We start from the raw sequence: 56957 nt of genomic DNA on the forward strand, positions 1-56957 counted from the left end.
CTGCGCCCCAGGATGGGGCGTTCAGCGCGGTCCTCCCGGGAGCAAGAACGGAGCGAGGGAACCCCGAAGCGAAGCGTAGGGGCCGGATGAACGGAGCGGGGCGGCTTTGGTTACTTTGGCCGCGGACGGCGAGTTAAGACCAAAGTAACCCGCCGTAAGGGCGGAAAGGTGACTAAATGTCGATATCGTCTACGAATGCGCATAAAAAATTCAAAACCCACACCCTGAAACCCGAACCCTTGCCCAATCCCCCCCCAACCGCTATCGTCCAACCCCAAGCAAATTCATCCGATGACTGGACGTACCCACCTCGTGACCCCGCTCATCAAACGCTCCCTGGTAGAACAAGCCGTAGACCAGCTCCGCGACCGCATCGCCAAGGGCACCTGGTCGATAGGCCAGCGCCTGCCCACCGAACCGGAGCTGGCCAGCGACCTGGGCATCAGCCGCAACACCGTCCGCGAGGCCATGCGCGTCCTGGCCTTCAGCGGCCTGGTAGAAATCCGCCAGGGCGACGGCAGCTACCTGCGTACCGCCGTGGACCCCTTGCAGGCCGTGCAGGTCATGTCCCGCTGCGCAGTCGAACACGCCCGCGAAACCCGCCATATTCTTGAAGCAGAAGCCATCGGCCTGGCCGCCGTGCGCCGCACCGACACTGACCTGCAGGCCCTGCGCGAGGCCCTGGAACACAGCGCGCGGCATTTCCATGGCGATGTCGACGCCTACGTCGAATGCGACCTGGTGTTCCACCAGCGCCTGGTGGACGCCGCCCACAACCCCGCCCTGAGCGAGCTGTACCGCTACTTCTCCAGCGTGGTCCGCGCCGCCCTGCAGCACAACATGACCAGCGTCCCCCGTTGCCAGGCCGTGTTCGACCTGCACGGGCAGATCCTCGACGCCCTCGAACAACGCGATCCGGAACGGGCCAAGCACCTGAGCCGGACACTCATCGAATCCTGACAACGAGAAGGCCATGGCCGAACAACTGACCCGCAACACCGCTCCCCGCGAGGCGGAGCTCGATGAACTGCTGATCGACGCCGAAGCCGACGACGAGCAGGTCCAGCAACAGCCCGTGGTGCTGCGCAGGCCCTGGCTGTTGCTGCTGGGCCTGGTGCTGGTGGCGCTGAACCTGCGCCCGGCGCTGTCGAGCATGTCGCCGGTGCTCGGTCAGGTATCCGAAGGGCTGGGGCTCAGCGCATCGCAAGCCGGGCTGCTGACCACCTTGCCGGTACTGTGCCTGGGGCTGTTCGCGCCGCTGGCGCCGATCCTGGCGCGACGATTCGGCAGCGAGCGGGTGATCTTCGGCATCCTGCTGACCCTGGCGCTGGGCATCCTGGTGCGCAGCACCCTGGGCGCCACTGGCGTGTTCCTCGGCAGCCTGATGGCGGGGGCGAGCATCGGCATCATCGGCGTGCTGCTGCCAGGTATCGTCAAGCGCGACTTCCCCCAGCACGCCGGTACCCTGACCGGCGTCTACACCATGGCGCTGTGCCTGGGCGCCGCGATGGCCGCCGGGGCCACGGTGCCCTTGACCCGCCACTTCGATGACAGCTGGGCGCTGGGGCTGGGCTTCTGGCTGCTGCCTGCCTTGCTGGCGATGCTGGTCTGGCTGCCCCAGTCCCGTCAGGGCCATGGCGTGCACAAGGTGGCCTACCGCGTGCGCGGGCTGTGGCGCGATCCGCTGGCCTGGCAGGTGACGCTTTACATGGGCCTGCAGTCATCGCTGGCCTATATCGTGTTCGGCTGGCTGCCTTCGATCCTGATCGGCCGCGGGCTGAGCCCGACCGAGGCGGGGCTGGTGTTGTCCGGCTCGGTGATCGTGCAACTGATCAGCTCCCTGAGCGCGCCCTGGCTGGCCACGCGGGGCAAGGACCAGCGCCTGGCCATCGTGGTGGTGATGCTGGTGACCCTGGGCGGGCTGTTCGGTTGCCTGTATGCGCCGATCGAGGGGCTGTGGGGCTGGGCGATCCTGCTCGGGCTGGGGCAGGGCGGCACCTTCGCCCTGGCACTGACCCTGATCGTGCTGCGCTCCAAGGACGCCCATGTGGCGGCGAACCTGTCGAGCATGGCCCAGGGCGTGGGCTACACGCTGGCATCCATGGGGCCATTCGCAGTAGGGCTGGTGCATGATCTGACCGGTGGCTGGAGCGCGGTGGGCTGGATCTTCGCGGTGCTGGGCGTCGGGGCGATCCTGTTCGGTCTCGGCGCCGGGCGGGCGCTGCATGTGCAGGTCAGCAGCGAGCACGTTTGAGGCTCTGGCTTGATCCGTGATCGTCATTCACGACGCGAATGGGCATGGTGTTGCTGGCATCCAGGCAGTATCTTGCGGGTTTCGCACCTAGCGCAGGAACAGTCCATGAGCGATGCCAGCAGCGCCCTGATCACCCGTTTCTACCAGGCCTTCCAGCGCCTGGACGCCGAGGCCATGGTGGCCTGCTACAGCGAAGACATCGTCTTCAGCGATCCGGTCTTCGGCACCCTGCGCGGGCGTGACGCGGGTGACATGTGGCGGATGCTCACCGCCCGCGCCAAGGACTTCACCCTGACCTTCGACGACGTGCGCAGCGATGGCGCGCACTGGGTGGCGACCTACCTGTTCAGCCAGACCGGGCGGGTGGTGGTCAACGATATCCAGGCGCGCTTCGTGATCCGCGACGGGCTGATCTGCCAGCACGACGATACCTTCGACCTGTGGCGTTGGGCGCGTCAGGCGCTGGGCATGCCGGGTGTGCTGCTGGGCTGGACGCCGATGTTGCAGAACAAGGTGCGCCAGCAGGCATTCAAGGGGCTTCGCGCATTCCAGCAGGCGCGTTGAGGCGTTAAGCTGACGACCTTCTTCCGTTGCACCGAACCGAGCCGTGAGCGAAACAGCGCCTTCCCCCGACTGCAAACCCTGGTACGTCTACCTGGTGCGTGCCGCCAATGGCTCGTTGTACTGCGGTATCAGCGATGATCCGCAGCGGCGCTTCATCAAGCATCAGAAAGGGCAGGGCGCACGTTATTTCAAGACCAGCCCGGCGCAGGCGCTGGTGTATGTGGAGCAGTGGCCGGACAAGGGCGAGGCGTTGCGCCAGGAGCGGTTGGTGAAGAAGCTGCGCAAGGCGGCGAAGGAGGCGTTGGTGGCGTCCTATGCCGGATTCGGGGGGTAGTGGTCTCGCCGACGGTGGGGCGGGTTTCGTCCGTGGTCATGATAGATCGCTGGGACTGATTTGCTGCCCTTTCGCGACGCAAGGCCGCTCCCACAGGGAAACGTGATCGCCTGTGGGGCGCGAAAGGGGCGCAACGCGCCCCGGCGATTTCAGTCCTTGCGCCGCTTCAGCTGGTCGATCAATTGCGTCGGCAAGCCCTTGATCACCAGCGTCCCAGCCTCTTCGTCATACTCCACCTTCGAGCCCAGCAAATGCGCCTCGAAGCTGATCGACAACCCCTCGGCACGCCCGGTAAAGCGGCGGAACTGGTTGAGGGTACGTTTGTCGGCCGGAATCTCCGGCGACAGCCCGTAGTCGCTGTTGCGGATATGGTCGTAGAACGCCTCGGGGCGGTCCTCGTCGATCAGACTGGAGAGTTCCTCCAGCGTCACCGGCTCGCCCAGCTTGGTCTGGGTGGTGGCGTAGTCGACCAGGGTCTGGGTTTTTTCCCGGGCAGACTCTTCCGGCAGGTCTTCTTTCTCGACGAAGTCGCTGAAGGCCTTGAGCAGGGTGCGGGTTTCACCCGGGCCGTCGACGCCTTCCTGGCAGCCGATGAAGTCGCGGAAATAATCCGAGACCTTCTTGCCGTTCTTGCCCTTGATGAACGAGATGTACTGCTTGGAGTTTTGGTTGTTCTTCCACTCGGACAGGTTGACCCGCGCCGCCAGGTGCAACTGGCCCAGGTCCAGGTGGCGCGACGGTGTGACGTCGAGTTCGGCGTTCACCGCCACGCCTTCGCTGTGGTGCAGCAGGGCGATGGCCAGGTACTCGGTCATGCCCTGCTGGTAATGGGCGAACAGCACGTGGCCACCGGTGGAAAGGTTGGACTCTTCCATCAGCTTCTGCAGGTGCTCGACGGCGACGCGGCTGAAGGCGGCGAAGTCCTTTTCCTCATCCAGGTACTGCTTGAGCCAGCCGCTGAACGGGTAGGCGCCGGACTCGCCATGGAAAAAGCCCCAGGCTTTGCCTTGCTTGGCGTTGTAGCTGTCGTTGAGGTCGGCCAGCAGGTTCTCGATGGCGTCGGAGGCTGCCAGTTCGCTGTCGCGCGCATGGAGCACGGCGGGGCTGCCATCGGGCTTCTTGTCGATCAGGTGAACGATGCAATGACGGATTGGCATGGAATTCTCGGTGGTCTGAGCGGTGAAAAGCCGCGCTGCAAAAGTCGCTCAGTTTACCTCAGGGCGGGGGCGATGCAGTGGCCAGATATTGGCACAAATGGCGGTTGTTCGTTTTTTGTTCATTTTTTTGCGATTTTTCCGAAAACCCCCGAAAAACCTGCACAAAATCAATGTCGACAGCGGATATTTCTCGATTCCTGTGGTAGCTTTGCGCGGTCTTGCGCCCCTTGGGTGGCGCATTGCTGGCAGATCGCTTGCGCGGTGTCGAACCAAACGCCGATTTGCGTATCTACATACGCGATCGACGCGGCCTCTGGATTGTCCCGGGCTGGCCCGACCACCGACCTAGCATGCTGCACAACCTCTGATTTGATAGGGAAGGAACACCACCATGGCACTGACCAAAGACCAACTGATTGCCGACATCGCTGAATCCATCGACGCGCCGAAAACCACCGCGCGCGCTGCTCTGGAGCAACTGGGCCAGATCGTTGCCGACCAACTGGAAAACGGCGCCGAAATCACCCTGCCAGGCATCGGCAAGCTGAAAGTCTCCGAGCGTCCTGCCCGTACCGGCCGCAACCCTTCGACTGGCGCTGCCATCGAAATCGCTGCCAAGAAAGTCGTCAAGTTCGTTCCAGCCAAAGTGCTGACCGACTCGATCAACAAGTAATTGTTGATGCGTTGACGAAACCGCGCCCGGCTTGCCCGGGCGCGGTTTTTTCATGCCTATGATTTGCGCGCGGCATGCCATTGCTGGCGTGCGCTGTCGTCCTGGAAGCTCCAGGCGACCATGCGGCTTTGCTTCTGCCCCTGGCCCATCTCGACGATGCGCACGGCCTTCACCCCGGCCTTCTTCAAGGCCGCCTCGATGCCCGGCAGGTTGCTGGCCTTGGACACCAGGCTGGTGAACCACAGCACCTGGGCCGCGTACTGCACGCTTTCAGCGACCAGTTGGCTGACAAAGCGGATCTCGCCACCTTCGCACCACAGTTCGTTGTTCTGTCCGCCAAAGTTCAGCACTGGCAGCTTGCGCTTGGGGTCCTGCTTGCCGAGATTCTTCCACTTGCGCTGGCTGCCGCGGGTGGCTTCCTCGCGGGAGGCGTGGAACGGCGGGTTGCACAGGGTGACGTCGAAGCGTTCGTCGGCCTGCAGCAAGCCACTGAGGATGTGCCTGGACTGCGCTTGCTGGCGCAGGCTGATGGCCTTGTCGAGCTTGTTGGCCTGGACGATGGCCTTGGCCGAGGCCAGGGCCACGCCGTCGATGTCGGAGCCGGTGAAGCGCCAGCGGTAGTCGCTGTGGCCGAGCAGGGGGTAGATGCAGTTGGCGCCGACGCCGATATCCAGGGCGCGCACCTGGGCGCCGCGGGGGATTTCGCCGCCGTTGTCTTCGCCCAGTAGGTCGGCCAGCACATGGATGTAGTCGGCGCGGCCGGGGATCGGCGGGCACAGGTAGTCGGTCGGGATGTCCCAGTGCTGGATGCCGTACTGGGCCTTGAGCAGGGCGCGGTTGAACACCCGCACGGCCTCGGGGTTGGCAAAGTCGATGCTGGGCTTGCCGTAGGGGTTGGTGATGGTGAAGCGGGCCAGGTCCGGGTGCGCCTTGATCAGGGCGGGGAAGTCGTAGCGGCCCTGGTGGCGATTGCGCGGATGCAGGGTGGGTTTGTTGGTCATGGTCGGATCCGGTGTTGCAGGCCCTGGGGCTGCTTTGCAGCCCTTTCGCGACACAAGGCCGCTCCCACAGGATAGTGGCGCCTTTCAAGCTGGCGCCGTCCTGTGGGAGCGGCCTTGTGTCGCGAAAGGGCCGCAACGCGGCCCCAGCGGTCTATCAGGTTGTTACAGCGCCGCAATCCGCGCATGCTGCTCGGTGAAGTTGGCCAGGGCCTGCTCCGACTCGGCCAGCTTGGCGCGTTCCTTCTCGATCACCGCAGGCGGTGCCTTGTCGACGAAGGCGGCGTTGGACAGCTTGCCACCCACGCGCTGGACCTCGCCCTGCAGGCGCTGGATCTCCTTGCTCAGGCGCGCAAGTTCCGCGTCCTTGTCGATCAGGCCGGCCATCGGCACCAGCACCTGCAGGTCACCCACCAGCGCGGTGGCCGACAGCGGCGCTTCGTCCTGCTCACCGAGCACGGTGAACGACTCGACCTTGGCCAGTTTCTTCAGCAGGGCTTCGTTTTCCTGCAGGCGACGCTGGTCGTCGGCGTTGGCGTTCTTCAGGAACAGCGGCAGCGGCTTGCCCGGGCCGATGTTCATCTCGGCGCGGATGTTGCGCAGGCCCACCATCAGCTCCTTGAGCCACTCGATGTCGCCTTCGGCGGCGGCGTCGATGCGGCTTTCATTCGCTTCAGGCCATGGCTGCAGCATGATGGTCTTGCCTTCGATGCCGGCCAGCGGCGCGATGCGCTGCCAGATCTCTTCGGTGATGAACGGCATGAACGGGTGCGCCAGGCGCAGGGCGACTTCCAGCACGCGCACCAGGGTGCGGCGGGTGCCACGGGCGCGCTCGACCGGGGCGTTCTCGTCCCACAGCACCGGCTTGGACAGCTCCAGGTACCAGTCGCAGTACTGGTTCCAGATGAACTCGTACAGGGCCTGGCTGGCCAGGTCGAAGCGGAATTGCTCGAGCTGACGGGTAACCTCGGCTTCGGTGCGCTGCAGCTGCGAGATGATCCAGCGGTCGGCCAGCGACAGCTCGTAGGCCTCGCCGTTCTGGCCGCAGTCCTCGCCCTTGTCCAGCACGTAGCGGGCGGCGTTCCAGATCTTGTTGCAGAAGTTGCGGTAGCCTTCGACGCGGCCCATGTCGAACTTGATGTCACGACCGGTGGAGGCCAGCGAGCAGAAGGTGAAGCGCAGGGCGTCGGTGCCGTAGCTGGCGATGCCTTCGGGGAACTCGGCCTTGGTCTGCTTGGCGATCTTCTCGGCAAGCTTGGGCTGCATCATGCCGCTGGTGCGTTTTTCCAGCAGGGCGTCGAGGGTGATACCGTCGACGATGTCCAGCGGGTCGAGGACGTTGCCCTTGGACTTGGACATCTTCTGGCCCTGGCCGTCGCGGACCAGGCCGTGCACATAGACGGTCTTGAACGGTACCTGCGGGGTGCCGTCCTCGTTCTTGATCAGGTGCATCGTCAGCATGATCATCCGGGCGACCCAGAAGAAGATGATGTCAAAGCCCGTGACCAGCACGTCGGTGGAGTGGAATTTCTTCAGGAACTCGGTCTGTTCCGGCCAGCCCAGGGTGGAGAAGGTCCACAGGCCCGAGCTGAACCAGGTGTCGAGCACGTCGTCGTCCTGACGCAGTTTTACCTCGCTGCCCAGGTTGTGCTTGGCGCGCACTTCGGCCTCGTCGCGGCCGACGTAGACCTGGCCGGCTTCGTCGTACCAGGCCGGGATGCGGTGGCCCCACCACAGCTGGCGGCTGATGCACCAGTCCTGGATGTCGCGCATCCAGGAGAAATACATGTTCTCGTACTGCTTGGGCACGAACTGGATGCGGCCGTCTTCCACGGCGGCAATGGCAGGCTCGGCCAGCGGCTTGGTGGAGACATACCACTGGTCGGTCAGCCACGGCTCGATGACGGTGCCGGAACGGTCGCCCTTCGGGACCTTCAGGGCGTGGTCGTCGATGCTGACCAGCAGGCCCTGGGCGTCCAGGTCGGCGACCATCTGCTTGCGCGCGACGAAGCGGTCGAGGCCGGCGTACTGGGCTGGCAGCGAGGTGTCGATACCTTCGTTGACGCTGCCGTCGAGGTTGAACGCCTGCACGGCGGCCAGCACGGTGGCGTTCTTGTCGAAGATATTGAGCAGCGGTAGGTTGTGGCGCTTGCCGACCTCATAGTCGTTGAAGTCGTGGGCCGGGGTGATCTTCACGCAGCCGGTGCCGAACTCGGGGTCGCAGTAGTCGTCGGCGACGATCGGGATGCGGCGGCCGACCAGCGGCAGTTCGACGAACTTGCCGATCAGCGCCTGGTAGCGCTCGTCGGTCGGGTTGACGGCGACGGCGACGTCACCGAGCAGGGTTTCCGGACGGGTGGTGGCGACCACCAGGTGGTCCTTGCCCTCGGCGGTCTTGGCGCCGTCGGCCAGCGGGTAGCGCAGGTTCCACAGGTGGCCCTTCTCGTCGTGGTTCTCCACTTCGAGGTCGGAAATCGCCGTGTGCAGCTTGGTGTCCCAGTTGACCAGGCGCTTGCCGCGGTAGATCAGGCCGTCCTCGTGCAGGCGCACGAAAGCCTCTTTGACCGCTTCCGACAGGCCGTCGTCCATGGTGAAGCGTTCGCGGCTCCAGTCCACCGACGAGCCCAGGCGGCGGATCTGGCGGCTGATGTTGCCGCCCGATTGATCCTTCCACTCCCAGACCTTCTCCAGGAACTTCTCACGACCGAGGTCGTGACGGTTCTGGCCCTTGGCTTCGAGCTGGCGCTCCACCAGCATCTGGGTGGCGATACCGGCGTGGTCGGTGCCCGGTTGCCACAGGGTGTCGCGACCCTGCATGCGGCGGAAACGAATCAGCGCGTCCATGATCGCGTTGTTGAAACCGTGGCCCATGTGCAGGCTGCCGGTCACGTTCGGTGGCGGGATCATGATGGTGTAGGACTCGCCTGCACCTTGTGGAGCGAAATAGTTCTCGGACTCCCAGGTGTTGTACCAGGAAGTTTCGATGGCGTGCGGCTGGTAGGTCTTATCCATGCGCGGCGGGACCCTTAGGCATTAATTCGGGAAAGCCGGGAAGTATAACCAAGCTGCGCGCTTCAAGACAGGTGTAGCGCCCATCGCGGGGCAAGCCCGCTCCCACGTGTTGTCGTGGGAGCGGGCTTGCCCCGCGATCCGGACGAATGGTTACTCGGAGCGCTTGAGCAACCGCTCCAGCCGTGCATCGAGGCGACGCTTGATTTCGGTCTCGATGTGCGGGGTAAAGTCGTTGATCACGTCCTGCATGATCAGTTGCGCGGCGGCGCGCAGTTCGGCGTCCAGGTGCAGCAGGGTGTCCTGGCGGCGAGTCTGGGCATCCTCTTCAGGCGCTTTGGCGGGCTCGGCTTCGACAACCGGTGGCGTCGCGCCGGCAGGTTCGTCCAGCAACAGGGGAATCTGCTCCACCGTCTCGGTCAGCAGCGGCGGTTGCAGGTCGGCGTCGCCCAGCAGCTCGCGGATCGACTCGAGGTCGTCGAGCAGGTGGGCGGAATGGGTCAGGGAGTTCAGCTGCTTGTCCATCGTCGTCAGAGTCGCTGTAAGCGGTGATCTTGCAGAGCATAGCCCTGTTCGCGGTAGAAACGGAATCGCTCGCGGGCGGCCAGGCGGATGGCCGGTTCCTCGACGACGATCTCGGCGACCCGCTCGAACTGGCCGACGAAGGCGGGAACATCGCCGCCCAGGTTGATCAGCAGGTCACGGTGTTCGCCGGCATCAGTGCCGACACCCAGCGCGACAATGGCGTCCGGGTGCTGTTCGGCGTGGTCGTGGGGCACGAAGACCTCGCCCTTGAACTGCCACAGGCGAAGGTCGAGCTCGCTGCGTTGCGCCTCGTCCTGGCAGTGCAGGTAGATCCGGTGGCCGAGGCGCCAGGCCTTTTCACACAGCTTGCAGGCGAAATCCAGCCGCACCGACAGCGAGTCGCTGGGCAGGATGTAGAAATCGACTTTGCTCATGATCGTTCAGTGCCGACCGGTGGCGCGCGGGGCGCCACCGATCTTGCGCCATCAGGCGCCGGCGCGGTCCAGCAGGTACTGGGTGAGCAGTGGCACCGGACGACCCGAGGCGCCCTTGTCCTTGCCGCCGCTGATCCAGGCGGTGCCGGCGATGTCCAGGTGCGCCCAGTGGTAGGCCTTGGCGAAGCGCGACAGGAAGCAGCCGGCGGTGATGGTGCCGGCCTTCGGCCCACCGATGTTGGCAATGTCGGCGAACGGGCTGTCCAGTTGCTCCTGGTACTCGTCGAACAACGGCAGTTGCCAGGCGCGGTCGTCGGCACGCTTGCCGGCGTCCAGCAGTTGGCCGACCAGCGCGTCGTCGTTGCCCATCAGGCCCGAGGTGTGGCTGCCCAGGGCGACGATGCAGGCGCCGGTAAGGGTGGCGATGTCGATCACCGCCTGTGGCTTGAAGCGCTCGGCGTAGGTGAGGGTATCGCACAGCACCAGGCGGCCTTCGGCGTCGGTGTTGAGGATCTCGACGGTCTGCCCGCTCATGGTGGTGACGATGTCACCCGGACGGGTGGCGCCGCCGCTCGGCATGTTCTCGGCGCAGGCCAGCAGGCACACCAGGTTGATCGGCAGTTGCAGCTCGAGCACGGCGCGCAGGGTGCCGAACACGCTGGCGGCGCCGCACATGTCGTATTTCATCTCGTCCATGCCGGCGCCGGGCTTGAGGCTGATGCCGCCGGTGTCGAAGGTAATGCCCTTGCCGACCAGCACGAACGGTTTCTCGCTCTTCTTGCCGCCCTGGTAGTTGAGCACGATCAGCCGCGGCGGCTGGTCGCTGCCCTGGCCCACGGCGTAGAACGCGCCCATGCCCAGGTCCTTGATCTTCTTCTCGTCCAGCACCTCGACCTTGAGGCCTTTGTGTGCCTTGCCCAGGTCCTTGGCCTGCTCGGCGAGGAAGCTCGGGTGGCAGACATTCGGCGGCAGGTTGCCCAGGTCGCGGGTGAAGGCCATGCCGGTGGCGATGGCGCTGGCGTGCTTGACGGCGCGCTCGGCCTCGGCCTGGCCAGCCTTGGCGGTGAGCAGGGTGACTTTCTTGATGGCGCGGGGTTCGGCCTTCTGGCTCTTGTAGCGGTCGAACACGTAGTTGCCGTCGAGCAGGGTCTCGGCCAGCAGGCGGTATTTGCCGTAGTGGCCGTCGCGGCCGGTGACGGCGATGTCGTCCAGGGCCAGCACGGCGTCGCTGCCGCCCAGTCCCTTGAGTACGCCGGCAACACTGGCGACCAGCTTGCGCCAGGCGCGATCGCCGAGGGCTTCGTCCTTGCCGCTGCCGACCAGCAGCACGCGCTCGGCTTTCAGGCCCGGCAGGCTGTGCAGCAGCAGGGTCTGGCCCGGCTTGCCGGCCAGGTCGCCACGCTTGAGCAGCGCGCTGATCGCGCCTTCGCTGGCCTGGTCGACGGCCTTGGCGGTGGCGCCGAGCTTGCGCCCTTCACCGACGGGTACGACCAAGGTCGCGGTCTTGACGGATACAGCGGCTACGCTCTTTACAACCAATTCCATGTCTGGGGTCCCCGAATGATCTGTCTGTCAGTGGGCGCTGTCTTGTGCAGGCGCTCGGAACACGCGGCTGGCGGGCGATGCCTGCCAGCGGAAAAGCTGCCAGTTTGAGCCTGCCGCGAGCACAATGACAACCCCGATATGCGCCATGCTGCGTGGCCAAGTGACAGGCGCGGTCAATCACAGGATAATGCGCGCACTTTTACATGGAGGTTCGCCTTGGCGAACCGGCATTGGTCTTGGCTGTCCGAATCGTTCGTTTGGCTGTCCGCCCCTGACAACCCAGGAGTGTCTGGTTTGATCGTCTTTCGTTATCTGTCCCGCGAGGTCCTGGTGACCTTGAGCGCCGTCAGCGCCGTGCTGCTGGTGATCATCATGAGCGGGCGCTTCATCAAATACCTGGCCCAGGCGGCCCAGGGCGCGCTCGATCCAAGCGTGCTGTTCATGATCATGGGGTTCCGCCTGCCGGGCTTCCTGCAACTGATCCTGCCGCTGGGGCTGTTCCTCGGCATCCTGCTCGCCTATGGCCGGCTCTATCTCGAAAGCGAGATGACCGTGCTGTCGGCCACCGGCATGAGCCAGCAACGCCTGCTGACCGTGACCATGGTGCCGGCGGCGCTGGTGGCCCTCTTGGTCGCCTGGCTGAGCCTGAGCCTGGCGCCCCTGGGCGTTGCCCAGGTGCAGAAGATCATCGCCCAGCAGGATGCCCTGACCGAGTTCGACACCCTGGTGCCGGGCCGTTTCCAGACCTTGCGCGACGGCTCCCGGGTGACCTACACCGAGCAGTTGTCCGATGACCGCATCAAGCTCGGCGGGGTGTTCATCTCCGAGAAACGCTTCAACCAGGACAAGACCAAGGACCGCGCGCCTTCGGTGCTGGTCGCCGAAAAGGGCCACCAGGAAGTGCAGGCCGACGGCAACCGTTACCTGGTACTGGAGAACGGCTACCGCTACGACGGCAACCCAGGCCAGGCCGACTACCGGGCGATCAAGTACGACACCTACGGCGTGCTGCTGCCCAAGCCGGAAGTCGCCGAGGAAGTCACCGAGCGCGAAGCGATCCCGACTTCCGAACTGTTCGGGCAGGAAGGCATTCGCGAGCGTGCCGAGCTGCAATGGCGCCTGTCGCTGCCACTGCTGGTGTTCGTCGTGACGTTGCTGGCGGTGCCGCTGTCGCGCGTCAACCCACGCCAGGGCCGCTTCCTCAAGCTGCTGCCGGCGATCCTTTTGTACATGGCCTATCTGACGATGCTGATTTCCGTGCGTAGCGCCCTGGAGAAGGGCAAGCTGCCCATCTCGCTGGGCATGTGGTGGGTCCATGGCCTGTTCCTGCTGATCGGCCTGGCGCTGATGTACTGGGAGCCGCTGCGTCTCAAGCGCGCTGCCCGTCGTGCGGAGGTGGCCCGTGGTTAAACTGGACCGCTACATCGGCAAGAGCGTGCTGCTGGCGATCGTCGCCGTGCTCGGCATCATCCTCGGCCTGGCGTCGCTGTTCGCCCTGATCGACGAACTGAATGACCTGAGCGCGACCTACACCTTCCTGGACGCTGGCAGCTTCGTCCTGCTGACCGCCCCTCGGCGGCTCTACGACATGCTGCCGATGGCGGCCCTGATCGGCTGCCTGATCGGCTTGGGCAGCCTGGCCAGCAGCAGCGAACTGACCATCATGCGCGCCGCCGGTGTGTCCATCGGTCGCATCGTCTGGGCGGTGATGAAGCCGATGCTGGTGCTGATGCTGGTCGGCCTGCTGATCGGCGAGTACGTGGCCCCGGTAACCGAGAACAAGGCCCAGGCCGACCGTTCGTTGGCCCAGGGCGGTGGCGAGGCGCAAAGCTCCAAGCGCGGTATGTGGCACCGCCAGGGCGAGGAGTTCGTGCACATCAACTCGGTGCAGCCCAATGGCCTGCTGCTGGGCGTGACCCGCTACCGCTTCGACGCCGAGCGCAAGATCCAGACCTCCAGCTTCGCCCGCCGGGCGCAGTACGTCGAAGGCAAGTGGATGCTCAACGATGTCTCCACCACTTACTTCCGCGGCGACCACACCGAAGTGGTCAAGAGCCCCGAGGAAGTGTGGGACGTCTCGGTGACGCCGGAGCTGCTCAACACCGTGGTGCTGGCGCCGGAGTCGCTGTCGATCACCGGGCTGTGGGACTATATCCATTATCTGGCCGACCAGGGGCTGAACAACTCGCGCTACTGGCTGGCGTTCTGGACCAAGGTCCTGCAGCCGCTGGTCACCGCGGCGCTGGTATTGATGGCGATCTCGTTCATCTTCGGCCCGCTGCGTTCCGTGACCCTGGGTCAGCGCGTGTTCACTGGCGTGCTGGTGGGCTTCGTGTTCCGCATCGCCGGGGACCTGCTGGGGCCATCGAGCCAGGTGTTCGGCTTCCCACCGTTGCTGGCAGTGGTGATCCCCGCTGGGATCTGCGCGCTGGCCGGATTGTGGTTGATGCGCCGGGCGGGTTGATGGCCTGAGCCACACAAAAGAAGCCGACCCTGGGGTCGGCTTTTTTGTGCGCAACATGAAGATGATGTCCGCCGAGGCTACTTCTTGCGCTTGGGCAGGCGCACCAGCTGGGTCTCGGAGTAGATGTCGTGCCAACTGCGCTGGCGCTTGTCGATCAGCGACCAGAAGAACCCCAGCCCCAGGCACAGCCACGAGGCGATCGACACCAGAAAGCGCAGCAGCGCCTGCCACAGGCTGATGGCGCTGCCGTCGGCGTTCTGCACCCGCACCCCCCACACCTGCATGCCCAGGGTCTGGCCGCCGTGGGTCCAGAACTTGGCGAAGAAGCCGAACAGGGCGAACAGCAGGATCGTCGACAGCAGCGGGTCGCCATCCAGCGCGCCGGCTTCTGTCAGCTCACGCATGCGCGCCTCGCCGATGATCGCCATCTGGATCATCTTGTAGGCGCCGGCGGTGACGATCAGCAGGGCGGTGCACAGCAGGAAGTCATAGAACATCGCCGCCAGCCGGCGACCCAGGCCGACGGGAGGGAAATCACCCTGGGGTGAGAGTAGGGGCTTGGACATGCAGGACGGCTCCGAATGGCGAGGCCGCCATTCTACGGGCAAAAAAAAACCCCTGCACTTGGCAGGGGCTTTTTGTGTCCCGGTAATTACTTATCGAGAACTTGAACTTTATCAGCCTGCAGGCCTTTCTGGCCTTGCACGGCTTCGAAGGAGACTTTCTGGCCTTCTTTCAGGCTCTTGAAGCCGTTGCCTTCGATGGCACGGAAGTGAACAAACAGATCAGCACCGCTTTCTGGGGTGATGAAGCCGTAACCTTTTTCGTCGTTAAACCACTTGACGGTACCGTTCTGACGAGTCGACATTGTCTTTCTTCCTATGAAACTCAATTTTAATGACAGTTACTTTCGCATCATTTTTTATGCGAAAGATTACCGGGCTGGGTTGCAGGAAAGTAAGAGACGTCGAACGGGTTGTAGCAGATTGCGGCTACTGGCCCAGGTCACGAACTGTTGCGACCCATGCAAACACAGTGCGATGACTCTACGCCAACTGCCGAGCGAAAAACAAGCCCTTCCAGCGGGTGAAAATCGGGGTTTTCCCGATAACCGAACGATTTGTCGGAAACGGCGTGGCGCCTGGGCTGGCGCTATGTTCAGAAGTTATTGGACAGGTTCGAAAACGAATATGTCGAACCCGTCCAATCCACTCATTCAGCCACGGTAGTAACGTTGTGCCACGAAAGGCATTTTGCTGACCTTCAGGGCAACTTGCTTGCCCCGGACGACGGCAAACAACGCCGTGTCGAGGGCCGCATGTTCGGTATCGACATAGCCCATGGCCACGGGCGCGCCGAGCGTCGGACCGAAGCCGCCGCTGCACACTTCGCCGACCACCTTGCCAGTCTGGTCGACGATCTGCGCGCCCTCACGCACAGGCGTGCGTTCCTGGGGCAGCAGGCCGACCCGCTTGCGCGCCACGCCAGCCTGTTGCTGGGCGAACACGGTCTCGGCGCCAGGGAAGCCGCCAGCGCGGGTGCCATCGGCGCGGCGCACCTTGGAGATGGCCCACAGCAGGCTGGCCTCGATCGGGGTGGTGGTGGTGTCCATGTCGTGGCCGTACAGGCACAGGCCAGCTTCCAGGCGCAGCGAGTCGCGCGCGCCCAGGCCGATCGGCTGGACCTCGGGCTCGGCCAGCAAGCGGCGGGCCAGGGCTTCGGCGGCGGCGGCCGGCACCGAGATCTCGTAGCCGTCCTCGCCGGTGTAGCCCGAGCGGCTGACGAAGCAGTCGTTGCCGAGCAGGCTGACCGGGCGGAACTGCATGAAGGTCATGCCGGCCACTTCCGGAGCCAGGCGCTCCAGCACCTTGACCGCCGCCGGGCCTTGCAGGGCGAGCAGGGCGCGCTGCTCGAACAGTGGCTGGATCTCGCAGCGATCACCGATATGGTTGCGCAGGTGCGCCAGGTCCTGGTCCTTGCAGGCGGCGTTGACCACCAGGAACAGGGTGTCGTCACCGAGGTTGGCGACCATCAGGTCGTCGAGGATGCCGCCCTCGGCGTTGGTGAACATGGCGTAGCGCTGCATGCCCACCGGCAGGTCGACGATGTCCACCGGCACCAGGGTTTCCAGGGCACGGGCGGCGTCGCTGCCGCGCAGGATGATCTGACCCATGTGCGAGACGTCGAACAGGCCGGCCTGCTCGCGGGTATGCAGGTGCTCCTTGAGCACGCCCAGCGGGTACTGTACCGGCATGTCGTAGCCGGCGAAGGGCACCATGCGTGCTCCCAGCTCCAGGTGCAGGGCGTGCAGTGGGGTCTTGTGCAGTGTTTCGGACATCGGTGACTCCTCGTTTTTGTTCGGGTCAACATTCAATGATGTTGACGGCCAGACCGCCGCGGGCGGTCTCCTTGTATTTGCTTTTCATGTCGGCGCCGGTCTGGCGCATCGTGCGGATGACCTTGTCGAGTGAGACGTAATGCTGCCCGTCGCCGCGCAGGGCCATGCGCACCGCGTTGATCGCCTTCACCGAGCCCATGGCGTTGCGCTCGATACAGGGCACCTGCACCAGCCCGCCGATGGGGTCGCAGGTCAGGCCCAGGTTGTGTTCCATGCCGATCTCGGCGGCGTTTTCCACCTGCTGCGGGGTACCCCCCATCACTTCGCACAGGGCGCCGGCGGCCATCGAGCAGGCCACGCCGACCTCGCCCTGGCAGCCGACCTCGGCGCCGGAGATCGAGGCGTTTTCCTTGTAGAGGATGCCAATCGCCGCCGCGGTGAGCAGGAAGCGCACCACGCCGTCCTCATTGGCACCGGGGACGAAGCGCATGTAGTAGTGCAGCACCGCCGGGACGATGCCGGCCGCGCCGTTGGTCGGTGCGGTGACCACGCGGCCGCCGTAGGCGTTTTCCTCGTTCACCGCCAGGGCATAAAGGTTGACCCAGTCGAGCACCGACAGCGCATCACGCAGGCTCGCCTCCGGATGGCGGCTGAGCTGGCGATACAGTGCCGGCGCCCGGCGCTTGACCTTGAGCCCGCCGGGCAGGATGCCCTCGTGGCGGCAGCCGGCCTCGACGCAGTCCTGCATCACCTGCCAGATGCGCAGCAGGCCGGCACGGGTCTCGGCTTCCGGGCGCCAGGCGGCTTCGTTGGCCAGCATCACCTGGCTGAACGAAAGGTGCTGCGCGGTGCAATGGCCGAGCAGTTCCTTGCCGGTCTTGAACGGGTAGGGCAGCACGGTGCTGTCTTCGACGATGCGGTCATGGCCCGCCGCGTCCTCGTCGACCACGAAGCCGCCCCCCACCGAGTAGTACTCGCGGCTGCGGATCTGCAGCCCGGCCTGGTCGAAGGCACGGAAGATCATGCCGTTGGGGTGGTAGTCCAGCGGCTTGCGGATCATCGCCAGGTGCTGCTTCTCGACGAAGACGATTTCGTGCTCGCCGAGCAGGCGCAGGTGGCCGCTGTCGCGGATCGCCTGCAAGCGGGCTGGGATGGACTCGGTGTCGACGGTATCGGGGTGTTCGCCTTCCAGGCCCAGCAGCACGGCCTTGTCGCTGCCGTGGCCCTTGCCGGTGGCGCCGAGCGAGCCGTACAGCTCGGCCTTGACCGTGGCCGTACCGGCCAGCAGGCCATCACGGCGCAGGCCTTCGGCAAAGCGCGCGGCGGCACGCATCGGCCCGACCGTGTGCGAGCTGGAGGGGCCGATGCCGATCTTGAACAGGTCGAAGACGCTCAGGGACATGGTGCAACCTCCTGGGTGAGTCGGCATGCGCGGGAGTGGACTGCGTGAGCGGGCTTGCCCCGCGATAGGGCCGATACCGCAAATCGCGGGGCAAGCCCGCTCCCACAAAGCCTGCTCCCACAGGCTCACTCCTACATGGAAGAGCTATCAGACGTCCTGATAGCTCTCGATCGACGGGCAGGCGCAGACCAGGTTGCGGTCGCCGAACACGTTGTCGACGCGGCCCACCGGTGGCCAGTACTTGCCTTCCACCAGGCTCGGCAGCGGGTACACCGCCTGCTCGCGGCTATAGCCGTGGGTCCATTCGCCGGCCAGCTCCGCCGCGGTGTGCGGGGCGTTCTTCAGCGGGTTGTCGTCCTTGTCCAGGCTGCCGTTCTCGACGGCGCGAATCTCCTCGCGGATCTGGATCATCGCGTTGCAGAAGCGGTCCAGTTCCTCTTTGGACTCGCTTTCGGTCGGTTCGATCATCAGCGTGCCGGCCACCGGGAAGGACATGGTCGGGGCGTGGAAGCCGAAGTCGATCAGGCGCTTGGCCACGTCGTCGACGCTGATGCCGCTGGTGTCCTTGAGCGGACGCAGGTCGAGGATGCACTCATGCGCCACCAGGCCGTTGCCACCGGTGTACAGCACAGGATAGTGCTCTTCCAGGCGGCGGGCGATGTAGTTGGCGTTGAGGATCGCCATCTGCGAGGCGCGCTTGAGACCGGCGCCACCCATCATGCGAATGTACATCCAGGTGATAGGCAGGATGCTAGCGCTGCCGAAGGGTGCGGCACAGACCGCGCCCTGGGTGTTTTCCAGCGCGGCGTGACCGGGCAGGAACGGCGCCAGGTGCGACTTGACGCCGATCGGGCCGACGCCCGGGCCGCCACCGCCGTGGGGGATGCAGAAGGTCTTGTGCAGGTTCAGGTGCGAGACGTCGCCGCCGAACTTGCCCGGGGCGCATAGGCCGACCATGGCGTTCATGTTGGCGCCGTCGATGTACACCTGGCCGCCGTTGTCATGGATGATCGCGCAGATCTCGCCGATGGCTTCCTCGAACACGCCGTGGGTCGACGGGTAGGTGATCATGATCGCCGCCAGGCGCTCACGGTGCTCGATGGCCTTGGCGCGCAGGTCGTCGATGTCGACGTTGCCACGGGCGTCGCAGGCGGTGACCACCACGCGCATGCCGGCCATGTGCGCGGTGGCGGGGTTGGTGCCGTGGGCCGAGGACGGGATCAGGCAGATGTCGCGGTGGCTGTCGCCGCGGCTGCGGTGGTAGGCGCGGATCGCCAACAGGCCGGCGTACTCGCCTTGGGAGCCGGCGTTGGGCTGCAGCGACACGGCGTCATAGCCGGTGGCGGCGCAGAGCATGGCTTCCAGCTCGGTAGTCATCTGCAGGTAACCCTGGCTCTGCTCGGCCGGGGCGAACGGGTGCAGGTTGCCGAACTCGGCCCAGGTCACCGGGATCATCTCGCTGGCGGCGTTGAGCTTCATGGTGCACGAACCCAGCGGGATCATGCTGCGGTCCAGCGCCAGGTCCTTGTCGGCCAGACGGCGCAGGTAGCGCATCAGCTCGGTTTCGCTGTGATAGCGGTTGAACACCGGGTGCTCGAGGATTGCCGACTGGCGCAGCAGGCCGGCCGGCAGGCGCACGGCGATGGTGTTGGCCAGGGCGGTGAAGTCAGGGATGGCCTGGCCGTCGGCGAACAGCTGCCACAGGGCCTCGACATCGGCCTGGGTGCTGGTTTCGTCCAGCGACAGGCCCAGCTGGGCGGCGTCGACCTGGCGAAGGTTGATGCCTTGGGCGCGTGCCTTGTCGTGCAGTGCGCTGGTGCTCTCTCCCGTGGCCAGGGTCAGGGTGTCGAAGAAATCGCCGGTGACGACCTTGATGCCCAGCTTGGTCAGGCCGGTAGCGAGGATCGCGGTCAGCGCGTGGGTGCGTTCGGCGATCCGCTTGAGGCCGGCTGGGCCGTGGTACACGGCGTACATGCTGGCGATGTTGGCGAGCAGCACCTGGGCGGTGCAGATGTTGCTGGTGGCCTTCTCGCGGCGAATGTGCTGCTCGCGGGTCTGCATGGCCAGGCGCAGGGCGCTCTTGCCGAAGCGGTCGATCGATACGCCGACCAGGCGGCCCGGCATGTCGCGCTTGAACGCGTCGCGGGTGGCGAAGTAGGCCGCGTGCGGGCCACCGAAGCCCAGCGGCACACCGAAGCGCTGGGCGCTGCCGATGGCCACGTCGGCATCGAACTCGCCCGGCGGGGTGAGCAGGGTCAGGGCCAGCAGGTCGGCGGCCACGGCCACCAGGGCGCCGGCGGCGTGGAAGCGCTGCACCACTTCGCGGTAGTCGAACACGTCACCGTTGCTGGCCGGGTACTGCAGCAGGGCGCCGAAGAAGGCGCTGACATCGCCCAGTTCGCGCTCGTCGCCCACCACCACCTCGATGCCCAGCGGCTCGGCGCGGGTGCGCAGCACGTCGAGGGTCTGCGGGTGGCAATGCACGGAGGCGAAGAAGGCGTGGCTGGCCTTGTTCTTCGACAGGCGCTTGCAGAAGGTCATGGCCTCGGCCGCGGCGGTGGCTTCGTCGAGCAGCGAGGCGTTGGCGATCGGCAGGCCGGTGAGGTCGCTGATCAGGGTCTGGAAGTTCAGCAGCGCTTCCAGGCGGCCCTGGGAGATCTCGGGTTGGTACGGGGTGTAGGCGGTGTACCAGGCCGGGTTTTCCAGGAGGTTGCGCAGGATCGGTGCCGGGGTGTGGGTGTTGTAGTAGCCCTGGCCGATGTAGCTCTTGAACAGCTGGTTCTTGCTGGCAATCGCCTTCAGCGCGGCGAGGGCGTCGGCCTCGCTCTGGCCGTCGTCGCTGCCGAGCACGCTGGTGCCCTTGATGCTGTCGGGGATGACGGCGGCGGTCATCGCTTCCAGCGAGTCGAAGCCCAGGGTGGTGAGCATGGCCTGCTCGTCAGCGGCGCGCGGGCCGATGTGACGGGCGATGAATTCGTTGGCGGTGCCGAGGTTGATGGTCATGATGCAGTACCTCAGGCGTCGTCGTTGGCTTTGAGCAGGCGGTCGTAGGCGTCCTGGTCGAGCAGGGCGTTCACTTCGCTCATGTCGGCAGGGATGAAGCGGAAGAACCAGCCTTCGCCCAGCGGGTCTTCGTTGACCAGCTCGGGGCTGTCGTTCAGGCCTTCATTGACAGCGACCACTTCACCGGTGAGCGGCATGTACACGCCGCTGGCGGCTTTGACCGATTCCACGGTGGAGGCTTCGGCGCCCTTGTCGTACTGCTGCAGCTCCGGCAGTTGCACATAGACCACGTCGCCAAGGGCGTTCTGGGCGTAGGCGGTGATGCCCACGGTGACGCTGCCGTCAGTTTCGACGCGCAGCCATTCGTGATCTTCGGTGAAACGCAACTCGCTCATGGGAATTCCTCGGGAAGCAGGGGGCGTTGGGCGCGGTAGGCTCCGCGCTCTTAAGGTTGGAATTCCCTTAGCAATAATGCGGCCAGCTACTAAAAATCCTTAATAATCAATTACTTGTCTAAATATAGTAGGATTTTTGTCATTTTTATGGAACGAAATCGATACAGGTAGACCGGGAATCAAAAGCGTTGCGGGATCAAACCCTTGCAAAGACGCATGCAAATGGATGTGTACCGATATCGATACGGCGTAATGAAATCGATACAATTGATACGCCTGCTTCAACCTCTGGTTGGGATTCCATATTTGCGCAAGCGCTGGGCGATGGCCGTGTGCGAAGTCTGCAAGCGTCCCGCCAGCTGCCGGGTCGAGGGGTAGCTGGCATACAGCCGCTGCAACAGTTCGCGCTCGAAATCCCCCACCGCCTGTTCCAGGCTTGCTACCTCGCCATCCTGCCCACGGGCCACCGAGGTGCCGGCGATGTCGAGGTCGCCGATGTCTACCAGGTTGCTTTCGCAGATGGCCGCAGCACGGAAGATCACGTTTTGCAGCTGGCGCACGTTGCCCGGCCAGGGGTTGGCCAGCAGTGCGGGGTGCGTGGCCGGGGCCAGGCGGCAGGCCGGGCGCTGGATCTGGGTGCAGGCCTGCTGCATGAAGAAATGCGCCAGCGACAGGATGTCCTGGCCGCGCTCGCGCAGCGGTGGCACCTGCAGGTTGAGGACATTGAGGCGGTAGAACAGGTCTTCGCGGAAGGTGCCCTCGGCGACCATGCGTTCCAGGTCGCGGTGAGTGGCGCTGATGATGCGCACATCCACTTTCACCTCGCGGTCACCACCGACCCGGCGGAAGCTGCCGTCGCTGAGAAAACGCAGGAGCTTGGCCTGCAGGTAGGGCGACATCTCGCCGATCTCGTCGAGGAACACCGTGCCCTGGTTGGCCAGCTCCATCAGCCCGGGCTTGCCGCCACGTTGCGCGCCGGTGAAGGCGCCGGGGGCATAGCCGAACAGTTCACTCTCGGCCAGGCTCTCGGGCAGCGCCGCGCAGTTGAGGGCCAGGAACGGCGCGGCATGGCGGCTGCTGATGGCGTGGCAGGCACGGGCCACCAGTTCCTTGCCGGTGCCGGTCTCGCCGTGCACCAGCAGTGGCGCATCGAGGGTGGCCACGCGCAAGGCGCGGGCCTTGAGGGTGCGGATTGCCGGTGAGTCGCCGAGCATGGCGTCGAAACCCTCGGCGTGATCGTGGTGCAGCGCCGACAGGCGCTCGCCCATGCGGTTGGGCGGGTAAAGGGTCAGCAGGCCGCCGGCGTGGGTGATCGGCGTGGCATCGAGCAGTAGGCTCTGGCCGTTCAACTGCATTTCGCGCATGGGCAGGTGGAAATTGTTGTCCAGCAGGGCCTGGAGCAGGTCCGGATCACCGAACAGTTCGCCCACCGAACGCCCGGCGGACTCACGTCCGCACAGGGCGATCAGCGCCGGGTTGGCCAGCAGCACCTTGCCCGCGCTGTCCACCGCCAGCACCGGGTCGCTCATGGCGGCGAGCAGGGCGTCGAGCTGCAGGTGGCGGCGCTGGCCGGGGAGGATGTCGACCACCTCCACCGACTGCACGCCGTGCACCTCGAGCAGGGCGTCGTGCAGCTCTTCAAGCACGGCGGGGCTCAGGGTCGGGGCGTCGATGTAGACGTTTGGCGGGACCATCTCCACGGCATCGAGGTTCAGGTTGCGGGCGCCGAGCAGGGCCAGGACTTCCTGGGTGATGCCGACGCGGTCGATGAAGCTGACGTGGATGCGCATGATGAGCGAGGCTTTGGCCGGGATGGGCGTCAGTATGCCTCGGCCATGGTGGAAACCCAATCGCGGGGCAAGCCCGCTGCCCCGTGGTTTGTGGGAGCGGGCTTGCCCCGCGATTGGGATTACTCCAGATGGTCGGGCCTGATCGGGTCGCCCGACTTCACATCCAGCGTGGTGCGAATGTCTTCGAACATGTAGTCATACAGCTTGTGCGGCGAGCCGAGGTTCTCGAACTTCTTCGGTGGCGGCAGGTACGACTGGGCCTTGCGGCTCAACTGCATCAGAAAACTCGGCAGTACCTGGTCCTTGGCCAGGAAGAATTTCTCATCGACGGTCTTGCCCTCGATGTGGCCGTGCATGCGGAACTGGATACCTCTGCCTTCCTTGGGGTCGGTCGCCGCCTCGTATTCGATATTGAGGTCGTAGCTGTGGTCGTTGGTGTTCAGCGCGGTGCGCTCAATGTGTACATGACCGGGCGCGTACTGGGCCATGGCAGACTCCTCCGGAAGGTTGAAAACGGCGGGCGCCCGGCGCCCGCCAACTGCATTCAACGGTAGCTGATACCGGGCTTGGCGGTGGAAACCCGCGTGCCGGCGGTGCCCTTGACGATGTCCTCGATGTTCTCCAGCGAGCTGATCACCGCCACCTTGCCGGTGTGACGGGCGAAATCGCAGGCGGCCTGGACCTTCGGTCCCATGGAGCCGGCAGCGAAGCCCAGCTTCTCGAGTTCGTCCGGGTGGGCCTGGGCGATGGCCTTCTGCGTCGGCTTGCCGAAATCGATGTACGCCGCATCGACGTCGGTGGCGATGATCAGCAGGTCCGCTTCCAGTTGCTCGGCCAGCAGGGCAGAGCACAAGTCCTTGTCGATCACCGCCTCGATACCCTTGAGCTTGCGGTTTTCGTCGTACAGGGTGGGGATACCACCGCCGCCGGCGCAGATCACGATGCTGCTTTTTTCCAGCAGCCACTTGATCGGGCGGATCTCGAAGATGCGTTTGGGTTTTGGGCTGGCCACCACGCGGCGGTACTTGTCGCCGTCGGGCTTGACCACCCAGCCTTTTTCCTTGGCCAGGCGCTCGGCCTCGTCCTTGGCGTAGACCGGGCCGATGAACTTGGTCGGGTCCTTGAACGCCGGGTCGTTGGCGTCCACTTCGACCTGCGTCAGCAGGGTGGCGAACGGCACCTCGAAGTCCAGCAGGTTGCCCAGCTCCTGTTCGATCATGTAGCCGATCATGCCCTCGGTCTCGGCGCCGAGCACGTCCAGTGGATAGGCTTCATCTGCCTTGTACGACAGCCCCTGCAGGGCCAGCAGGCCGACCTGCGGACCGTTGCCGTGGGCGATGACCAGTTCGTTGCCGGGGTGGATCTTGGCGATCTGTTCGGTGGCAGTGCGGATATTGGCGCGCTGGTTGTCGGCGGTCATCGGCTCGCCGCGGCGCAGCAGGGCGTTGCCGCCCAATGCAACAACGATACGCATGGGAAATGTCCTTTGGCGCAAATGTAATAGTCTGGTCGGGACCTGTGGGAGCCGGCAAGCCGGCTCCCACAGAGTCAAGGCCGCTGTCAGAGATCAGCCAGCGTCGACACCAGGATCGCCTTGATCGTGTGCATGCGGTTCTCCGCCTGCTCGAAGGCGATGCACGCCGGCGACTCGAACACGTCATCGGTCACTTCGATGCCGTTGGCCAGGTGCGGGTACTGTTCGGCGATCTGCTTGCCGACCTTGGTCTCGGAGTTGTGGAACGCTGGCAGGCAGTGCATGAACTTGGTGCGTGGGTTGCCGGTGGACTTCATCAGTTCCTTGTTCACCTGGTAGGGCAGCAGCAGCTTGATGCGCTCACCCCAGGCCTCGACCGGCTCGCCCATTGATACCCAGACGTCGGTGTGGACGAAGTCGACGCCCTTGACCGCGGCTTTCGGGTCTTCGGTCAGGGTGATACGCGCGCCGCTCTCCTCGGCGTATTTCTGGCAGCGCTCGACCAGGTCATCATGGGGCCACAGGGCCTTGGGCGCGGCGATGCGCACGTCCATGCCGAGCTTGGCGCCGATCAGCAGCAGCGAGTTGCCCATGTTGTTACGGGCGTCACCCAGGTAGGCGTAGCTGATGTCGTGCAGCGGCTTGTCGCTGTGCTCACGCATGGTCAGCACGTCGGCGATCATCTGCGTCGGGTGGTACTCGTCGGTCAGGCCGTTGAACACCGGCACGCCGGCGAACTTGGCCAGTTCCTCGACGATCTCCTGCTTGAAGCCACGGTACTCGATGGCGTCATACATGCGCCCAAGCACGCGGGCGGTGTCCTTCATGCTCTCCTTGTGGCCGATCTGCGAGGAGTTTGGGTCGATATAGGTGACGTTGGCGCCCTGGTCGTAGGCGGCGACTTCGAAGGCGCAGCGGGTGCGCGTCGAGGTCTTCTCGAAGATCAGGGCGATGTTGTTGCCCTTCAGGTGCTGCTGCTCGGTGCCGGTGTACTTGGCGCGCTTGAGATCGCGGGACAGGTCCAGCAGGTACTTCAGCTCGCGGGTGCTGTGGTGTTCGAGGCTCAGCAGGTTGCGGTTGTGGATGTTGAACGCCATGACGGTTCTCCTTGGATTCGGTGAGGTGCCCGGCCGCTGTCTCGTGGAGGCGACCGGGTGCGATGGACGTTTAGTAGTCGATAGGGTCGCGCACGATCGGGCAGGTCATGCAGTGACCGCCGCCGCGGCCCCGGCCCAGCTCGCCGGCGCTGATGGTGATGACCTCGATCCCGGCCTTGCGCAGCAGGGTATTGGTGTAGGTGTTGCGGTCGTAGCCGATGACCACGCCCGGCTCCACGGCCACCACGTTGTTGCCGTCATCCCACTGTTCGCGTTCGGCGGCGAAGCTGTTGCCGCCGGTCTCGACCACGCGCAGCTTGACCCCCAGGTGCTCGCCGACCACCTCGATGAACGACTTGTTCTCGCGGCGCACGTCCATGCCATAAGGCTTGCTTTCGTCCGGACGGATGATGAACGGCACGATCTCCTTGACCACTTCCGGGAAGACCGTGACCAGGTCGCGGTCGCAGAAGCTGAACACGGTGTCCAGGTGCATCGCGGCGCGGGACTTGGGCAGGCCTGCGACGATGACTTTCTCCACCGCGCCCTTGGCGAACAGGTTCTGTGCCAGCTGGCCGATGGCCTGGCGCGAGGTGCGCTCACCCATACCGATGAGCACGACGCCCTTGCCGATCGGCATCACGTCGCCGCCTTCGAGGGTGGCGTTGCCATGGTCCTTGTCCGGGTCGCCGTACCAGACCTGGAAGTCGGCGTTGGTGAATTCCTTGTGGAACTTGTAGATGGCGGTGGTCAGCAGGGTTTCCTGGCGTCGCGCCGGCCAGTACATCGGGTTGAGCGTCACGCCGCCGTAGATCCAGCAGGTGGTGTCGCGGGTGAACTGGGTGTTGGGCAGTGGCGGCAGGATGAAGCTGGAGTGGCCCAGGTAGTCGTTGTACATCTTGACCACGCTGGCACCTTCGCTTTCCGGCAGGTCCTGACCGGCCACACCGCCGATCAGGAATTCGGCCAGGTGGCGTGGATCGAGGCCTTCGAGCCAGCTGCGCACTTCATTGGTGAGGCCGACGCCGACGGTGTCGGAGGTGATCTTGCGGTCGAGAATCCACTTCAACGCTTCGGGTTGCTGGACGATGTCGGTCAGCAGGTTGTGCATCTCCAGCACATCGACGCCGCGTTCGCGCATCTTGGTGACGAAGTCGAAGTGGTCGCGTTTGGCCTGGTCGACCCAGATCACGTCGTCGAACAGCAGTTCGTCGCAGTTGCTCGGGGTCAGGCGCTTGTGCGCCAGGCCCGGGCTGCAGACCATCACTTTGCGCAGCTTGCCGGCTTCGGAATGGACGCCGTATTTCTGTTTCTCAGTGGACATGGTGAATCCTCCTGTAAAGCGAAGACGTGGGGTTCAGAGAGTCAGGAAGCCGTCGTACAGGCCGTAAGCTGCCACCAGGGCGCCCGCGACCACGGCGGCGAAGATCAGTTTTTCCACGCTGGTGAAGATCGGTTGGCCAACTTCGCGCTTGGCCTTGGCGAACAGGATCGCGCCAGGGGCGTAGAGCAGGGCCGAGAGCAGCAGGTATTTCACGCCGCCGGCGTACAGCAGCCAGATCGCGTAGAGCAGGGCGATGCCGCCGATGATCAGGTCTTTCTTGCGTTCGGCCAGGGCCTGTTCGTAGGTCTCGCTGCGCACCGCCAGCAGCACCGCGTAGGCTGCCGACCACAGGTAGGGCACCAGGATCATCGAGGTGGCGAGGTAGATTAGCGACAGGTAGGTGCTGTTGGAGAACAGGGTGATGACCAGGAAGATCTGCACCATGGCGTTGGTCAGCCACAGGGCGTTGGCCGGCACATGGTTGGCGTTCTCGCGGCGCAGGAACTCCGGCATGGTGTGGTCCTTGGCGGCGGCGAACATGATCTCGGCGCACAGCAGCACCCACGACAGCAGGGCGCCCAGCAGCGAGATGATCAGGCCGACGCTGATCAGCACCGCGCCCCAGTGGCCGACCACGTGTTCCAGCACCGCGGCCATCGATGGGTTTTGCAGCTTGGCCAGCTCCGGCTGGGTCATCACGCCCAGCGACAGCACGTTGACCAGCACCAGGAACAGCAGCACGGTGACGAAGCCGATGACCGTGGCCTTGCCGACGTCAGAGCGTTTTTCGGCACGGGAGGAGAAGATGCTCGCGCCCTCGATGCCGATGAACACCCACACGGTGACCAGCATCATGTTGCGCACCTGGTTCATCACGCTGCCCAGCTCCGGCGTGCCGACCGCCCAGATGTCCGCAGTGAAGACATCGAGCTTGAAGGCGAACAGGCAGATCAGCGCGAACAGCGCCAGCGGCACGACCTTGGCCACGGTGGTGACCAAGTTGATGAAGGCGGCTTCCTTGATGCCGCGCAGCACCAGGAAGTGCACGGCCCATAGCAGGATCGAAGCACCGATCACCGCCGCCGGGGTGTTGCCTTCGCCGAACACCGGGAAGAAATACCCCAGGGTGCTGAACAACAGCACGAAGTAGCCGACGTTGCCCAGCCAGGCACTGATCCAGTAGCCCCAGGCCGAGGAAAAGCCCATGTAGTCACCGAAACCGGCCTTGGCGTAGGCGTATACCCCGCCGTCAAGATCGGGCTTGCGGTTGGCCAGGGTCTGGAAGACGAAGGCAAGGGTGAGCATGCCCACCGCGGTGATGGCCCAGCCGATCAGCACGGCGCCGACGCCAGCGCTGGCGGCCATGTTCTGGGGTAACGAGAAGATCCCGCCACCGATCATCGAGCCGACGACAAGTGCAACGAGTGCACCCAGTTTTAGTTTTCCGGGAGAATCAGACATTTAACGACTCCGTACCAGGAGAAAGTTGACCTCAGAATAAATCTGACGCCTGGATCATTCGCTGACTTAGATCAGTTCATGCCCGCATGAAGATCAGAAAAATCCCTCATGCGCCTCCTGGAGGATGCCGACAGCTCTGACGCAGGCCTTGTGTGCTGGCACCTCCATGTACTTCCAGAGCAAACGCTCCGTTTCGCCTGCGAACTGAGAAGTTAGTCCGTTTTGCGGCTTTCGCAAATTTTTCACAGCAAATAGCGACGGGTTTAGACGAACCGACAAGTAGTCGACTAATGTGGTTTTTATTAAGGTGTCGGGATAGACAGCATGGTTATGAGTGCTATAGGTTTAATGGCTTTATTTGATAAAAAACTTGTAACAATAATGTCGGACAATACGTTGTTCACGCGCGCCTGCGCACGAGGAGCCCCATGAGCGAACCGGGACAGAAACTGCGCTTGGGGGCGCTGATCGCGCTGGTGGTCGGCTCGATGATCGGCGGCGGGATCTTCTCGTTGCCGCAGAACATGGCCGCCCGCGCCGATGTCGGGGCGGTGCTGATCGGCTGGGGCATCACCGCGGTGGGGATGCTGGCGCTGGCGTTCGTCTTCCAGACCCTGGCCAACCGCAAGCCGGAGCTGGATTCCGGGGTCTATGCCTACGCCAAGGCCGGGTTCGGCGACTACATGGGGTTCTCCTCGGCCTGGGGCTACTGGATCAGTGCCTGGCTGGGCAACGTCGGCTACTTCGTGCTGCTGTTCAGTACCCTTGGTTTCTACTTTCCGGTGTTTGGCGAAGGCAACACGCCAGTGGCCATCGGTAGTGCCTCGCTGTTGCTGTGGGCGGTGCATTTCCTGGTGCTGCGCGGCATCAAGGAAGCCGCCTTCATCAACCAGGTGACGACCGTGGCCAAGGTCGTGCCGTTGCTGATGTTCATCGTCATCGCCGCCTTCGCCTTTCGCGCCGACATCTTCACCCGCGATATCTGGGGGCTGAGCAATCCGCAGTTCGGCAGCGTGCTGGAGCAGGTGCGTAACATGATGCTGGTGACGGTGTTCGTGTTCATCGGCATCGAGGGGGCGAGTGTCTACTCGGGGCGGGCGCTGCATCGCTCGGATGTGGGCAAGGCCACCGTGGTGGGCTTTCTCGGCGTGCTGGCGCTGCTGGTGCTGGTCAACGTGCTGTCGCTGGGGGTGATGACCCAGCCGGAGCTGGCCGGTCTGCAGAACCCTTCGCTGGCCTCGGTGCTTGAGCATATCGTCGGGCCCTGGGGGGCGCTGTTGATCAGCATCGGCCTGGCGGTGTCGCTGCTCGGTGCACTGCTCTCGTGGGCGCTGCTGTGCGCCGAGATCCTCTACGCCACCGCCCGGGACAAGACCATGCCGCGCTTCCTGGCGCGGGAGAACGCCAACCAGGTACCGGCCAACGCGCTGTGGCTGACCAATGTGATGATCCAGGGGTTTCTGCTGATCACTCTGTTCTCGGCGGGGACCTACACCAGCCTGATCTACCTGGCGTCGTCGATGATTCTGGTGCCGTACTTCTGGTCGGCGGCCTATGCCGTGCTGCTGGCCTGGCGCGGTGAAGGCTACCAGGGGCAGGCGGGGCTGCGGCGCAAGGACCTGCTGGTGGCGGCGATCGCGCTGCTGTATGCGATCTGGCTGCTGTATGCCGGAGGGCTCAAGTACGTGTTGCTGTCGGCGCTGCTGTATGCGCCCGGGGTGATCCTGTTCGCCCGGGCCAAGCGCGAGCAGGGGCAGGTGCTGTTCAGCGCGTGGGAGAAACTGATCTTCGCGGCGGTGCTTGCCGGGGCGGGGCTGGCGGCGTATGCCCTGTATTCGGGGTTGTTGAACCTTTGACTTGCAGGCGCCGTCGCAACGTCGCTGTCATTTGGCGCCGCAGCGCAAATGAATCAACCTTGCAGTTCGACAGCGCCTGGTGGCGTGGGACGTTCCGGGCGTGACCAGATCCACAGGTTGCCCAGGGTCATGCCGGCGATGGCGAGGAACACCGGCCAGTGGTGTTCGAGAACGGTCAGCATCAAGCCGGCGCACAGCAGCATGCTGATGGTCGCGCTGACCTTGGCGCGGCGCTGGATCACCTTGCCGTTGCGCCAGTTGTAGAGGATCGGACCGAACAGCCGGTGGTTCTCCAGCCAGGCGGACAGGCGCGGCGAGCTGCGGGTCGCGGCCCAGGCGGCGAGGAGGATGAACTCGGTGGTGGGCAGCCCTGGGATGACGATGGCCACAAGGCCAATGCCCAGGCTGACATAGGCCAGGATCGCGTAGAGCAGGCGGGACAGTTTCGAGCGGGCGATTCGGGTCATGGTCTCACTGCAACGGTGTGGCCGCCCGCAGGCGGCCGGGTAAAGCGTGTCAGGCCAGCGCGGCGTCGGCGGCGTAGGCATGCTTGAGCAGCTCGGTGAAGCGCTCGAAGGCAGCAACAGCGCCTCGTTCGGCGGCAGCGTCTTCCTCGGGCGACAGGTCCAGGCTGTCGAGGATGCGGGTGAACTGCTTCCAGCCCTCGGCACGGCCGCCCGCCGGTTCGCCCAGGTGACGGGCACCGAAGGTTTCGGACAGCTCCAAGGCCACGGCACGCTTGATCAGGAACGCGGCGCCCAGTTTGGAGCCTTCGGAGACGAAGATCCAGCCCAGCGCCTCGCCCAGGCTTGGCTTGCCCAGGGCGCCGGCGAAGGGCGCGGGCACTTCGGTGTCGAGGTCGGCCAGGTCCAGGCGGGCCTGTTCGGCGCGGCAGCGCGCGGCGAGGTCGGGCACGATGGCGATCAGTTGCGGGTCGGTGTACAGCGCCTGCAGCTCGGACTGGAACAGGTACTGGGCAACCACGAAGCGGGCGAAGCTTTCGCGGCTGTCGAACGGCTTGTGCGACTTCACCAGGGCGTCCAGCTCGGTGTGCGGGGCGTGGGTGACCTGATTCAGGCGCTGGGAGCGCAGGGCAGCGCGTTCGGTGGAAGGGGCGGTCATGGGGGCATCCTTGGAAAATGGGGCGTCTAGTGACAAGACGAAACAGAAGACGTGGGACAGTAAAAAAACCTCACCTGCGAAGTGAAATCATTCTCATGACTTGAAACGGGCGGCACCTGCATCGCGGTCGCCGCCCTTTTCAGCCGATCAGATATCCCACACCAAGTTGATGGCGAAGTTGCGCCCCGGCATGGTCAGCCGATCAAGGTTGGCTGGCTGGGTCACGCCTGCTTCGCCAAGCGCGTCGTAGCCACGGACGTCATCCCACTGCCAATACTTTTTGTCGGTCAGGTTGTAGAGCCCTGCGTTTACGGTGATGTCGTCCGTCACCTTGTAGAAACCGGTCAGGTCCAGTACGCCATAGCCAGGGGTGCGGAACTGCTTGCTGGCACCATCGGGGGCGAAGAAGGTGGAATCGTCGACCCGGTCCTTGCGTTTTACCAGGGTCCAGCTAAGCAGGCCGCCATAGTTGGAGGTTTCGTAACCCAACCCGAGGACTGCGGTCAGCGGGTTGACACTGTTCAGCGGCTGGCCGTTATCGTCATTGCGACCATGGGCGTAGGCCAGCGAGCCCTGGGTGTACAGGCCCTGTGCTGCACCGAAGTGGTCGAGGTTCAAGCGACCCTTGAACTCTGCGCCCTTGATAGTGGCGTGCTTGATGTTGTTGGCCTGGAAAGTCGAGCCAAGGTTTGCCGACTGTACTGCGTCCTCGTTGATAAAGTCGCGATACTTGTTGTAGAACACCGCCACGTCGAAGTTGCCGGCCTCGAAGCTGCCGCGCAGGCCCGTTTCGTAGCTCTTGCTCTTCTCTGGTTCGAGGTTTGGGTTCGGCTCGACGCTGTAGCCGAGCGTAGGGTTGTCAAAGCGGCCGTACATGGCCTTGGCGGTCGGGGTACGGAAGCCCTCGGCGTACTGACCGTACCAGGTGTAGTTGTCGTTGAATGCGTAAGTCACGCCAAATTTAGGCGAGACCCGATGCCATTTCTTGTCCGAGTCATCGATACTGCCCGGCGCGGCGCCAGTGCCCTGGATACCGCGCAGGAACTCGGCAGTCATCTCTGGTTCCATGCGGGTGTAGTCATATCGCAGGCCTGGCAGGAAGGTCCAGTTGTTCCAGCGGATCTCATCCTGAGCGAACAGGCTGTAGGTGTTCACGGTTGGATCCGGGAAATCGCTCACCAACGCCTGGCCGTCACTGGGGCTGTTCTGGCCGATGGCGGTGCAGCTACCTCCGACGTTCAGGCAGGTGCCGGTGCCGCTTCGCGCGCCGGTGATCTTTTCGTGCTTGAGCGTTGTGCCGTAGGTCAGCAGGTGGTCAGTGGCGCCAATGCTGAACGCTTTGTCCAACTGGCCATCGAAGACCCACTGGCGATCCTTGTAAGTAGTCTGGCGATCGCGAAACACCTGGCGGCCACTGGCGAAGTACAGTTCGTCTGTGCGTTGATCGGTCTTGGCAATCTGGTAGTTCAAGCTCCATTTCGCGTGATCGGCAACCAGGCTGTCGAGGCCGAACTTGTGGTTGATGCCGAAGCGTTCTCGGGTGACGGTGTCGTTGCCCTGACGCATGCGGTACATGTTTGAGGCGCCGCGACCAGGAATGAATGGACCACCCACCGCGCTCAGGATGTTCTGGTCGCGGTCATCCTTGTAGTGCTCGTAGGTGAATCCCAACCGGGCATCGTCGGCATAGTCCCAGCCAAGCTTGGCCAGGACGTTAGTGGTGCGCACGTCCTCGGGGTTGGCCTCGCTACGGCCAAGACCGGTGCCGCCATGCTTGCCATATGATTCGGTTTCGTGGCCGTTGCGCTGGCTGATATGCAGCAGGCCGTCAAAGTCGCCTTGGCGGCCGGCGACAGTGGCCGAGGTCAACCAGCTTTCGTCGGCTGAGCTGTAGCCGGTCTTCAGGCGGGCGCCGACATCGTTACCGGGTTTGATGATGTCCTCAGGGTCGAGGGTGAAGTAACTTACCGCGCCGCCGATGGCATTGCTGCCGTACAGCACCGAGGCAGGACCGCGGAGGATCTCCACCCGCTTGACGATCTCCGGATCGACGTAGTTGCGTTGTGTCTGGGCATAGGGGCCGTAGAAAAAGCTGTCGGGGATCGACACACCGTCAACCTGGGTCAGGATACGTTCACCGTCGATGCCCCGGATGTTGTAGCCGTTCAGTCCGCTACGCTGGCCAACACCGCCGACCGAGACGCCGGGCTCGTAGCGCACCAGTTGCTTGATGTCATTGACGTTCTGCCGATCCAGCTGCTCGCGGGGCTGCACGCTGACGGTGCTTGGCACCTGGCTGACATCCTGGGCGCTGCGGGTGGCGCTGACGGTCACCTGTTGCAGGGCGATGGCGTTGCCGGCCCACTGGCGTTCGAGCACCACGTTGCCGTTGCCGATCTTGCGATAGCCCAGGCCGGTGCCGCGCAGCAGGCGCTGCAGTGCCGCTTCCGGGGCCAGCGAGCCCTGCACGCCGGGCGAGGCCACACCGTCGGCGAGCTCGGCGCTGAAGCCGACCTGCCAGCCAGTCACCTTGCTGAACGCGTTGATGGCCTCGACCAGCGGCTGCTGGGCGATGGCGAAACGGTAGTCGCCCATGCGCGGGCTGCTGGCCTGGGCCGGTTCCACGGCCAGCGCCGGCAGGCTGCAGGTGCCGCTGGCGAGCAGGGCCAGGGTCAGCAGGGACAATTGCCCGCGACGGCGGGAAGAAGTGGACGGGCGGGTCTGACCTGTGGGCATTGAAAGCGCTCCCTGTCGCGCGTGAGTTATAGGCGGTACTTGTTCTCGTTTTCGAACGAGAATCAATCGTATTGGCTATAACGAGACGGGCGAGGCAGGGCGATCGCGTAAAAAAACTTGCCGGGTCAGTTGAGAATCACCACGGCTGGGTACTCATGCAGTTGCGCCGAGGTGATATGGGCGAGGGCGCGCAGGGTTTCCAGCGGCTGGTCGAGGCGGTAGTTGCCGGTGACCGCGACCTGCTCCAGGTGGGTGTTGCGGTTGATGATCCAGCCTGGGTAGTAGCGGCGGACTTCTGCGAGCACCTGGCTCAGCGGGCAGTTCTCGAACACCAGGCGGCCCTCGATCCAGGCCAGGTCCTTGCTCATGTCGGGACGCTGGCGCTGGCCGAACCCCTTGGGGCCGACGCTGATGCTGTCGCCAGCGCTCAGACGGATGCGCTGGTCGCTCGCGGCCTGCAGGTCGACATCGCCGCGCTGCACCCGCACCTGGGCCTCGCCATCGAGGTAGCGTACGGCGAAGTCGGTATCGCGCACGCTGGCGCGCAACGGACCGGCCTGGACCTCCAGGGGGGGCTGGCTGGCGTTGGACACCTGGAAGTACGCCTCGCCTTGCAGCAGGCGGGCGACCTTGCGACCTTCGCGTTCGTCGCTGGCGAAGGCCGAATTGGTGTTGAGCAGCACCTTGGCGCCCGGGTCCAGCTCCAGGCGCTGGCGTTCGCCGACCACGGTCAGGTGGTCGGCCTGCAGGCGCACCGGCAGGTTGCCGAAAGTGGACAGCCCGACCAGCAGCACGGCGGCGGTGGCCAGCGGTTTCCAGTGGCTGCGCAGGCGCCCGGCGAGCGAGCGCTTGCGCCTGTGCTGCAACTGGCCGGCGGCCTGGCGCAGCGAGGCGCCGTTCCACAGCGCTTCGGCCTCGACATAGGCCTCGGCGTTTTCCGGCTCGGCCCCCAGCCAGTGCTCGAAGGCGCGGGTGTCGTCCTCGCTGGCGCACTGCAGGCGGATCAACCAGTCGAGCGCCTCCTCGCGGGCACGGGCGCGGGCATCAGGCTCGGCAGGTGACGGGCGAGGGGGGCGGTGGTCGGTCACGGAGGATCCTTGCATCGGGCATTTTTTGCGCATGATCAGTGCAGACCTTGCCCATGGCAAGGGCTTTGCGCAGGCCAGTGGCGAGCGGTCGCATCACTGGTGACGATCGGCCACGCCCATGCAGATGGCCATGATCAGTTTCAGCTCCTTCTGCACCGTACTGGCCGAGACCTTCAGTTGGTCGGCGATTTCCAGGTAGCTGGCGCCGTGCAGGCGGCTGAGGATGAAGATGCGCTGCTGGCGTTCGCTGAGCTGGCCGAGGCTGACGCTCAGGTGCTTGAGCAGTTGCTCGGCGTGGGCGGCGTCCTCGCTGCTGGTCGAGGGGGCGGCGACATTGTGCAGGACCTGCTCGGGCACATCGTCCACCAGCGTGCGCGCCTGCACCCGACGTGCGCGCAGGTGGTCCAGGGCCAGGTTGCGGGCGGTCTGGAAAACGAAGGGTTCGAGGTGCTCGATCGGCCGCTCGCCCAGGGCGCGGGTGACTCGCAGGTAGGTTTCCTGCAGCAGGTCCTCGGCGGTGCTGGGGTTGCCCACCATGCGTTGCAAGGTGCGCAGCAGGGAGAGGCGCTGGCTGAGGAACACGGAGTTGAACCGGGACTGACTCACGGGGAAACCTGGGCGTTTTCGGGTGAATGATAATGCTTATCATCCATGCTCCAGGTCAAGCGTGGAAATGTCACGAACAGGTAAATATTGCGGCTAACGCGGTCTCTTTAGGAGACCACCCAGCCCTGCGGGCTACGCTGTCGCGTAGGGAACTACCCCCCTGTGGGAGCGGCCTTGCGTCGCGAAAGGGCTGCGCAGCAGCCCCGGCAATTTCGAAGATGGCTCAGAATCTGGGGCCGCTACGCGCCCCTTTCGCGACGCAAGGCCGCTCCCACAGGGATACAGCTCTCTGCGCGACCACCTGCAAGGGATCGTGCAAGACTTCACCTGGCGTTGAACAACGCCAGGCAGTTGTCCAGCATGCGGTTGGAGAAGCCCCATTCGTTGTCGTACCAGGCCAGCACCTTGAGCATGCGCCCGTTGGCGCGGGTGTGGTTGGCGTCGAAGATCGACGACAGCGGGTTGTGGTTGAAGTCGCACGACACCAGCGGCAGGGCGTTGTAGCCCAGCACCCGCGAGTGGCGGCTGGCTTCGAGGAACAGCTGGTTGACTTCGTCGGCGCTGGCCTCGCGCTTGAGGTTGACCGTGAGGTCGACCAGCGACACGTTGATCACTGGCACCCGCACGGCCATGCCGGTGAGCTTGCCGGCCAGCTCCGGCAGCACCAGGCCCACGGCTTCGGCGGCGCCGGTCTTGCTCGGGATCATCGACTGGGTGGCCGAGCGGGCGCGGTACGGGTCGCCGTGGTAGACGTCGGTAAGCACCTGGTCGTTGGTGTAGGCGTGGATGGTGGTCATCAGGCCTTGCTCGATGCCGAACTCGCGGTGCAGCACCTGGGCGATCGGCGCCAGGCAGTTGGTGGTGCACGAGGCGTTGGAGATGATCTGGTGCGAGGCGCGCAGCACGTCGTGGTTGACCCCGTACACCACGGTGGCGTCGGCGCCCTTGGCCGGCGCGCTGACGATGACCTTGGCGGCGCCGGCCGTCAGGTGCGCGGCGGCCTTGGCGCGTTCGGTAAACAGCCCGGTGCACTCGAACACCACATCGATGGCCAGGGTCTTCCAGGGTAATTCGGCGGGGTTGCGGATGGCGCTGACGGCGATGCGGTCGCCATTGACGGTGAGGCTTTCATGGTCGGCCTCGACGCTGGCGTCGAAAATGCCGTGGACGCTGTCGTACTTGAGCAGGTGGGCGTTCATCGCGCTGTCGCCCAGGTCGTTGATGGCGACGACCTGCAGGTCCTGGCGGTAGCCCTGCGTGTACAGTGCGCGCAGGACGTTGCGTCCGATGCGGCCGAATCCGTTGATGGCGATGCGTAGGGTCATGGCGTTACCTCTGGCAGTCGGGTGAAGCCTGTGGCACAAAGAGCAGCTTCACTGAAACGGTTTTGTTATTGGAATTACAAGATTATTCACCGAGAGATAGAAAACAAGCCTTTTTGCTGGCAGTATTTTGTTTAAACATACAACGAGTGGTCGGGTCAGCCCCATTTCGAACGGTCCAGGCACCTGTTTCTACAGCCTAGGTCGCAATCGTTTGGAGGGGAAATGGCCAGTGGAGGCCGCCCCACAGTTAGCCTGGAGTCCAGTACATGCATCCGCGCATCCTTGAGGTCACCGAACGGCTGATCGCCCGCAGCCGCCGTACCCGTGAACGCTACCTTGAGCTGATCCGTGGGGCGGCCAGTGACGGACCCATGCGCGCCAGCCTGCAGTGCGCCAACTTCGCCCATGGCGTGGCCGGCTGTGGCGGCGAGGACAAGCAGACCCTGCGCCTGATGAACGCCGCCAACGTGGCCATCGTCTCGGCCTACAACGACATGCTCTCGGCGCACCAGCCGTACCAGCACTTCCCCGAACAGATCAAGCAGGCCCTGCGCGAAGTCGGCTCGGTCGGCCAGTTCGCCGGCGGCGTGCCCGCCATGTGCGATGGCGTGACCCAGGGCGAGCCGGGCATGGAGCTGGCCATCGCCAGCCGCGAAGTGATCGCCATGTCCACCGCCATCGCCCTGTCGCACAACATGTTCGACGCCGCCCTGATGCTGGGCATCTGCGACAAGATCGTTCCCGGCCTGATGATGGGCGCGTTGCGCTTCGGTCATCTGCCGACCATCTTCGTGCCGGGTGGGCCGATGGTCTCGGGCATCTCCAACAAGGAAAAGGCCGATGTGCGCCAGCGCTACGCCGAGGGCAAGGCCACCCGCGAGCAATTGCTCGAATCGGAAATGAAGAGTTACCACGGTCCGGGCACCTGCACCTTCTACGGCACCGCCAACACCAACCAGCTGGTGATGGAGGTGATGGGGCTGCACCTGCCGGGCGCCTCGTTCGTCAACCCGTATACGCCGCTGCGCGACGCCCTCACCGCCGAGGCCGCGCGCCAGGTCACGCGCATGACCAAGGCCAGCGGCAATTTCATGCCCATCGGCGAGATCGTCGACGAAAAGGCGCTGGTCAACTCGATCGTTGCCCTGCACGCCACCGGCGGCTCGACCAACCACACCCTGCACATCCCGGCCATCGCCCAGGCCGCCGGCATCCAGCTGACCTGGCAGGACATGGCCGACCTGTCCGAGGTGGTGCCGACGCTGTCCCACGTCTATCCGAACGGCAAGGCCGACATCAACCACTTCCAGGCCTCCGGCGGCATGGCGTTCCTCATTCGCGAGCTGCTCGACGCGGGCCTGCTGCACGAGGACGTCAACACCGTGGCCGGGCATGGCCTGCGCCGCTATACCCAAGAGCCGTTCCTCGAAGATGGCCAACTGGTCTGGCGCGAAGGGCCGAAGGACAGCCTCGACGAAAGCATTCTGCGCCCGGTGGCACGACCGTTCTCCGCCGAGGGCGGCCTGCGGGTCATGGAGGGCAACCTGGGGCGCGGCGTGATGAAGGTATCGGCGGTGGCGCCGGAGCATCGCGTGGTCGAGGCGCCCGCCCGGGTGTTCCACGACCAGCAAGCGCTGGCCGATGCGTTCAAGGCCGGAGAGCTGGAGCGCGACTTCGTCGCCGTGGTGCGCTTCCAGGGCCCGCGTTGCAACGGCATGCCTGAGCTGCACAAGCTGACACCCTTCCTCGGTGTGCTGCAGGATCGCGGCTTCAAGGTGGCGCTGGTTACCGACGGGCGCATGTCCGGCGCCTCGGGCAAGATTCCGGCGGCCATTCACGTGTGCCCGGAAGCCTTCGATGGCGGCCCGCTGGCGCGGGTGCGCGATGGTGATATCGTGCGTGTCGATGGTGCCGAAGGCACGCTGCGGATCATGGTCTCGGCCGAGGAGCTGGCCAGCCGTGAACTGCCCGAGCCGCCCACGGGCAACGACCTGGGCTGCGGGCGCGAGCTGTTCGGCTTCATGCGCGTGGCGTTCAGTTCGGCCGAACAGGGCGCGAGCGCCTTCACCTCGGCCCTGGAGAATCTCAAATGAAGGCCTTGCTGGTCGGCGACATCGGCGGCACCAACGCACGTTTCGCCTTGTGGCGCGACAATGAGCTGCAGGCGGTCCAGGTGCTGGCCACCGCCGACTACACCAGCCCCGAGCAGGCCATCGAGGCCTACCTCGCCGACCAGGGCATCGCCCGTGGCGGCCTAGCGGCGGTGTGCCTGGCAGTGGCCGGCCCCGTGGACGGCGACGAATTCCGCTTCACCAATAACCACTGGCGCCTGAGCCGCAGCGCGTTCTGCCAGGCGCTGCAGGTCGAGCGCCTGTTGTTGATCAACGATTTTTCCGCCATGGCCCTGGGCATGACGCGCCTGCGCGACGGTGAGTTCCGCGAGGTCTGCGCAGGCCACGCCGATCCGTCGCGCCCGGCGCTGGTGATCGGCCCCGGCACCGGCCTGGGCGTGGGCAGCCTGCTGCGCCTGGGCGAGCACTGGCTGGCGCTGCCGGGGGAGGGCGGGCATGTCGACCTGCCGGTGGGCAACGCCCGCGAGGCGGCGATCCACCAGGAGATTCACCGGCAGATCGGACATGTCAGCGCCGAGACGGTGCTCAGTGGCGGTGGGTTGGTGCGCTTGTACCAGGCGATCTGTGTGCTCGACGGCGCCACGCCGACGCACAAGACTCCGGCGCAGATTACCGACGCGGCCCTGGCCAGCGAGCCCCGGGCACTGGCGGTGATCGAGCAGTTCTGCCGCTTCCTCGGGCGGGTGGCGGGCAACAATGTGCTCACCCTGGGCGCCCGGGGTGGGGTCTACATTGTCGGTGGGGTGATTCCGCGTTTCGCCGAGTTGTTCCTGGGCAGCGGATTCGCCGCGAGTTTCGCCGACAAGGGCTGCATGAGTGGTTATTTCGCCGGGGTGCCGGTATGGCTGGTGACGGCGGAGTTTTCCGGGTTGTTGGGTGCCGGGGTGGCCTTGCAGCAAGCGTTGGATCATTGAGCGTCATCGCGGGGCAAGTCGCATCGGCGATTGGCCCTCACAGCAGACACTAAGATCTGCGAATAACAAGAGGACTGACCATTGTGACCACTGCCGGCAAATCGATCCTGATGGTCGATGACGACCAGGACATCCGCGAACTGTTGCAGACCTACCTCGCCCGCTGCGGCCTGCAGGTCCATGCCGAACCCGATGGCCAGGGCTTTCGCCGTGCCCTGGATGCCAACCCCTATGACCTGGTGATCCTCGACGTGATGCTGCCCGACGAGGATGGCTTCAGCCTGTGCCGCTGGGTCCGCCAGCATCCACGCCAGGCGCGGGTGCCGATCATCATGCTCACCGCCAGTTCCGACGAGGCCGACCGGGTCATCGGCCTGGAGCTGGGTGCCGATGACTACCTCGGCAAACCCTTCAGTCCACGTGAACTGCAGGCGCGCATCAAGGCCTTGCTGCGTCGCGCCGATTTCGCTCAGGCGGCGCCGGCCAGCGCGGTACTGGCCTTCGACGACTGGCGCCTGGACACGGTCAGCCATCGCCTGTTCCACCGCGATGGCGAAGAGGTGATCCTCTCCGGCGCCGACTTCGCCCTGCTCAAGCTGTTCCTCGACCACCCGCAGCAGATCCTCGACCGCGACACCATCGGCAACGCCACCCGCGGGCGCGAGCCGATGCCGCTGGACCGTATCGTCGACATGGCGGTCAGTCGCCTGCGCCAGCGCCTGCGCGACACGGAAAAACCCCCTCGGCTGATCCGCACCGTGCGCGGCAGCGGCTACCTGCTGGCGGCCAATGTCTGCCCGGCCTAGCGAACGCCGCTGGCGCCTGCTGCCGCGCTCGCTTCTGGGGCGCATGCTGCTGCTGACCTTGCTGGTGGTGTTGCTGGCCCAGGGGCTGTCGAGCCTGATCTGGGTGGCGCAACTGCGCGCCAGCCAGCTGCAGGGCCTGCGTGCCAGCGCTGGCAGCCTGGCTCATTCGATGAGCGCCAGCGTCAGCTACTTCCGTTCGCTGCCGGTGGCCTACCGGCCCATGGTCCTCGACCAGTTGCGCAGCATGGGCGGAACGCGCTTCTTCGTTTCGCTCAACGTCAAGCCGCTGGATATGCCGGTGCTGCCGATCACCCCGCGCAAGCAGGCGGTGATCGACGTGTTCCAGGACGTGTTGCATGAGCGCCTGGGCCAGCAGATGGAAATTTCCGTCGAATTCGTCAGCCCCGACGACCTGCGGATCTTCAACAGCGGCCTGAAACTCGATGAGCTGCCTCGCTCCTGGGCGCACTACTCGTTGACCCTGGAGCCGCTCAACCCGCCGGTGCTGGTGACCCAGATCCGCCTGGGTGAGGGCGAGTGGCTGTACATCGCCTCGCTGCTGCCCGAGCCTTACACCAGCCTCGAGGCCGAGCGCCTGCCGCGTCAGCAGATCGGCTTCATTGCCATGACCACTGCCCTGCTGTTGCTGTTCATCGGCCTGTTGGTGCACTGGCAGAGCCGGCCGCTCAAGCGCCTGGCGCGGGCGGCGCGGGAAATGTCGCTGGGCGCCGATGTGGCCCCGGTGGCCGAGGGCGGCGGCAGCGAAGTGGTCGAGGTGGGGCGGGCGTTCAACAGCATGCGCGAGCGGATCAGCCGCTATCTCACCGAGCGCGCCCAGCTGTTCAGCGCCATCTCTCATGACTTGCGCACACCGATCACGCGCCTGCGGCTGCGGGTCGAACTGCTCGAGGACGAGAAGCTGCAAGCGAAGTTCAGCCGCGACCTCGATGAGCTGGAGCTGCTGGTCAAGGGCGCGCTGCAATGTGTCAAGGACACCGACATTCACGAGAACATCGAGCCGATTGACCTCAACCAGGTGCTGGAGATGCTTGCCGAGCCTTACCTCGGCGACGGGCGCATCACCCTCGAGGGGCAGGCGCTGGCGCCGTACCCCGGCAAGTCACTGGCCCTGCGCCGCTGCATCGGCAACCTGATCGATAACGCCATAAAGTACGGCGAGCGGGCGCACCTGCGGATTCTCGACAGTGCCGAGAGCTTTGTCCTGCAGGTGGACGACCAGGGGCCGGGGGTGCCGGAGCAGCGCCTGGAGCAGGTGTTCGAGCCGCATTTCCGGCTGGCCGGGCAGCAGCAGGGCTATGGGCTGGGGCTGGGGATCGCGCGCAACATCGCCCACAGCCATGGTGGCGAGGTGAGCCTGTTCAACCTGCGTGAGGGTGGACTGCGGGTGACCTTGTACCTACCCCGTACAACCGATTGACACGCTCCTACAGGGGCCTGATGTCACTAAATGGTGACAATCGAGCCGGTCTTCGTGACATGCCAGCCAGGACGGCTGACTAGAATCGGCTGACAACAACAAGGAAGACCACGTCCATGGCCAACCGCTGGATCGACTCCCCGACACACCATGCCTGGCTCGACGCCGAGGCCCTGCGCCTGCTTGCCTTCGCCAGGGCTTCGCGCCTGCCCCAGGGGTTCGGCAACCTCGACGACGAAGGCCGCCTGCCCCGTTGCGCCCTGGCCGAGACCATGAACACCGCGCGCATGACCCATAGCTTCGCCCTGGCGCATATCCAGGGCGTTCCGGGTTGCCGCGAGCTGGTCGAGCATGGCGTCGAGGCCCTGCTGGGCCCGCTGCGCGACCAGGAGCACGACGGCTGGTACGCCCAGCCCGAAGGCCACGGCGACACCGGCAAGGCCGCCTACCTGCATGCTTTCGTCGCCCTTGCCGCGAGCTCGGCGGTGGTAGCGGGTGTCACGCAGGCCCAGGCACTGCTCGATGCCGTGGTCCGGGTCATCGAGCAGCGCTTCTGGTGCGAGGAGGAGGGCGCCTTGCGCGAGTCGTTCTCCCGCGACTGGGGGCAAGCGGAGGCTTACCGTGGCGCCAACAGCAACATGCACGGCGTCGAGGCGTTTCTCGCCCTGGCCGATGTGACCGGCGACACGCTGTGGCTGCGCCGCGCCCTGCGGATCGTCGAACGCTTGATCCTGGCCCAGGCCGCCGCCGATGGTTTGCGGGTCACCGAGCATTTCGACGCGCTCTGGCAGGCGTTACCCGACTACAACCGTGACAACCCCGCCGACGGCTTCCGTCCCTACGGCACCACGCCCGGCCATGCCTTCGAATGGGCCCGTCTGGTGCTGCACCTGGAAGCGGCCCTGCAGCGGGCGCAATTGCCGGCGCCGGCTGCTTTGCTGCCCGCCGCCAGGGGCCTGTTCGACAGTGCCTGCCGCCATGCCTGGCAGGCTGATGGCGCCCCGGGGCTGGTCTATACACTGGACTGGCGCAACCGACCGGTGGTGCGCGAACGCCTGCACTGGGTGCATGCCGAGGCCAGCGCCACCGCCGCGGCCCTGTTGCGACGTACCGGCGAGGCGCAATATGAACATTGGTATCGCTGCTTCTGGGACTTCATCGCCAGCCACTTCATCGACCGCGGCCACGGCAGTTGGCATCACGAGCTGGACCCGGCGCTGCTGCCCAGCGCGCGGATCTGGGGCGGCAAACCCGACCTCTACCACGCCTACCAGGCCCTGCTGCTGCCCCGCCTGCCGCTGGCGCCGAGCCTGGCCACGGCCCTGGCTTTGTAACCAAACGATGACATTCGCGCATCCGTTCGTTACCTGGCGGCGGGCGCGGGCTCCCTACACTCCATGCCATGCAAGCGACAGTCTTGCCTCGCATAACAACAAGAAAGGTATTCCCATGCATTCGACGCTTCGTCTCGCCGCCGCGATCTCCTTTGCCTCCCTGTTTTCCCTCAGTGCCCAGGCCGCCGATTCCAAAGGCAGTGTGGAAGTCGTCCATTGGTGGACCTCCGGCGGTGAAAAGGCCGCGGTCGATGTGCTCAAGGCCCAGGTCGAGAAGGACGGTTTCACCTGGAAGGACGGCGCCGTGGCCGGGGGCGGTGGCTCTACCGCCATGACCGTGCTCAAGAGTCGCGCGGTGGCCGGTAACCCCCCTGGAGTGGCGCAGATCAAAGGCCCGGATATCCAGGAGTGGGCATCCACCGGCCTGCTCGACACCGATGTGCTCAAGGACGTTGCCAAGGAAGAGAAGTGGGATAGCCTGCTCGACAAGAAAGTCGCCGACACCGTGAAGTACGACGGCGACTATGTGGCCGTGCCGGTGAACATCCACCGTATCAACTGGCTGTGGATCAATCCGGAAGTGTTCAAGAAGGCCGGTATCGACAAGGCCCCGACCACCCTCGATGAATTCTACGCCGCTGCCGACAAGCTCAAGACCGCCGGTTTCATCCCACTGGCCCACGGTGGCCAGCCGTGGCAGGACAGCACCGTGTTCGAGAATGTGGTGCTCTCGGTGATGGGCGTCGAGGGTTACAAGAAGGCCCTTGTCGAACTGGACAAGGATGCCCTGACAGGTCCCGAGATGGTCAAGGCGCTCACCGAGCTGAAGAAAGTCGCCACCTACATGGACCCTGACGGCAAGGGCCAGGACTGGAACTTGGAGGCGGCCAAGGTCATCAACGGCAAGGCCGGGATGCAGATCATGGGCGACTGGGCCAAGAGCGAATGGACCCTGGCCAAGAAGACCGCCGGCAAGGACTACCAGTGCGTGGCCTTCCCAGGCACCGACCAGGCCTTCCTCTACAACATCGACTCGCTGGTGGTGTTCAAGCAGAAGGACAAGGGTACCGCAGCGGGCCAGCAGGACATCGCCCGCAAGGTGCTGGGCGAGGACTTCCAGAAGGTCTTCAGCATCAACAAAGGCTCGATCCCGGTGCGTAACGACATGCTCGCCGACATGGGCAAGTACGGTTTCGACAGCTGCGCCCAGACCGCGGCCAAGGACTTCCTGGCCGACGCCAAGACCGGCGGCCTGCAACCGAGCATGGCGCACAACATGGCCACCACGCTGGCGGTGCAGGGAGCGTTCTTCGATGTGGTGACCAACTACATCAACGATCCTAAGGCCGATCCTGCGGATGCGGCGAAGAAACTCTACTCGGCGGTGAAGGCGGCTCAGTAGTCCTTGTCTGGCGAGGCTTCCTGTGGGAGCGGCCTTGTGTCGCGAAAGGACCGCGTAGCGGTCCCGGAACCCAGCAGGACAGTCCCTCCGGCTTAGCTCATCAAGCCCCGGGGCTGCTGCGCAGCCCTCTCGCGACGCAAGGCCGCTCCCACAGGGCTCCGAGTCGTTCTCGAAACGAGATCTGAACCATGACCACAGCAACCGCCCGCCTGCGGGCATCCCCCCTGGACGCGCTGCAGCGCTGGCTACCGAAGCTGGTGCTGGCGCCGAGCATGTTCATCGTCCTGGTGGGTTTCTACGGCTACATCCTGTGGACCTTCGTCCTCTCGTTCACCACCTCGACCTTCCTGCCTACTTACAAGTGGGCGGGCCTGGCGCAGTACGCCCGGCTGTTCGACAACGACCGCTGGTGGGTGGCGAGCAAGAACCTGCTGCTGTTCGGTGGACTGTTCATCGGCATCACCCTGGCCATCGGCGTGTTCCTTGCCGTGCTGCTTGACCAGCGCATCCGCCGCGAAGGTTTCATCCGCACCATTTACCTGTATCCCATGGCCCTGTCGATGATCGTCACCGGTACCGCCTGGAAGTGGCTGCTCAACCCCGGCATGGGCCTGGACAAGCTGCTTCGCGATTGGGGCTGGGAAGGCTTTCGCCTGGACTGGCTGATCGACCCCGACCGCGTGGTCTACTGCCTGGTGATCGCCGCCGTGTGGCAGGCCTCGGGCTTCATCATGGCGATGTTCCTCGCCGGTCTGCGTGGCGTCGACCCGTCGATCATCCGCGCCGCCCAGCTCGACGGCGCCAGCCTGCCGCGCATCTACTGGACCGTGGTGCTGCCCAGCCTGCGCCCGGTGTTCTTCAGCTCGTTGATGATCCTTTCGCACATCGCGATCAAGAGCTTCGACCTGGTGGCGGCGATGACTGCTGGTGGCCCGGGCTACTCCTCGGACCTGCCGGCCATGTTCATGTACTCGTTCACCTTCAGCCGCGGGCAGATGGGCATGGGCTCGGCCAGCGCGATCCTCATGCTGGGCGCCATCCTGGCAATCCTCGTGCCTTACCTGTACTCCGAGCTGCGGGGGAAACGCCATGACTAGCCCGATCGACAAACCGGCGCTGAACCTCAGCCGCGTCGCCGTCCACGCCGTGCTGCTGCTGGCCGTGCTGCTGTACCTGGTGCCGCTGGTGGTGATGCTGCTGACCAGCTTCAAGACCCCCGAGGACATCGGCAGCGGCAACCTGCTGAGCTGGCCCACCGCGTTCACCGCCATCGGCTGGAGCAAGGCCTGGGCCACGGTCAGCGGCTACTTCGTCAACTCGATCCTGATCACCGTGCCGGCGGTATTGATTTCCACGGCCATTGGCGCGCTCAACGGCTATGTGCTGTCGATGTGGCGCTTCCGTGGCTCGCAGCTGTTCTTCGGCCTGTTGCTGTTCGGCTGCTTCCTGCCGTTCCAGACCGTGCTGCTGCCGGCCTCGTTCACCCTCGGCAAGCTGGGCCTGGCCAGCACCACCAGCGGGCTGGTGCTGGTGCACGTGGTGTACGGCCTGGCCTTCACCACGCTGTTCTTCCGCAACTACTACGTGAGCATCCCCGAGGCGCTGGTCAAGGCCGCGCGCCTGGACGGCGCCGGGTTCTTCACCATCTTCGGGCGGATCATCCTGCCGATGTCGACGCCGATCATCATGGTCTGCCTGATCTGGCAGTTCACCCAGATCTGGAACGACTTCCTGTTCGGCGTGGTGTTCTCCAGCGGCGACTCGCAACCGATCACCGTGGCCCTCAACAACCTGGTCAACACCAGCACCGGTGCCAAGGAATACAACGTCGACATGGCCGCGGCGATGATCGCCGGGCTGCCGACGCTGCTGGTCTACGTGGTCGCGGGCAAGTATTTCGTGCGCGGGCTGACCGCCGGCGCGGTCAAGGGGTAAGTCATGGCAACACTCGAACTTCGCAATGTGCACAAGACCTACGGCGTGGGCCTGCCGGACACGCTCAAGGACATCCAGCTGGCGATCAAGGACGGCGAGTTCCTGATCCTGGTCGGCCCCTCGGGCTGCGGCAAGTCGACGCTGATGAACTGCATCGCCGGCCTTGAGAGCATCAGTGGCGGGGCGATCCTCATCGACGACGAGGACGTCAGCGGCATGAGCCCCAAGGACCGCGACATCGCCATGGTGTTCCAGTCCTACGCGCTGTACCCGACCATGAACGTGCGCGACAACATCGCCTTCGGCCTGAAGATCCGCAAGATGTCCCAGGCCGCCATCGACGAAGAGGTGGCGCGGGTCGCCAAGCTGCTGCAGATCGAGCACCTGCTCGAGCGCAAGCCCGGGCAGCTGTCCGGTGGCCAGCAACAGCGGGTGGCCATGGGCCGAGCGCTGGCGCGCCGGCCAAAGATCTACCTGTTCGACGAGCCGCTGTCGAACCTCGATGCCAAGCTGCGGGTGGAGATGCGCACCGAGATCAAGCTGATGCATCAGCGCCTGAAGACCACCACGGTGTACGTCACCCACGACCAGATCGAGGCGATGACGCTCGGTGACAAGGTGGCGGTGATGAAGGACGGCATCATCCAGCAGTTCGGCACGCCGCAGCAGATCTACAACGACCCGGCCAACCTGTTCGTCGCCAGCTTCATTGGCTCGCCGCCGATGAATTTCATTCCGGTGCGCTTGACGAAGCAGGACGGTCGCGTGCTGGCGCTGCTCGACAGCGGCCAGGCGCGCTGCGAGCTGCCGCTGGGCGTGGTGGCGGACGAGCTGGAAGGTCGCGAGATCATCCTCGGCGTGCGCCCGGAGCAGATCGCCCTGGGGGCGGAGCAGGGCAATGGCCTGCCGGGCATCCGCGCCGAAGTGCAGGTCACCGAGCCCACCGGCCCGGACCTGCTGGTGTTCGTCACCCTCAATCAAACCAAGGTCTGCTGCCGTCTGGCGCCGGATGTGGCATGCCGGGTCGGTGACAGCCTCAACCTGCAGTTCGACCCGGCGCGGGTTCTGCTGTTCGACGCCGGCAGCGGCGAACGCCTGGACCTTGCCGCCACCGCCGTGAAGGACAACGTGACGCGTTTCAAAGGTCGTTAAGAACGGCGGCCGCTCCCACAGGAAAGATCAGGCCGTTGATTCGTTCTGTTAATAACAAGAAAAGAGGACGCAAAGGGATGGAACATCGCAATCGCATCAGGACACTGGGCTCACTGGCACTGCTGGCCGTGGTCGGCAGCAGCGGGGCCCAGGCCGCCGAGGCTTTCTCGTCGGAATCGAAATGGATGACCGGCGACTGGGGCGGCACCCGCACCGAGTTGCTGGAGAAGGGCTACGACTTCACCCTCGACTACGTCGGCGAGGTGGCCGGCAACCTGCACGGCGGCTACAACAACGACAAGACCGCGCGCTACAGCGACCAGTTCGCCCTGGGTGCGCACCTGGACCTGGAGAAGATCTTCGGCTGGAAGGACACCGAGTTCAAGCTGGCGATCACCGAGCGTAGCGGCCGCAACCTGTCCAACGACCGCATCAGCGACCCGCGTGCCGGGCAGTTCAGCTCGGTGCAGGAAGTCTGGGGGCGCGGCCAGACCTGGCGCCTGACCCAGATGTGGGTCAAGCAGAAGTACTTCGACGGCGCGCTGGATGTGAAAGTCGGCCGCTTCGGCGAGGGCGAGGACTTCAACAGCTTCCCCTGCGACTTCCAGAACCTGGCCTTCTGCGGCTCGCAGGTGGGCAACTGGGTCGGCGGCATCTGGTACAACTGGCCGGTCAGCCAGTGGGCGCTGCGGGTCAAGTACAACATCACCCCGGAATTCTTCGTCCAGGTCGGCGCCTACGAGCAGAACCCGTCGAACCTGGAGACCGGCAACGGCTTCAAGCTCAGCGGCAGTGGCACCAAGGGCGCGATCCTGCCGGTGGAGGCGGTGTGGTCGCCGAAGGTCAACGGCCTGCCGGGCGAGTACCGCCTGGGCTACTACTACAGCACCGCCAAGGCCGACGACGTGTACGACGACATCAACGGCAACCCGCAGGCGCTGACCGGCGCGGCGTTCAAGTCGCACTCCAGCAAGCACGGCTGGTGGGTGGTGGCGCAGCAGCAGGTCACCGCCCATGCCGGCGACGTCAATCGCGGCCTGAGCCTGTTCGCCAACTTCACCGTGCACGACAAGGCCACCAACGTGGTCGACAACTACCAGCAGGTCGGCCTGGTCTACAAAGGTGCCTTCGACGCCCGACCCAAGGACGACATCGGCTTCGGCATCGCCCGCATCCACGTCAATGACGACGTGAAGAAGCGCGCCGAGCTGCTCAATGCCCAGAGCGGTATCAACGACTACGACAATCCGGGCTTCGTGCCGCTGCAGCGCACCGAGTACAACGCCGAACTCTACTACGGCTTCCACGTCACCAACTGGCTGACCGTGCGGCCGAACCTGCAGTACATCAAGAGCCCGGGCGGTGTGGACGACGTGGATAACGCGCTGGTCGCGGGGTTGAAGATTCAGTCGTCATTCTGAGAAAAATTGTTGTAAATTTACGCCATCCATCTCGACTTACCGCTAACCACTGGCCAGCAGTGGTTAGCGGGCACGGGGTGAGACAGCGCTATCTCAAACAACAAAAGAGCTCAGAACCATGCCTGAACATCCGCTACATCGCTTCTTCACCTCGCAACGGCCCAGGCCGACCTTCGAGTGGGAGCGTTACCAGCAGCGCGATGTGCTGATCATCGACCACCCAAGCTGCCAAGCGGTGTTCAGCCGCCAGGGCGCGCAACTGCTGCATTTCCAGCCGGCCGGCGAGAAGCCCTGGCTGTGGTGCGCCGAGCAGTGGCCGCAGGTGGGCGCCATCCGCGGTGGCGTGCCGGTGTGCTGGCCATGGTATGGCCGTCATCCCAGCGAGGACCTGTGGCCGGCCCACGGCTGGGCGCGCCTGCTGGACTGGAAGCTGGTGGACAGCCTTGAGGACGAGCAGGGCGTGGCCCTCAAGTGGCGCCTGGACCTGTGCGACTGGCAGGTCGACCTGCACGCCCGGCTTGGCGCGAGCATGGAACTGAGCCTGAGCACCGAGCACCAGGACAGCGAGCCGTGTCAGCTGAGCCATGCGCTGCTGGCCTACTGGCGAATCAGCGACGTGTCGAAGATAGCGCTGTCCGGGCTCGAGGATATCCAAGGCTACGATCGCCTCAATCGCCAGGCCTGCCGCGAGGACGGCGCGCTGACCCTCAAGGGCGGTTGCCAGAAAGTCTATCCCGGCACACCCAAGGTGCAGTTGCAGGATCCGGACTGGCAGCGCGAGCTGTGCATCGACACCGGCGACAGCGATGACACCGTGGTCTGGCACCCGGGCAATCGCCCGTTGATGGGCGTGACCGGGCGCGAATGCCAGGGCTTCGTCTGCGTCGAGGCGGCCAGCGGCAGTGGCGAGGGCCTGAGCCTGGCGCCGGGGGAGCGGGCGCACCTGCGGCTGCAGGCGCACCGGCTCAGTTGAGGTCGTCGTCCTCGATCGGGTAGCGACTGGCGTTGAGGCTTTCCTTGATCTTGCGCAGGTGCGGCTGGAAGTCCACGCCGCGGCGCAGAGTCATGCCGGTGGCCAGCACGTCGAGCACGGTGAGCTGGATGATCCGCGAGGTCATCGGCATGTAGATGTCGGTGTCTTCCGGCAGCGGGATGTGCAGGCTCAGGCTGCAGGCCTGGGCCAGGGGCGAGCCGGCGGCGGTCAGGCCGAGCACCGAGGCGCCGTTTTCCCGGGCTAGGCGCGCCACCTCGACCAGTTCGCGGGTGCGCCCGGTGTAGGAAATGATCACGAACAGATCGCCGGTGTGGGCAACCGAGGCCAGCATGCGCTGCATCAGCACATCGGCATGGGCCGACACGGCGAGGTTGAAGCGGAAGAACTTGTGCTGGGCGTCGAGGGCCACCGGGGCCGAGGCGCCGAGGCCGAAGAAGTGGATCTGCCGGGCCTGGATCATCATGTCCACGGCGCGGCTGACCTGCTGCGGGTCGAGCGCCTGGCATGCGCTGTCCAGCGAGGCGATGGCGCTGCCGAAAATCTTCTGGGTGTAGGCGGCCGGATCGTCATCGGCCTCCACCGCGCGGCTGACATAGGCGGCCCCGCTGGCCAGGCTCTGCGCCAGCTGCAGCTTGAGCTCGGGGTAGCCGCTGACGCCGAACGAGCGGCAGAAGCGGTTGACCGTCGGTTCGCTGACCTTGGCCGCCTGGGCCAAGGCGGCGATGCTGAAGCGGGTGGCCTGTTGCGGGTTGAGCAGGATGACTTCGGCGACTTTGCGTTCGGCCTTGTTCAGCTCGTCGAGGCGGCCCTGGATCTGTTCCAGGAGGTTGCGCACGCGGTCCATGGTGTGTCCTTGGGTCGGAAGCTGGCTTTTTGCGGTGGCGTGTATCGTACTGTCGGTAAGATTGTCACACCACTTGTCTGTAATGGCTGTATTCGATGTTGTGGTTTTTACTACATTAACCCTTGAAATGCAGGGTTGAAACCGGTATTCCTAGTCCAACATTTATAAAAGAACCAACATCATGGCCGCGATCAGTGTCGAACCCTGCACCTTCGCCCTCTTTGGCGCCCTCGGCGACCTGGCGTTGCGCAAGCTGTTTCCCGCGCTCTACCAGCTCGACCGCGCCGACCTCCTGCACCCGGATACCCGCCTGCTGGCCCTGGCCCGCGAGCCGGGCAGCGTGCAGGACCACCTGAACAGCATCGAGGCCCATCTGCGCCGCCATGTGCCGGAGGCCGAGATCGATGCCGCTTCCCTGGGGCGCTTCCTCGGGCGCCTGAGCTACCTGCACCTGGACTTCGTCGAGCCGGAGGGCTACCAGGCCCTGGCCGAACAGGCGCCGAGCGGGCAGCCGCTGATCGCCTACTTCGCCACGGCGGCGGCGGTCTACGGCGCGATCTGCGAGAACCTCGACAAGGCCGGCCTGGCCTCGCGCACCCGCGTGGTGCTGGAAAAGCCCATTGGCCACGATCTGGAGTCGTCGCGCCGGGTCAACGACGCCGTGGCGCGGTTCTTCCCCGAGAGCCGGGTCTACCGCATCGACCACTACCTGGGCAAGGAGACGGTGCAGAACCTGATCGCCCTGCGCTTCGCCAACAGCCTGTTCGAAACCCAGTGGAACCAGAATTCGATCTCCCACGTGGAGATCACCGTCGCCGAGAAGGTCGGCATCGAGGGCCGCTGGGGTTACTTCGACAAGGCCGGCCAGCTGCGCGACATGATCCAGAACCACCTGTTGCAGCTGCTCTGCCTGATCGCCATGGACCCGCCCAGCGACCTGTCGGCCGACAGCATCCGCGATGAGAAGGTCAAGGTGCTCAAGGCACTGGCACCGATCACCGGCGAAGGCCTGAGCACCCATGTGGTGCGCGGCCAGTACATTGCCGGCTTCAGTGACGGCAAGCCGGTGCCGGGCTACCTGGAAGAGGACAACGCCAACGCCCAGAGCGATACCGAGACCTTCGTCGCCCTGCGCGCCGATATCCGCAACTGGCGCTGGTCGGGGGTGCCGTTCTACCTGCGCACCGGCAAGCGCATGCTGCAGAAGCTGTCGCAGATCGTCATCCACTTCAAGGAAACCCCGCACTACATCTTCGCCCCGGAACAGCGTTTGCAGATCGGCAACAAGCTGATCATCCGCCTGCAGCCGGACGAAGGCATTTCGCTGCGGGTGATGACCAAGGAACAGGGCCTGGACAAGGGGATGCAGCTGCGCAGCGGTCCGCTGCAACTGAACTTCTCCGACACCTGGCGCAGCGCGCGGATTCCGGATGCCTACGAGCGTCTGCTGCTGGAAGTGATGCGCGGCAACCAGAACCTGTTCGTGCGCAAGGACGAGATCGAATACGCCTGGAAATGGTGCGATCAGCTGATCGCCGGCTGGAAGACCAGCGGCGACGCGCCCAAGCCCTATGCGGCCGGTTCCTGGGGGCCGATGAGCTCGATTGCATTGATCACTCGCGATGGGAGGGCCTGGTATGGCGATATCTGAACTGCAACTGCCGGCGACGGTGAAGGCGCATCAGCTGGCTGACGCGAAAACCCTGGCGGCGACCCTGGCCCATGATGTGGCCGAGCGCCTGCGCCAGGCCATCGTCCGCAAGGGCCAGGCCTGCGTGGTGCTGTCCGGCGGCCGCAGCCCGGTGGCGTTTCTCGAGAAGCTGGCGGCAGAGGCGCTGGACTGGTCGAAGGTCACCGTGAGCCTGGCGGACGAGCGCTGGGTACCGGTGGAACACGACGACAGCAATGCCGGCCTGCTGGCCCGTCACCTGCTCAAGGGCGGTGCGGCCAAGGCGCGTTTCATCGGCCTGTACCAGAGCGCCGCGACCCTGGAGGCCGCCGCCGAGCAGGCCGACCAGGTCCTCGCCGATCTGCCGCCGATCGATGTGCTGGTGCTGGGCATGGGCGACGACGGCCACACGGCTTCGCTGTTCCCGGCTAGCCCCAACCTGCGCCAGGGCCTGGCCAAGGTCGGCGAGCGTCGCTGCCTGCCGATGCTGGCGCCGAGCGTGCCGCACCAGCGCCTGAGCATGACCCGCGCGCTGCTGGCCGGCGCCGGTTTCATCGCCCTGTCCGTGCAAGGCGCGGGCAAGCTCACCACCTTGCGTGCTGCCCTGGCGGCCGAAGACCCTACCGAAATGCCGATTCGCGCCTTTCTTCACGACCCCCTGGACATCTACTGGTGCCCATGAGCCAAGGACCCATTGTCATGACCACCCTCGAACGCCCACAGCCTTTGCTCTCGATGGCCGACAAAGCCGCGCGGATCGACACGATCTGCGACAAGGCGCGCATCCTGCCGGTGATCACCATCGCCCGTGAGGAAGACATCCTGCCCCTGACCGACGCCCTGGCCGCAGGCGGCATCCGCACCCTGGAAGTGACCCTGCGCTCGCAACATGGCCTGAAGGCCATCCAGGTGCTGCGCGAGCAGCGCCCCGAGCTGTGCGTCGGTGCCGGTACCGTGCTCGACCGTAGCATGTTCGCCGCCGTCGAGGCCGCGGGCGCGCAGTTCGTCGTTACCCCGGGCATCACCCAGGACATCCTCGAAGCGGGCGTGGACAGCGACATTCCGCTGCTGCCGGGTATCAGCACGCCGTCGGAGATCATGATGGGCTATGCCCTTGGCTACCGTCGCTTCAAGCTATTCCCGGCGGAGATCAGTGGTGGCGTGGCGGCGATCAAGGCCTTTGCCGGCCCATTCGGCGACATTCGCTTCTGCCCGACCGGTGGGGTGAACCCGGCCAACGTGCGCAACTACATGGCGCTGCCCAATGTGATGTGCGTGGGCGGCACCTGGATGCTCGACAGCAGCTGGATCAAGAACGGCGACTGGGCGCGGATCGAGGCGTGCAGCGCCGAGGCGATGGCATTGCTGGACTGACAGATTTCGTTGTGTGCTACACGGCTTGTGGGGCGCTTGGTCGGCGCCCCTTTTTTTGCCTGCGAATTTTGTGTTGCCAATGCTGGCCCTATCGCGGGTCAAGCCCGCTCCCACGCATGCGATGAAAGGCACGTGGGAGCGGGCTTGCCCCGCGATAGGGCCTGTATAGGCAATAAAAAAGCCCGCATCGAGGATGCGGGCTTCGTTCATCGGCGATGGTTTACGCCGCTTTGGCCTGCTGCTGGCTCAGCGACCGGTTCAGCGCGCTGAACAGCGCCTTGAAGCTGGCGGTGGTGATGTTCTCGTCGATGCCCACGCCATGCACCGGCCGCCCACCGGCCACGCGCAGTTCGATGTACGCCGCCGCCTTGGCGTTGGTGCCGGCACCGATGGCGTGCTCGTTGTAGTCCATGATCTCCACGTTGACCGGCAGGCCGGCGACCAGCGCTTCCAAGGCGCCGTTGCCCTTGCCGTGCCAGTGCAGGGTGGTCTCGCCTTCACCGGAGACTTCCACCTGCACGTGGCTGCTGCCGTTCTCTTCCTGCAGGCGGTGGCTGACCAGCGCATACGGTGCGTTGGCCTGGAGGTACTCCTTCTGCAGCAGCTTGTAGATCTGCTCGGCGGTCATTTCCAGGCCGAGACGGTCGGTCTCGCCCTGTACCACCTGGCTGAACTCGATCTGCATGCGGCGCGGCAGGCTGATGCCGTACTCCTGCTCGAGCAGGTAGGTGATGCCACCCTTGCCCGACTGGCTGTTGACGCGAATCACCGCCTCGTAGCTGCGGCCGATGTCGGCCGGGTCGATCGGCAGGTACGGCACCTCCCACAGTTCGCCGTCCTGCTGCTTGGCGAAGCCCTTGCGGATGGCGTCCTGGTGCGAGCCGGAGAAGGCGGTGTGGACCAGGTCGCCGACGTACGGGTGACGCGGGTGCACCGGCAGCTGGTTGCACTCCTCGACGACCTTGCGCACGCCGTCGATGTCGGAGAAGTCCAGCTGCGGGTCGATGCCCTGGGTGTAGAGGTTCAGGGCGAGGGTGACCAGGTCGACGTTGCCGGTGCGCTCACCGTTGCCGAACAGGCAGCCTTCGGCACGGTCGGCGCCGGCCATCAGGCCCAGCTCGGTGGCGGCGATGCCGGTGCCACGGTCGTTGTGGGTGTGCAGGCTGATGATCACGCTGTCGCGACGGTTGATGTTGCGGCAGAACCATTCGATCTGGTCGGCGTAGACGTTCGGCGTGGCGACTTCGACGGTGGCCGGCAGGTTGAGGATGATCTTGTGCTCAGGAGTCGGGTTCCACACTTCGATCACCGCGTCGCACACTTCCTTGGCGAACTCCAGTTCGGTGGCGCTGAAGGTTTCAGGCGAGTACTGGAAGGTCCACTGGGTGTTCGGCTGCTGGGCGGCGTACTTGACGAACAGCTTGGCGGCGTTGACCGCGATGTCCTTCACGCCCTGCTTGTCCTGGTTGAAGACGATGCGGCGGAACGATGGGCAGGTGGCATTGTACAGGTGGACGATGGCCTTCTTGGCCCCGCGCAGGGATTCGAAGGTACGGGCGATCAGGTCTTCACGGGCCTGGGTCAGCACCTGGATGGTGGTGTCGTCCGGGATGTGGCCGTCTTCGATCAGAGTGCGCACGAAGTCGAAGTCGGTCTGCGAGGCCGACGGGAACGAGGCTTCGATTTCCTTCACGCCCACCTGCACCAGGGTCTTCCAGAACCGCAGCTTCTTCTCCGAGTCCATCGGCTCGATCAGCGACTGGTTGCCATCACGCAGGTCGGAACTGCACCAGATCGGTGCCTGGGTGATGGTCTTCGACGGCCAGGTACGGTCGGGCAGGTCGATGGTCGGGAACGCGCGGTATTTCTTCGAAGGGTCTTTGAGCATGGTCATGGAAGCAATCCTTTTTATGTGCGGCCGTGATCGGGCCTGCCAAACGAAAACGAGAGAAAAAGGCGAGGCGACGCGATTCACCCTGGTAGTCGGGCGCTGACCAGGCAGAGGCTGCGGTGTTGTCGGAGCAGGGTGCTGAAGATGTTCATAGGCTCAACCCTAACCAGTGGGTTGGGGGATGGCAAGCATTGCGGAAAAATTGAGAGGAATGCTTAAAAAAACGAACCTTAGGAGTTTTTATGGCCGCTTAATTGGTCTTGTTGATATTTTATTGCGTGATGTTTTTTTGTTGCGCAAATCGCGGGGCCTGCCCGATCCCACGATGCCACCGTCGGCTGCGTGGGAGCGGGCTGGCCCCGCGATTGCGCTTTCAGGGCTGGAACGCGCCGATGAAAATCGCAGGATCGACCCGCGCATCGTTGAGGCTGACGTTCCAGTGCATGTGCGGCCCGGTGGCCCGGCCAGTCGAACCCACGCGGCCCACCACCTCGCCACGGCGTAGCACCTGCCCTGGCTTCACGTCGATCTTCGACATATGGCAGAACATGCTGATGAAGCCCTGGCCATGGTCGACGAACACCGTGCGGCCATTGAAGAAGTAGTCGCCCACCAGGATCACCTTGCCATTGGCCGGGGTCTTGATCGGCGTGCCGGCCGGTACGGCGAAGTCAAGG

Annotated in this window: 49 protein-coding genes (1 of these 49 running past the window's edge); 22 read left to right on the forward strand and 27 right to left on the reverse strand. The window is 64.8% G+C overall.

Annotation, left to right across the window (positions count from 1 at the left end):
* Positions 1-291: 291 nt before the first annotated feature.
* The 4 genes from AC25ND_RS23305 (at position 292) to AC25ND_RS23320 (ending at position 3152) form a co-directional block, all read left to right on the forward strand.
* A complete protein-coding gene (locus AC25ND_RS23305) occupies positions 292-960 on the forward strand; it encodes a FadR/GntR family transcriptional regulator (RefSeq protein ID WP_062360402.1) in 669 nt (222 codons plus the stop codon).
* Between the two features lie 13 nt (positions 961-973).
* Complete coding sequence (locus AC25ND_RS23310; RefSeq protein WP_028692004.1) at positions 974-2254, forward strand: CynX/NimT family MFS transporter; 1281 nt, start codon at positions 974-976, stop codon at positions 2252-2254.
* A 105-nt stretch (positions 2255-2359) separates the two neighbouring features.
* The gene (locus AC25ND_RS23315) at positions 2360-2818 is read left to right on the forward strand and encodes a nuclear transport factor 2 family protein (protein WP_028692003.1); all 459 of its coding nucleotides are present in this window, start codon (positions 2360-2362) and stop codon (positions 2816-2818) included.
* Between the two features lie 43 nt (positions 2819-2861).
* Positions 2862-3152, forward strand: coding sequence for a GIY-YIG nuclease family protein (locus tag AC25ND_RS23320; RefSeq protein ID WP_028692002.1), 291 nt, complete (start codon positions 2862-2864; stop codon positions 3150-3152).
* 149 nt (positions 3153-3301) lie between these two features.
* On the opposite strand, the gene yejK is transcribed toward AC25ND_RS23320, so the two are convergent.
* Entirely contained in the window at positions 3302-4309 is a 1008-nt protein-coding gene (yejK, locus tag AC25ND_RS23325) for a nucleoid-associated protein YejK (RefSeq protein WP_062360406.1), read from the reverse strand.
* Between the two features lie 391 nt (positions 4310-4700).
* On the opposite strand from yejK, the gene AC25ND_RS23330 reads away from it, so the two are divergent.
* Positions 4701-4982, forward strand: a complete 282-nt coding sequence (locus AC25ND_RS23330) for an HU family DNA-binding protein (protein ID WP_011535502.1) — start codon at positions 4701-4703, stop codon at positions 4980-4982.
* A 56-nt stretch (positions 4983-5038) separates the two neighbouring features.
* On the opposite strand, the gene rlmF is transcribed toward AC25ND_RS23330, so the two are convergent.
* The 5 genes from rlmF to AC25ND_RS23355 all read right to left on the reverse strand — a co-directional run bounded on the left by rlmF (position 5039) and on the right by AC25ND_RS23355 (position 11493).
* Complete coding sequence (gene rlmF, locus AC25ND_RS23335) at positions 5039-5983, reverse strand: 23S rRNA (adenine(1618)-N(6))-methyltransferase RlmF (protein WP_213884166.1); 945 nt, start codon at positions 5981-5983, stop codon at positions 5039-5041.
* A gap of 162 nt (positions 5984-6145) precedes the next feature.
* Positions 6146-8992 (reverse strand): valine--tRNA ligase, encoded by a 2847-nt coding sequence (locus AC25ND_RS23340; protein ID WP_062360408.1) that lies wholly within the window; start codon positions 8990-8992, stop codon positions 6146-6148.
* Between the two features lie 150 nt (positions 8993-9142).
* Positions 9143-9514, reverse strand: coding sequence for a hypothetical protein (locus AC25ND_RS23345; protein ID WP_062360410.1), 372 nt, complete (start codon positions 9512-9514; stop codon positions 9143-9145).
* A gap of 5 nt (positions 9515-9519) precedes the next feature.
* Positions 9520-9948 carry a DNA polymerase III subunit chi gene (locus AC25ND_RS23350; RefSeq protein ID WP_062360412.1) on the reverse strand — a complete coding sequence of 143 codons (429 nt, stop codon included), beginning with the start codon at positions 9946-9948 and terminating at the stop codon, positions 9520-9522.
* A gap of 51 nt (positions 9949-9999) precedes the next feature.
* Entirely contained in the window at positions 10000-11493 is a 1494-nt protein-coding gene (locus AC25ND_RS23355; protein ID WP_028691996.1) for a leucyl aminopeptidase, read from the reverse strand.
* Between the two features lie 294 nt (positions 11494-11787).
* On the opposite strand from AC25ND_RS23355, the gene lptF reads away from it, so the two are divergent.
* Positions 11788-12903 carry an LPS export ABC transporter permease LptF gene (gene lptF / locus AC25ND_RS23360; protein WP_062360416.1) on the forward strand — a complete coding sequence of 372 codons (1116 nt, stop codon included), beginning with the start codon at positions 11788-11790 and terminating at the stop codon, positions 12901-12903.
* Positions 12896-13957, forward strand: a complete 1062-nt coding sequence (lptG, locus tag AC25ND_RS23365; RefSeq protein WP_028691994.1) for an LPS export ABC transporter permease LptG — start codon at positions 12896-12898, stop codon at positions 13955-13957. Before lptF ends, lptG begins: the two co-directional genes overlap by 8 nt.
* Positions 13958-14034: 77 nt before the next feature.
* On the opposite strand, the gene AC25ND_RS23370 is transcribed toward lptG, so the two are convergent.
* The 12 genes from AC25ND_RS23370 to arcD (AC25ND_RS23425) form a co-directional block, all read right to left on the reverse strand.
* Positions 14035-14523: an RDD family protein gene (locus AC25ND_RS23370; RefSeq protein ID WP_028691993.1), complete on the reverse strand. Its 489-nt coding sequence runs from the start codon at positions 14521-14523 to the stop codon at positions 14035-14037.
* Between the two features lie 86 nt (positions 14524-14609).
* The gene (locus AC25ND_RS23375; RefSeq protein ID WP_028691992.1) at positions 14610-14825 is read right to left on the reverse strand and encodes a cold-shock protein; all 216 of its coding nucleotides are present in this window, start codon (positions 14823-14825) and stop codon (positions 14610-14612) included.
* Positions 14826-15173: 348 nt separating this feature from the next.
* On the reverse strand, positions 15174-16295 hold the full coding sequence (gene gcvT / locus AC25ND_RS23380) for a glycine cleavage system aminomethyltransferase GcvT (protein WP_186597005.1): 1122 nt from the start codon (positions 16293-16295) through the stop codon (positions 15174-15176).
* Between the two features lie 25 nt (positions 16296-16320).
* Positions 16321-17697: an L-serine ammonia-lyase gene (locus AC25ND_RS23385; RefSeq protein ID WP_062360420.1), complete on the reverse strand. Its 1377-nt coding sequence runs from the start codon at positions 17695-17697 to the stop codon at positions 16321-16323.
* A 147-nt stretch (positions 17698-17844) separates the two neighbouring features.
* Entirely contained in the window at positions 17845-20700 is a 2856-nt protein-coding gene (gene gcvP / locus AC25ND_RS23390; RefSeq protein WP_028691989.1) for an aminomethyl-transferring glycine dehydrogenase, read from the reverse strand.
* Positions 20701-20711: 11 nt separating this feature from the next.
* On the reverse strand, positions 20712-21095 hold the full coding sequence (gene gcvH / locus AC25ND_RS23395; protein ID WP_028691988.1) for a glycine cleavage system protein GcvH: 384 nt from the start codon (positions 21093-21095) through the stop codon (positions 20712-20714).
* Positions 21096-21376: 281 nt separating this feature from the next.
* On the reverse strand, positions 21377-22885 hold the full coding sequence (locus tag AC25ND_RS23400; RefSeq protein WP_028691987.1) for a sigma-54-dependent transcriptional regulator: 1509 nt from the start codon (positions 22883-22885) through the stop codon (positions 21377-21379).
* 119 nt (positions 22886-23004) lie between these two features.
* Positions 23005-23373, reverse strand: a complete 369-nt coding sequence (locus tag AC25ND_RS23405; protein ID WP_028691986.1) for a DUF5064 family protein — start codon at positions 23371-23373, stop codon at positions 23005-23007.
* 56 nt (positions 23374-23429) lie between these two features.
* Positions 23430-24359 carry a carbamate kinase gene (gene arcC, locus AC25ND_RS23410; RefSeq protein WP_028691985.1) on the reverse strand — a complete coding sequence of 310 codons (930 nt, stop codon included), beginning with the start codon at positions 24357-24359 and terminating at the stop codon, positions 23430-23432.
* Between the two features lie 86 nt (positions 24360-24445).
* Positions 24446-25456: an ornithine carbamoyltransferase gene (locus tag AC25ND_RS23415; RefSeq protein ID WP_028691984.1), complete on the reverse strand. Its 1011-nt coding sequence runs from the start codon at positions 25454-25456 to the stop codon at positions 24446-24448.
* Positions 25457-25526: 70 nt separating this feature from the next.
* The gene (gene arcA / locus AC25ND_RS23420; protein ID WP_028691983.1) at positions 25527-26780 is read right to left on the reverse strand and encodes an arginine deiminase; all 1254 of its coding nucleotides are present in this window, start codon (positions 26778-26780) and stop codon (positions 25527-25529) included.
* 33 nt (positions 26781-26813) lie between these two features.
* Complete coding sequence (gene arcD / locus AC25ND_RS23425; protein WP_028691982.1) at positions 26814-28241, reverse strand: arginine-ornithine antiporter; 1428 nt, start codon at positions 28239-28241, stop codon at positions 26814-26816.
* Between the two features lie 428 nt (positions 28242-28669).
* On the opposite strand from arcD (AC25ND_RS23425), the gene arcD (AC25ND_RS23430) reads away from it, so the two are divergent.
* Positions 28670-30097, forward strand: coding sequence for an arginine-ornithine antiporter (gene arcD, locus AC25ND_RS23430; RefSeq protein WP_062360422.1), 1428 nt, complete (start codon positions 28670-28672; stop codon positions 30095-30097).
* A gap of 53 nt (positions 30098-30150) precedes the next feature.
* Here the strand turns inward: arcD (AC25ND_RS23430) and AC25ND_RS23435 are convergent, their stop codons facing one another.
* The 6 genes from AC25ND_RS23435 to gap all read right to left on the reverse strand — a co-directional run bounded on the left by AC25ND_RS23435 (position 30151) and on the right by gap (position 36974).
* The gene (locus tag AC25ND_RS23435) at positions 30151-30564 is read right to left on the reverse strand and encodes a YbaN family protein (protein WP_028691980.1); all 414 of its coding nucleotides are present in this window, start codon (positions 30562-30564) and stop codon (positions 30151-30153) included.
* Positions 30565-30613: 49 nt separating this feature from the next.
* The gene (locus AC25ND_RS23440) at positions 30614-31219 is read right to left on the reverse strand and encodes a biliverdin-producing heme oxygenase (RefSeq protein ID WP_062360424.1); all 606 of its coding nucleotides are present in this window, start codon (positions 31217-31219) and stop codon (positions 30614-30616) included.
* Positions 31220-31366: 147 nt separating this feature from the next.
* The gene (locus tag AC25ND_RS23445) at positions 31367-33955 is read right to left on the reverse strand and encodes a TonB-dependent receptor (RefSeq protein WP_486976607.1); all 2589 of its coding nucleotides are present in this window, start codon (positions 33953-33955) and stop codon (positions 31367-31369) included.
* 125 nt (positions 33956-34080) lie between these two features.
* Positions 34081-35043: a FecR family protein gene (locus AC25ND_RS23450; RefSeq protein WP_062360428.1), complete on the reverse strand. Its 963-nt coding sequence runs from the start codon at positions 35041-35043 to the stop codon at positions 34081-34083.
* Between the two features lie 93 nt (positions 35044-35136).
* Positions 35137-35649 (reverse strand): RNA polymerase sigma factor, encoded by a 513-nt coding sequence (locus AC25ND_RS23455; protein WP_028691976.1) that lies wholly within the window; start codon positions 35647-35649, stop codon positions 35137-35139.
* Positions 35650-35972: 323 nt separating this feature from the next.
* Positions 35973-36974 (reverse strand): type I glyceraldehyde-3-phosphate dehydrogenase, encoded by a 1002-nt coding sequence (gap, locus tag AC25ND_RS23460; protein WP_050704137.1) that lies wholly within the window; start codon positions 36972-36974, stop codon positions 35973-35975.
* A gap of 266 nt (positions 36975-37240) precedes the next feature.
* Between gap and edd the strand changes: the two genes are divergently transcribed.
* From edd to AC25ND_RS23515, 11 genes are all read left to right on the forward strand, one after another.
* Positions 37241-39067 (forward strand): phosphogluconate dehydratase, encoded by a 1827-nt coding sequence (gene edd, locus AC25ND_RS23465; protein ID WP_028691974.1) that lies wholly within the window; start codon positions 37241-37243, stop codon positions 39065-39067.
* On the forward strand, positions 39064-40020 hold the full coding sequence (locus tag AC25ND_RS23470) for a glucokinase (RefSeq protein WP_186596995.1): 957 nt from the start codon (positions 39064-39066) through the stop codon (positions 40018-40020). The genes edd and AC25ND_RS23470 overlap by 4 nt, the downstream gene beginning before the upstream one ends.
* A 110-nt stretch (positions 40021-40130) precedes the next feature.
* Complete coding sequence (locus AC25ND_RS23475) at positions 40131-40826, forward strand: response regulator (RefSeq protein ID WP_189662194.1); 696 nt, start codon at positions 40131-40133, stop codon at positions 40824-40826.
* The gene (locus AC25ND_RS23480; protein WP_182324178.1) at positions 40810-42264 is read left to right on the forward strand and encodes an ATP-binding protein; all 1455 of its coding nucleotides are present in this window, start codon (positions 40810-40812) and stop codon (positions 42262-42264) included. Before AC25ND_RS23475 ends, AC25ND_RS23480 begins: the two co-directional genes overlap by 17 nt.
* Before the next feature lie 116 nt (positions 42265-42380).
* On the forward strand, positions 42381-43598 hold the full coding sequence (locus AC25ND_RS23485) for a D-mannose isomerase (RefSeq protein WP_186596993.1): 1218 nt from the start codon (positions 42381-42383) through the stop codon (positions 43596-43598).
* Positions 43599-43713: 115 nt separating this feature from the next.
* The gene (locus AC25ND_RS23490; RefSeq protein ID WP_028691969.1) at positions 43714-45000 is read left to right on the forward strand and encodes an ABC transporter substrate-binding protein; all 1287 of its coding nucleotides are present in this window, start codon (positions 43714-43716) and stop codon (positions 44998-45000) included.
* A gap of 188 nt (positions 45001-45188) precedes the next feature.
* Positions 45189-46097: a carbohydrate ABC transporter permease gene (locus AC25ND_RS23495; protein WP_028691968.1), complete on the forward strand. Its 909-nt coding sequence runs from the start codon at positions 45189-45191 to the stop codon at positions 46095-46097.
* Positions 46090-46935, forward strand: coding sequence for a carbohydrate ABC transporter permease (locus tag AC25ND_RS23500; RefSeq protein ID WP_062360432.1), 846 nt, complete (start codon positions 46090-46092; stop codon positions 46933-46935). Before AC25ND_RS23495 ends, AC25ND_RS23500 begins: the two co-directional genes overlap by 8 nt.
* 3 nt (positions 46936-46938) lie before the next feature.
* A complete protein-coding gene (locus tag AC25ND_RS23505; RefSeq protein WP_028691966.1) occupies positions 46939-48087 on the forward strand; it encodes an ABC transporter ATP-binding protein in 1149 nt (382 codons plus the stop codon).
* Positions 48088-48164: 77 nt separating this feature from the next.
* On the forward strand, positions 48165-49508 hold the full coding sequence (locus AC25ND_RS23510; RefSeq protein WP_062360433.1) for a carbohydrate porin: 1344 nt from the start codon (positions 48165-48167) through the stop codon (positions 49506-49508).
* A gap of 118 nt (positions 49509-49626) precedes the next feature.
* Entirely contained in the window at positions 49627-50481 is an 855-nt protein-coding gene (locus tag AC25ND_RS23515) for a D-hexose-6-phosphate mutarotase (protein WP_028691964.1), read from the forward strand.
* Here AC25ND_RS23515 and hexR read toward each other — a convergent pair.
* A complete protein-coding gene (hexR, locus tag AC25ND_RS23520; RefSeq protein ID WP_172402443.1) occupies positions 50474-51337 on the reverse strand; it encodes a DNA-binding transcriptional regulator HexR in 864 nt (287 codons plus the stop codon). The two genes, AC25ND_RS23515 and hexR, sit on opposite strands and share 8 nt — an antisense overlap.
* Positions 51338-51527: 190 nt before the next feature.
* Between hexR and zwf the strand changes: the two genes are divergently transcribed.
* The 3 genes from zwf to AC25ND_RS23535 are packed head-to-tail and all read left to right on the forward strand — an operon-like array spanning position 51528 to position 54389.
* Entirely contained in the window at positions 51528-52997 is a 1470-nt protein-coding gene (gene zwf, locus AC25ND_RS23525; protein ID WP_486976608.1) for a glucose-6-phosphate dehydrogenase, read from the forward strand.
* Complete coding sequence (gene pgl, locus AC25ND_RS23530) at positions 52984-53697, forward strand: 6-phosphogluconolactonase (protein WP_062360437.1); 714 nt, start codon at positions 52984-52986, stop codon at positions 53695-53697. Before zwf ends, pgl begins: the two co-directional genes overlap by 14 nt.
* A 17-nt stretch (positions 53698-53714) precedes the next feature.
* The gene (locus AC25ND_RS23535; protein ID WP_186596991.1) at positions 53715-54389 is read left to right on the forward strand and encodes a bifunctional 4-hydroxy-2-oxoglutarate aldolase/2-dehydro-3-deoxy-phosphogluconate aldolase; all 675 of its coding nucleotides are present in this window, start codon (positions 53715-53717) and stop codon (positions 54387-54389) included.
* 220 nt (positions 54390-54609) lie between these two features.
* Here AC25ND_RS23535 and leuA read toward each other — a convergent pair whose 3' ends face one another.
* Positions 54610-56283 carry a 2-isopropylmalate synthase gene (gene leuA / locus AC25ND_RS23540; RefSeq protein WP_028691640.1) on the reverse strand — a complete coding sequence of 558 codons (1674 nt, stop codon included), beginning with the start codon at positions 56281-56283 and terminating at the stop codon, positions 54610-54612.
* Between the two features lie 370 nt (positions 56284-56653).
* Positions 56654-56957, reverse strand: partial view of a M23 family metallopeptidase gene (locus tag AC25ND_RS23545; protein WP_186596989.1) — the end only. It continues 524 nt past the right edge of the window; the window shows 304 of its 828 coding nt (coding positions 525-828); its start codon lies beyond the right edge, outside the window; its stop codon occupies positions 56654-56656.

This window comes from Pseudomonas sp. P110(2024), assembly GCF_057480795.1.

Excerpts from the sequence above, each read along its gene's own strand:
- arcD (WP_028691982.1), bottom strand. The coding sequence starts at position 28,241 with ATGTCTGATTCTCCCGGAAAACTAAAACTGGGTGCACTCGTTGCACTT.
- arcA (WP_028691983.1), bottom strand. The coding sequence starts at position 26,780 with ATGTCCACTGAGAAACAGAAATACGGCGTCCATTCCGAAGCCGGCAAG.
- AC25ND_RS23340 (WP_062360408.1), bottom strand. The coding sequence starts at position 8,992 with ATGGATAAGACCTACCAGCCGCACGCCATCGAAACTTCCTGGTACAAC.
- AC25ND_RS23375 (WP_028691992.1), bottom strand. The coding sequence starts at position 14,825 with ATGTCGACTCGTCAGAACGGTACCGTCAAGTGGTTTAACGACGAAAAA.
- AC25ND_RS23480 (WP_182324178.1), top strand. The coding sequence starts at position 40,810 with ATGTCTGCCCGGCCTAGCGAACGCCGCTGGCGCCTGCTGCCGCGCTCG.
- arcD (WP_062360422.1), top strand. The coding sequence starts at position 28,670 with ATGAGCGAACCGGGACAGAAACTGCGCTTGGGGGCGCTGATCGCGCTG.
- AC25ND_RS23385 (WP_062360420.1), bottom strand. The coding sequence starts at position 17,697 with ATGTCCCTGAGCGTCTTCGACCTGTTCAAGATCGGCATCGGCCCCTCC.
- gap (WP_050704137.1), bottom strand. The coding sequence starts at position 36,974 with ATGACCCTACGCATCGCCATCAACGGATTCGGCCGCATCGGACGCAAC.
- AC25ND_RS23535 (WP_186596991.1), top strand. The coding sequence starts at position 53,715 with ATGACCACCCTCGAACGCCCACAGCCTTTGCTCTCGATGGCCGACAAA.
- rlmF (WP_213884166.1), bottom strand. The coding sequence starts at position 5,983 with ATGACCAACAAACCCACCCTGCATCCGCGCAATCGCCACCAGGGCCGC.
- arcC (WP_028691985.1), bottom strand. The coding sequence starts at position 24,359 with ATGCGTATCGTTGTTGCATTGGGCGGCAACGCCCTGCTGCGCCGCGGC.
- gcvH (WP_028691988.1), bottom strand. The coding sequence starts at position 21,095 with ATGAGCGAGTTGCGTTTCACCGAAGATCACGAATGGCTGCGCGTCGAA.
- AC25ND_RS23305 (WP_062360402.1), top strand. The coding sequence starts at position 292 with ATGACTGGACGTACCCACCTCGTGACCCCGCTCATCAAACGCTCCCTG.
- gcvT (WP_186597005.1), bottom strand. The coding sequence starts at position 16,295 with ATGTCCGAAACACTGCACAAGACCCCACTGCACGCCCTGCACCTGGAG.
- AC25ND_RS23315 (WP_028692003.1), top strand. The coding sequence starts at position 2,360 with ATGAGCGATGCCAGCAGCGCCCTGATCACCCGTTTCTACCAGGCCTTC.
- AC25ND_RS23515 (WP_028691964.1), top strand. The coding sequence starts at position 49,627 with ATGCCTGAACATCCGCTACATCGCTTCTTCACCTCGCAACGGCCCAGG.
- AC25ND_RS23490 (WP_028691969.1), top strand. The coding sequence starts at position 43,714 with ATGCATTCGACGCTTCGTCTCGCCGCCGCGATCTCCTTTGCCTCCCTG.
- AC25ND_RS23350 (WP_062360412.1), bottom strand. The coding sequence starts at position 9,948 with ATGAGCAAAGTCGATTTCTACATCCTGCCCAGCGACTCGCTGTCGGTG.
- AC25ND_RS23470 (WP_186596995.1), top strand. The coding sequence starts at position 39,064 with ATGAAGGCCTTGCTGGTCGGCGACATCGGCGGCACCAACGCACGTTTC.
- AC25ND_RS23510 (WP_062360433.1), top strand. The coding sequence starts at position 48,165 with ATGGAACATCGCAATCGCATCAGGACACTGGGCTCACTGGCACTGCTG.
- AC25ND_RS23440 (WP_062360424.1), bottom strand. The coding sequence starts at position 31,219 with ATGACCGCCCCTTCCACCGAACGCGCTGCCCTGCGCTCCCAGCGCCTG.
- AC25ND_RS23330 (WP_011535502.1), top strand. The coding sequence starts at position 4,701 with ATGGCACTGACCAAAGACCAACTGATTGCCGACATCGCTGAATCCATC.
- AC25ND_RS23415 (WP_028691984.1), bottom strand. The coding sequence starts at position 25,456 with ATGGCGTTCAACATCCACAACCGCAACCTGCTGAGCCTCGAACACCAC.
- AC25ND_RS23500 (WP_062360432.1), top strand. The coding sequence starts at position 46,090 with ATGACTAGCCCGATCGACAAACCGGCGCTGAACCTCAGCCGCGTCGCC.
- AC25ND_RS23370 (WP_028691993.1), bottom strand. The coding sequence starts at position 14,523 with ATGTCCAAGCCCCTACTCTCACCCCAGGGTGATTTCCCTCCCGTCGGC.
- AC25ND_RS23445 (WP_486976607.1), bottom strand. The coding sequence starts at position 33,955 with ATGCCCACAGGTCAGACCCGCCCGTCCACTTCTTCCCGCCGTCGCGGG.
- pgl (WP_062360437.1), top strand. The coding sequence starts at position 52,984 with ATGGCGATATCTGAACTGCAACTGCCGGCGACGGTGAAGGCGCATCAG.
- AC25ND_RS23405 (WP_028691986.1), bottom strand. The coding sequence starts at position 23,373 with ATGGCCCAGTACGCGCCCGGTCATGTACACATTGAGCGCACCGCGCTG.
- AC25ND_RS23310 (WP_028692004.1), top strand. The coding sequence starts at position 974 with ATGGCCGAACAACTGACCCGCAACACCGCTCCCCGCGAGGCGGAGCTC.
- edd (WP_028691974.1), top strand. The coding sequence starts at position 37,241 with ATGCATCCGCGCATCCTTGAGGTCACCGAACGGCTGATCGCCCGCAGC.
- AC25ND_RS23345 (WP_062360410.1), bottom strand. The coding sequence starts at position 9,514 with ATGGACAAGCAGCTGAACTCCCTGACCCATTCCGCCCACCTGCTCGAC.
- AC25ND_RS23505 (WP_028691966.1), top strand. The coding sequence starts at position 46,939 with ATGGCAACACTCGAACTTCGCAATGTGCACAAGACCTACGGCGTGGGC.
- AC25ND_RS23400 (WP_028691987.1), bottom strand. The coding sequence starts at position 22,885 with ATGCGCATCCACGTCAGCTTCATCGACCGCGTCGGCATCACCCAGGAA.
- yejK (WP_062360406.1), bottom strand. The coding sequence starts at position 4,309 with ATGCCAATCCGTCATTGCATCGTTCACCTGATCGACAAGAAGCCCGAT.
- AC25ND_RS23495 (WP_028691968.1), top strand. The coding sequence starts at position 45,189 with ATGACCACAGCAACCGCCCGCCTGCGGGCATCCCCCCTGGACGCGCTG.
- AC25ND_RS23475 (WP_189662194.1), top strand. The coding sequence starts at position 40,131 with ATGGTCGATGACGACCAGGACATCCGCGAACTGTTGCAGACCTACCTC.
- AC25ND_RS23485 (WP_186596993.1), top strand. The coding sequence starts at position 42,381 with ATGGCCAACCGCTGGATCGACTCCCCGACACACCATGCCTGGCTCGAC.
- AC25ND_RS23355 (WP_028691996.1), bottom strand. The coding sequence starts at position 11,493 with ATGGAATTGGTTGTAAAGAGCGTAGCCGCTGTATCCGTCAAGACCGCG.
- zwf (WP_486976608.1), top strand. The coding sequence starts at position 51,528 with ATGGCCGCGATCAGTGTCGAACCCTGCACCTTCGCCCTCTTTGGCGCC.
- gcvP (WP_028691989.1), bottom strand. The coding sequence starts at position 20,700 with ATGACCATCAACCTCGGCACCGCCAACGAATTCATCGCCCGTCACATC.
- leuA (WP_028691640.1), bottom strand. The coding sequence starts at position 56,283 with ATGACCATGCTCAAAGACCCTTCGAAGAAATACCGCGCGTTCCCGACC.
- AC25ND_RS23435 (WP_028691980.1), bottom strand. The coding sequence starts at position 30,564 with ATGACCCGAATCGCCCGCTCGAAACTGTCCCGCCTGCTCTACGCGATC.